This is a genomic window from Niveispirillum fermenti (assembly GCF_052474395.1).
In genome coordinates this window covers 1,156,894-1,214,416 of the sequence record NZ_CP156681.1, presented here as the reverse complement: position 1 = coordinate 1,214,416, position 57,523 = coordinate 1,156,894, and the positions used below count along the sequence as shown (strand labels likewise).

47 protein-coding genes and 1 CRISPR repeat array (1 of these 48 cut by a window edge) are annotated in these 57,523 nt (G+C 68.1%); of the genes, 31 read left to right on the top strand and 16 right to left on the bottom strand.

Annotated elements, in window-relative coordinates; genetic code table 11:
• Positions 1–230 precede the first annotated feature (230 nt).
• On the bottom strand, positions 231–1,100 hold the full coding sequence (prmC, locus tag ABC728_RS17060; RefSeq protein WP_416621028.1) for a peptide chain release factor N(5)-glutamine methyltransferase: 870 nt from the start codon (positions 1,098–1,100) through the stop codon (positions 231–233).
• Positions 1,097–3,742 (bottom strand): helicase-related protein, encoded by a 2,646-nt coding sequence (locus tag ABC728_RS17055; protein WP_445376623.1) that lies wholly within the window; start codon positions 3,740–3,742, stop codon positions 1,097–1,099. The genes prmC and ABC728_RS17055 overlap by 4 nt, the downstream gene beginning before the upstream one ends.
• A gap of 95 nt (positions 3,743–3,837) precedes the next feature.
• Here ABC728_RS17055 and ABC728_RS17050 point away from each other — a divergent pair, with 95 nt between their 5' ends.
• The 12 genes from ABC728_RS17050 (at position 3,838) to ABC728_RS16995 (ending at position 17,812) form a co-directional block, all read left to right on the top strand.
• Complete coding sequence (locus ABC728_RS17050) at positions 3,838–5,208, top strand: hypothetical protein (protein ID WP_416621026.1); 1,371 nt, start codon at positions 3,838–3,840, stop codon at positions 5,206–5,208.
• Between the two features lie 221 nt (positions 5,209–5,429).
• Positions 5,430–6,443, top strand: a complete 1,014-nt coding sequence (gene nadA, locus ABC728_RS17045; RefSeq protein WP_416621025.1) for a quinolinate synthase NadA — start codon at positions 5,430–5,432, stop codon at positions 6,441–6,443.
• Between the two features lie 47 nt (positions 6,444–6,490).
• Complete coding sequence (locus ABC728_RS17040) at positions 6,491–8,110, top strand: L-aspartate oxidase (protein WP_416621024.1); 1,620 nt, start codon at positions 6,491–6,493, stop codon at positions 8,108–8,110.
• A complete protein-coding gene (gene nadC / locus ABC728_RS17035; RefSeq protein WP_416621023.1) occupies positions 8,110–8,961 on the top strand; it encodes a carboxylating nicotinate-nucleotide diphosphorylase in 852 nt (283 codons plus the stop codon). The genes ABC728_RS17040 and nadC overlap by 1 nt, the downstream gene beginning before the upstream one ends.
• Before the next feature lie 106 nt (positions 8,962–9,067).
• A complete protein-coding gene (gene tsaE / locus ABC728_RS17030; protein ID WP_416621022.1) occupies positions 9,068–9,532 on the top strand; it encodes a tRNA (adenosine(37)-N6)-threonylcarbamoyltransferase complex ATPase subunit type 1 TsaE in 465 nt (154 codons plus the stop codon).
• Positions 9,533–9,535: 3 nt separating this feature from the next.
• Positions 9,536–10,558, top strand: coding sequence for an aminoglycoside phosphotransferase family protein (locus ABC728_RS17025; protein ID WP_416621021.1), 1,023 nt, complete (start codon positions 9,536–9,538; stop codon positions 10,556–10,558).
• A 22-nt stretch (positions 10,559–10,580) separates the two neighbouring features.
• A complete protein-coding gene (locus ABC728_RS17020; RefSeq protein ID WP_416621020.1) occupies positions 10,581–11,321 on the top strand; it encodes a nucleotidyltransferase family protein in 741 nt (246 codons plus the stop codon).
• Positions 11,318–14,344: a double-strand break repair protein AddB gene (gene addB / locus ABC728_RS17015; protein ID WP_416621019.1), complete on the top strand. Its 3,027-nt coding sequence runs from the start codon at positions 11,318–11,320 to the stop codon at positions 14,342–14,344. The genes ABC728_RS17020 and addB overlap by 4 nt, the downstream gene beginning before the upstream one ends.
• Before the next feature lie 93 nt (positions 14,345–14,437).
• On the top strand, positions 14,438–15,439 hold the full coding sequence (locus ABC728_RS17010) for a zinc-dependent alcohol dehydrogenase (protein ID WP_416621018.1): 1,002 nt from the start codon (positions 14,438–14,440) through the stop codon (positions 15,437–15,439).
• Between the two features lie 10 nt (positions 15,440–15,449).
• Positions 15,450–15,863, top strand: coding sequence for a 6-pyruvoyl trahydropterin synthase family protein (locus tag ABC728_RS17005; protein WP_416621017.1), 414 nt, complete (start codon positions 15,450–15,452; stop codon positions 15,861–15,863).
• Positions 15,860–16,927 (top strand): glycosyltransferase family 4 protein, encoded by a 1,068-nt coding sequence (locus ABC728_RS17000; RefSeq protein WP_416621016.1) that lies wholly within the window; start codon positions 15,860–15,862, stop codon positions 16,925–16,927. Before ABC728_RS17005 ends, ABC728_RS17000 begins: the two co-directional genes overlap by 4 nt.
• A 15-nt stretch (positions 16,928–16,942) precedes the next feature.
• Positions 16,943–17,812 carry a hypothetical protein gene (locus tag ABC728_RS16995; protein ID WP_416621015.1) on the top strand — a complete coding sequence of 290 codons (870 nt, stop codon included), beginning with the start codon at positions 16,943–16,945 and terminating at the stop codon, positions 17,810–17,812.
• Positions 17,813–17,873: 61 nt separating this feature from the next.
• Here ABC728_RS16995 and ABC728_RS16990 read toward each other — a convergent pair whose 3' ends face one another.
• Positions 17,874–18,503, bottom strand: a complete 630-nt coding sequence (locus tag ABC728_RS16990) for a MarC family protein (RefSeq protein ID WP_416621014.1) — start codon at positions 18,501–18,503, stop codon at positions 17,874–17,876.
• A gap of 580 nt (positions 18,504–19,083) precedes the next feature.
• On the opposite strand from ABC728_RS16990, the gene ABC728_RS16985 reads away from it, so the two are divergent.
• Both ABC728_RS16985 and ABC728_RS16980 read left to right on the top strand, forming a co-directional pair.
• Positions 19,084–19,785 (top strand): CoA transferase subunit A, encoded by a 702-nt coding sequence (locus tag ABC728_RS16985; protein WP_416621013.1) that lies wholly within the window; start codon positions 19,084–19,086, stop codon positions 19,783–19,785.
• Positions 19,786–19,803: 18 nt separating this feature from the next.
• The gene (locus tag ABC728_RS16980; RefSeq protein ID WP_416621012.1) at positions 19,804–20,475 is read left to right on the top strand and encodes a CoA transferase subunit B; all 672 of its coding nucleotides are present in this window, start codon (positions 19,804–19,806) and stop codon (positions 20,473–20,475) included.
• 143 nt (positions 20,476–20,618) lie between these two features.
• On the opposite strand, the gene ABC728_RS16975 is transcribed toward ABC728_RS16980, so the two are convergent.
• Positions 20,619–21,653, bottom strand: a complete 1,035-nt coding sequence (locus tag ABC728_RS16975) for a hypothetical protein (protein ID WP_416621011.1) — start codon at positions 21,651–21,653, stop codon at positions 20,619–20,621.
• 221 nt (positions 21,654–21,874) lie between these two features.
• Positions 21,875–22,834: an adenosine kinase gene (locus ABC728_RS16970; RefSeq protein WP_416621010.1), complete on the bottom strand. Its 960-nt coding sequence runs from the start codon at positions 22,832–22,834 to the stop codon at positions 21,875–21,877.
• Positions 22,835–23,038: 204 nt separating this feature from the next.
• Between ABC728_RS16970 and ABC728_RS16965 the strand changes: the two genes are divergently transcribed.
• The 3 genes from ABC728_RS16965 to ABC728_RS16955 all read left to right on the top strand — a co-directional run bounded on the left by ABC728_RS16965 (position 23,039) and on the right by ABC728_RS16955 (position 25,128).
• Positions 23,039–23,716, top strand: a complete 678-nt coding sequence (locus ABC728_RS16965; protein WP_416621009.1) for an EI24 domain-containing protein — start codon at positions 23,039–23,041, stop codon at positions 23,714–23,716.
• A 261-nt stretch (positions 23,717–23,977) separates the two neighbouring features.
• Positions 23,978–24,547, top strand: a complete 570-nt coding sequence (locus tag ABC728_RS16960) for a bactofilin family protein (protein WP_445376622.1) — start codon at positions 23,978–23,980, stop codon at positions 24,545–24,547.
• Between the two features lie 221 nt (positions 24,548–24,768).
• Entirely contained in the window at positions 24,769–25,128 is a 360-nt protein-coding gene (locus tag ABC728_RS16955; protein ID WP_416621007.1) for a cupin domain-containing protein, read from the top strand.
• Here ABC728_RS16955 and ABC728_RS16950 read toward each other — a convergent pair.
• Positions 25,107–26,828 carry an acyl-CoA dehydrogenase family protein gene (locus tag ABC728_RS16950; protein ID WP_416621006.1) on the bottom strand — a complete coding sequence of 574 codons (1,722 nt, stop codon included), beginning with the start codon at positions 26,826–26,828 and terminating at the stop codon, positions 25,107–25,109. The genes ABC728_RS16955 and ABC728_RS16950 overlap by 22 nt on opposite strands.
• Positions 26,829–27,040: 212 nt before the next feature.
• Between ABC728_RS16950 and ABC728_RS16945 the strand changes: the two genes are divergently transcribed.
• The 6 genes from ABC728_RS16945 to ABC728_RS16920 all read left to right on the top strand — a co-directional run bounded on the left by ABC728_RS16945 (position 27,041) and on the right by ABC728_RS16920 (position 35,674).
• A complete protein-coding gene (locus ABC728_RS16945; RefSeq protein ID WP_416621005.1) occupies positions 27,041–29,314 on the top strand; it encodes a TonB-dependent receptor in 2,274 nt (757 codons plus the stop codon).
• A 3-nt stretch (positions 29,315–29,317) separates the two neighbouring features.
• Positions 29,318–30,646 (top strand): spinster family MFS transporter, encoded by a 1,329-nt coding sequence (locus ABC728_RS16940; RefSeq protein ID WP_445376621.1) that lies wholly within the window; start codon positions 29,318–29,320, stop codon positions 30,644–30,646.
• Positions 30,646–32,283, top strand: a complete 1,638-nt coding sequence (locus ABC728_RS16935; protein ID WP_445376620.1) for a carboxylesterase/lipase family protein — start codon at positions 30,646–30,648, stop codon at positions 32,281–32,283. Before ABC728_RS16940 ends, ABC728_RS16935 begins: the two co-directional genes overlap by 1 nt.
• Positions 32,283–33,863, top strand: coding sequence for an AMP-binding protein (locus ABC728_RS16930; RefSeq protein WP_416621727.1), 1,581 nt, complete (start codon positions 32,283–32,285; stop codon positions 33,861–33,863). The genes ABC728_RS16935 and ABC728_RS16930 overlap by 1 nt, the downstream gene beginning before the upstream one ends.
• Before the next feature lie 62 nt (positions 33,864–33,925).
• A complete protein-coding gene (locus ABC728_RS16925; RefSeq protein WP_416621728.1) occupies positions 33,926–34,621 on the top strand; it encodes a TetR/AcrR family transcriptional regulator in 696 nt (231 codons plus the stop codon).
• A gap of 159 nt (positions 34,622–34,780) precedes the next feature.
• Positions 34,781–35,674: an SDR family NAD(P)-dependent oxidoreductase gene (locus ABC728_RS16920; RefSeq protein ID WP_416621729.1), complete on the top strand. Its 894-nt coding sequence runs from the start codon at positions 34,781–34,783 to the stop codon at positions 35,672–35,674.
• Between the two features lie 100 nt (positions 35,675–35,774).
• A CRISPR array of direct repeats spans positions 35,775–38,267; the repeat unit is 36 nt; unit sequence GCTTCAATGAGGCCCCGGCTTTTCAGCCGGGGAAAG.
• Positions 38,268–38,784: 517 nt separating this feature from the next.
• Here ABC728_RS16920 and ABC728_RS16915 read toward each other — a convergent pair.
• The 4 genes from ABC728_RS16915 to ABC728_RS16900 all read right to left on the bottom strand — a co-directional run bounded on the left by ABC728_RS16915 (position 38,785) and on the right by ABC728_RS16900 (position 43,715).
• Positions 38,785–39,804, bottom strand: a complete 1,020-nt coding sequence (locus tag ABC728_RS16915) for an NAD(P)/FAD-dependent oxidoreductase (protein ID WP_416621730.1) — start codon at positions 39,802–39,804, stop codon at positions 38,785–38,787.
• A 116-nt stretch (positions 39,805–39,920) separates the two neighbouring features.
• The gene (locus ABC728_RS16910) at positions 39,921–41,060 is read right to left on the bottom strand and encodes a lysine-2,3-aminomutase-like protein (RefSeq protein WP_416621731.1); all 1,140 of its coding nucleotides are present in this window, start codon (positions 41,058–41,060) and stop codon (positions 39,921–39,923) included.
• Positions 41,061–41,226: 166 nt separating this feature from the next.
• Complete coding sequence (locus ABC728_RS16905; RefSeq protein WP_416621732.1) at positions 41,227–41,727, bottom strand: methylated-DNA--[protein]-cysteine S-methyltransferase; 501 nt, start codon at positions 41,725–41,727, stop codon at positions 41,227–41,229.
• Positions 41,728–41,900: 173 nt separating this feature from the next.
• A complete protein-coding gene (locus tag ABC728_RS16900) occupies positions 41,901–43,715 on the bottom strand; it encodes a DUF885 domain-containing protein (protein ID WP_416621733.1) in 1,815 nt (604 codons plus the stop codon).
• Between the two features lie 477 nt (positions 43,716–44,192).
• Between ABC728_RS16900 and ABC728_RS16895 the strand changes: the two genes are divergently transcribed.
• Entirely contained in the window at positions 44,193–44,687 is a 495-nt protein-coding gene (locus ABC728_RS16895) for an Hsp20 family protein (RefSeq protein WP_416621734.1), read from the top strand.
• A gap of 118 nt (positions 44,688–44,805) precedes the next feature.
• Positions 44,806–45,024, top strand: a complete 219-nt coding sequence (locus ABC728_RS16890) for a DUF1150 family protein (RefSeq protein WP_416621735.1) — start codon at positions 44,806–44,808, stop codon at positions 45,022–45,024.
• Between the two features lie 65 nt (positions 45,025–45,089).
• Here ABC728_RS16890 and ABC728_RS16885 read toward each other — a convergent pair whose 3' ends face one another.
• Positions 45,090–47,030 carry a Calx-beta domain-containing protein gene (locus ABC728_RS16885; RefSeq protein ID WP_445376619.1) on the bottom strand — a complete coding sequence of 647 codons (1,941 nt, stop codon included), beginning with the start codon at positions 47,028–47,030 and terminating at the stop codon, positions 45,090–45,092.
• 336 nt (positions 47,031–47,366) lie between these two features.
• Here ABC728_RS16885 and ABC728_RS16880 point away from each other — a divergent pair, with 336 nt between their 5' ends.
• The 4 genes from ABC728_RS16880 to ABC728_RS16865 are packed head-to-tail and all read left to right on the top strand — an operon-like array spanning position 47,367 to position 51,181.
• Positions 47,367–48,281: an ABC transporter permease subunit gene (locus tag ABC728_RS16880; protein WP_445376650.1), complete on the top strand. Its 915-nt coding sequence runs from the start codon at positions 47,367–47,369 to the stop codon at positions 48,279–48,281.
• A 4-nt stretch (positions 48,282–48,285) separates the two neighbouring features.
• Positions 48,286–49,590 carry a high-affinity branched-chain amino acid ABC transporter permease LivM gene (livM, locus tag ABC728_RS16875; RefSeq protein WP_416621738.1) on the top strand — a complete coding sequence of 435 codons (1,305 nt, stop codon included), beginning with the start codon at positions 48,286–48,288 and terminating at the stop codon, positions 49,588–49,590.
• Positions 49,587–50,465, top strand: a complete 879-nt coding sequence (gene livG / locus ABC728_RS16870; protein ID WP_416621739.1) for a high-affinity branched-chain amino acid ABC transporter ATP-binding protein LivG — start codon at positions 49,587–49,589, stop codon at positions 50,463–50,465. The genes livM and livG overlap by 4 nt, the downstream gene beginning before the upstream one ends.
• Positions 50,466–50,467: 2 nt before the next feature.
• Positions 50,468–51,181: an ABC transporter ATP-binding protein gene (locus ABC728_RS16865; protein WP_416621752.1), complete on the top strand. Its 714-nt coding sequence runs from the start codon at positions 50,468–50,470 to the stop codon at positions 51,179–51,181.
• Between the two features lie 20 nt (positions 51,182–51,201).
• Here the strand turns inward: ABC728_RS16865 and ABC728_RS16860 are convergent, their stop codons facing one another.
• Together ABC728_RS16860 and ABC728_RS16855 are read right to left on the bottom strand one after the other, a co-directional pair.
• A complete protein-coding gene (locus tag ABC728_RS16860) occupies positions 51,202–52,002 on the bottom strand; it encodes a hypothetical protein (protein ID WP_416621740.1) in 801 nt (266 codons plus the stop codon).
• Positions 51,986–52,951, bottom strand: a complete 966-nt coding sequence (locus ABC728_RS16855) for a 2-hydroxyacid dehydrogenase (protein ID WP_416621741.1) — start codon at positions 52,949–52,951, stop codon at positions 51,986–51,988. Before ABC728_RS16855 ends, ABC728_RS16860 begins: the two co-directional genes overlap by 17 nt.
• Before the next feature lie 311 nt (positions 52,952–53,262).
• Here ABC728_RS16855 and lldD point away from each other — a divergent pair, with 311 nt between their 5' ends.
• Positions 53,263–54,393 carry an FMN-dependent L-lactate dehydrogenase LldD gene (gene lldD, locus ABC728_RS16850; protein ID WP_416621742.1) on the top strand — a complete coding sequence of 377 codons (1,131 nt, stop codon included), beginning with the start codon at positions 53,263–53,265 and terminating at the stop codon, positions 54,391–54,393.
• A 20-nt stretch (positions 54,394–54,413) separates the two neighbouring features.
• Here the strand turns inward: lldD and ABC728_RS16845 are convergent, their stop codons facing one another.
• Entirely contained in the window at positions 54,414–55,277 is an 864-nt protein-coding gene (locus ABC728_RS16845; RefSeq protein WP_445376618.1) for a hypothetical protein, read from the bottom strand.
• Positions 55,278–55,282: 5 nt separating this feature from the next.
• The gene (locus ABC728_RS16840) at positions 55,283–55,468 is read right to left on the bottom strand and encodes a hypothetical protein (protein WP_445376617.1); all 186 of its coding nucleotides are present in this window, start codon (positions 55,466–55,468) and stop codon (positions 55,283–55,285) included.
• Positions 55,469–55,731: 263 nt separating this feature from the next.
• On the opposite strand from ABC728_RS16840, the gene ABC728_RS16835 reads away from it, so the two are divergent.
• A complete protein-coding gene (locus tag ABC728_RS16835; RefSeq protein WP_416621744.1) occupies positions 55,732–56,823 on the top strand; it encodes a GNAT family N-acetyltransferase in 1,092 nt (363 codons plus the stop codon).
• Positions 56,824–56,886: 63 nt separating this feature from the next.
• Here the strand turns inward: ABC728_RS16835 and ABC728_RS16830 are convergent, their stop codons facing one another.
• On the bottom strand, positions 56,887–57,523 hold the 3' portion of the coding sequence (locus ABC728_RS16830) for an ABC transporter ATP-binding protein (protein ID WP_416621745.1). Its footprint extends 269 nt past the window's final position; only the last 637 of its 906 coding nucleotides appear in the window; its start codon lies off the right edge, out of view; the stop codon is at positions 56,887–56,889.

The following is a 57,523-nucleotide window of genomic DNA, read 5'->3' as shown; positions in this document are numbered from 1 at the left end:
CCCGTTTTTCGGCGGTGTTGACCGTTGGGCGGCGATATCGCCTTGGCCCCTGGACGCAAAAACCCCGGTCCGCGGGCTTTGCCACGACAGGCGCCCCACGCGCCATTGCCGTCCGATGCGGACCCTAACGATAGTCGCCCGTCATTCCAAGGGTTTTTTACGGCTTCGTAACGGGTTTATGCAAATCATGCCGGGCGCGCAGCACCCCGGTCCGGGGCCGGGCACACGCATCAGGCCCGGCCGCGCTGGGCCAGCGCCACCCGGTCCCGCCCGCCAAGGTCGCGCAGGGTGGAAACATCGGTGAAGCCGGCGGCGCGCAGCAGATCGGAAACAGCGGCCCCCTGATCCGCCCCATGTTCGAAGCCGATCAGCCCGCCGGGCGCCAGCAGGGGCGGCAGCACACCGGCCAGATGACGATAGGGGTCCAACCCGTCCGCCCCGCCGGCCAGGGCCCGGCGCGGTTCGAACCGGGCGACTTCCGGCGCCAGCCCGTCGATCTCCCCATCCGGGATATAGGGCGGGTTGGACAGGATCATGTCGAACGGCACCGCCGCCGACAGCGCCTGCGTCCAGGACCCCGCCAGGAAGGCGGCCCGCCCGCCCAGGCCCAGGCTGGCCGCATTGGCGCGGGCCACGGCGGCCGCACCGGGGGACAGGTCCAGCCCGACCCCGAACGCAGCGGGATATTCAGACAGGAGCGCCAGCAGGATGGCCCCCGTGCCCGTGCCCAGGTCCAGGATGCGCCAGGGGCGCCGCCGGTCGGGCCGGGCGCGCAGCACGCCGCCCACCAATGTCTCCGTGTCGGGCCGGGGGATCAGCGTTTCAGGGCCCAGGGCCAGGGTCAGGCCCCAGAATTCCCAATCACCCAGAATGCGCTGCACCGGCTCACGGCTGGCCCGCCTATCGACCAGGGCATCGAAGGCTGGCACGGACGCGGCCGGCACCGTCAGCCCCTCGGCCCGGCGCAGGCGGCTGACGGGCATGGCAAAGGCCCGTTCCGCCAGATAGAGCAGGTCCAGCCGCGCCTCTTCCACCCCCAGCGCCGTCAGGCGCTGTTCGGCGGCACGCAGCAGGGGGGACAGGGGAACCATCGGCGTCATGATTTCCTCCGGCGGCGCCTGGAACGGGGGGCGGGACGGGCAGCGGCGGGTGCTGCCAGCCTTTCCGCCAGACCGGCCAGCACGGCAAAGGGATTGTCGGCATCCACGGCCACCGGCGGCGGCCGGGGCGCGACCGGCCGGGGCGGGGCGTCGGGATGGCGGCGGACCCAGATGTCCGGGGCCGGCGGTTCACCCGCCGCCGGGGGCGGCTGGCGCCGCAGCCGCCAGCCCAGCGCGGCCAGGATGCCCGGCAGGTCCGCATTGGATGCGGCGACCATCGATGCCAGGCCCGACAGGTCGGTCAGCCGCCCGTCGGCACTGCGCGCGGCGATGGTCTCCAGCAGCCGGTCGGCCATGTCCACACGCACCGCCCGCGGCCCCAGCGGCAGGAATCCGGCCGCGCGCAGCAGCCCGTCATCCCCTCTCCGGCCTCCCTCGCTGCCCCCCTCGCTGCCTCCCTCGCTGCCGCGCGGGACGGAGATGCGGCCCGGCGGCGGCAGCGGCGGCGGCAGCGGCAGCCCATGCGCCACGGACCAGAGCAGGCCCAGCATGGACGCGGCCCGGGGCCGGACAAGGGCAGGCAGATAGACTTGTGCAGCCCCCCATCGCACGCCCAGCCGGCCCAGCGCGGCCAGGGCCGCCCGATCCAGACCCGTTGCAAGATCCGCCACCCGGCCGCGCGGCAGATGGCCGGCCGCCTCGGCCAGTTGGAAGGCGATGCCACGGGCCGGCCCCGGCAGGTCGGCGCCGTCCAGCCGCACCAGCGCCGCCAGATCGGCCCGGATGCGGGCCTGCACGAACCGGGCGAGGCGGACCCGCACCCGATCGCGCTGCGTGCCGTCCAGCAGATCGTCCCGCACCAGCCGGATGGCGGGGGCGAGAAGCCGTTCGCCGGCCGCCAGCCGTGCCAGGTCCACCCCGTCCCACCGGATCAGGCCGTCCGGGGCCAGGTCCAGGGCCGTGTCGTCCGCCGCCTCCATCCGGGCCACGCGACGGGCGATCTCGTCCTTCAGCGCGCGGCGGGCCGCCGTCATCAAGGTGGGATGGTCATCCTCCCCCACATCGGCCTGCATGTCGAAGGACAGGCCCCGAAGCGCCCCTACCGGGTGGGTTTCCACCACCACCGTGCCATCATCCGCCACGAAGCCCTGCAGGTCCCGCCCGTCACGCAGTGATTTCACCAGCCCCGCCGACCGCTTGTCGACGAAGCGCTGGGTCAGCCTTTCATGCAGGGCATCGGACAGCCGGTCCTCGATCCCGCGCGTCACCCCCTGCCAGTGCTTCGGGTCGGCCACCCAGTCGGGGCGATGGCTGATATAGGTCCAGGTGCGGATATGGGCGATACGCGATACCAGCGTGTCGATATCGCCGGACAGATTGTCCAGCCGCTGCACCTGCGCGCCTATGAAATCGACGGGCAGCCGCCCGCCCGGCGCCATCAGATGGCGGTAGAGCTGGCCCAGCAGCCTTGTATGGGCATCGGTCATGGTCTTGCGGAAATCGGGGACCTGACAGACCTCCCACAGCATCTTCACGCCGCGCGGCCGGCGGGTCAGGGCCATGATCTCCCCGTCGCCGGCCAGGGCCTTCAGCGCCTCCACATCATCGGCCGGCCGCGCGCGCAGCAGCAGGGGTGACGGCGGGCGGGCCTCCAGCGTGCGCAGCAGCCCGTCCACCGACCGCGTATCCAGGTCGCTGTTGCGCCAGACAAGGTGCCGCAGGGGCGGGAACTCGTGATTCTCCACGGCATGGATGGTCTCCTCGTCCAGGGGGGAACAGTCCCATGTCGTGCCGAAGGTGCCGTCGGACTGGTGCCGCCCCGCCCGGCCGCCGATCTGCGCCACCTCCGGCGCCGTCAGACGGCGGGGGCGCTGGCCGTCGAACTTGGTCAGGCGGGCGAACCAGACATGGTCGACATCCATGTTCAGCCCCATCCCGATGGCATCCGTCGCCACCAGGTAATCCACGTCACCGGCCTGGTACATGGCCACCTGGGCGTTGCGGGTGCGCGGCGACAGGGCGCCCATGACCACGGCCGTGCCGCCACGGCTGCGGCGCACCATCTCGGCCAGCTGGTATACCTCCGTCACGGAAAAGGCCGTGACGGCGCTGCGCGGCGGCAGCTTGGTCAGCTTCTTGTGCCCGCCAAAGGACAATTTGGAAAAGCGCGGCCGGGTGATCACCTCCACCCTGGGGATCAGCTTCTGAAGCAGGGGCCGGATCATGTCGGATCCCAGGAACATCGTCTCCTCTGCGCCGCGCGCGTTCAGCAGCCGGTCGGTGAAGATGTGCCCGCGCTCATCATCGGCACAAAGCTGGATCTCATCCACGCACAGGAAGGCCACCGGCCGGTCCACCGGCATGCTTTCCACAGTGCAGACCCAGTAGCGCGGGGCCGGCGGGATGATCTTCTCCTCCCCCGTCACCAACGCCACCTGGGCCGCCCCCTTCATGCGCACCAGCTTGTCATAATTCTCCCGCGCCAGCAGGCGCAGGGGAAAGCCGATCATGCCAAACTCATGGGCGGCCATGCGCTCCATGGCCAGATAGGTCTTGCCGGTATTGGTCGGGCCCAGGACGGCCAGCACGCGGCCGGTATGGGCCGGGGCGGCCCCGGCCGAAGCGGGGGGATGCATGATCATGGCCATATCCATGGGCAGGTGGCGCGCGGAAAGCAAGGCCGGCCAAAGCAAGGCCGGCCATAGAATCGCCATCGCGGTCGGGCAGAAGGGACGGCATGATGAACATGATGAACCGCTCCTCCCTTCTGGCCCCCCTTCTGGCACTGGTCCTGGCATCACCGGCCACGCAGGCATTGGCCAGCCCGGAAAAGGCGGCCGCCCTGCAGACCCTGGTCACGCGGCACCTGTCGGCGGCGGCGGCCGACCGCGACGGGCTGCATGTGGAGCGGGTGCCCGACGTGCAGGTCACCCATGCCGGAGACAGCTATCAGGTGCGCATCCCCAAGCTGCGTGTGGCCGCGGGTTCCGGCTGGATGGCAGAGGCGCCGCTGGTGGAAGGCGAGGCGAGGCCGCAGCCCGACGGGTCCTGGCGCATCAAGACCCACCTGCCCCAGCCGCTGACGGTCTATGGCGGCAACGGGTTCCGCCTGGGCGACGTGTCGCTGGGCCGGCAGTCCCTGTCGCTGCACCTGAGCGGCGACGGGCGCAGCCTGCTGGCCGCCGATCTCGACCTGGGCAATGCCCGGTTCATCCCGGCCATGGGGGCCGGGACCGGCAGCCTGACGGCCCTGCGCCTGATCCTGACGCCCCAGGCCATCACGGGCGGCAAATGGAGCGGCAAGCTGTCGCTTGCCATCGACGGGCTGGCGATGAAGGACCCGATGGGCGTCGACCGCCTGTCCCTCCGGCGGCTGCGCCTGGACGGCACGGCCGACGGGCTGGACATGGCGCGGCTGGGGGAACTGGTCGCATCCGGCCGCCGCACGGACCTGGACCGGATCGCCAGCAAGGCCGATCTGGCCGCCGAGATCGCGGATTTCCGCTTCATCGGCGATGACGGAACACGCACGGCCCTGGCCGGCGGCAAGGGCAGCCTGTCCCTGACCGGGCTGATGGGCAACCGCGTGTCGGCGGTGCTGGACTGGCGGCATGACGGGCTGGAACGGGTAGGCGGGTCCGTGCCGCCAGGGCTGCTGCCCGCCCGCGCCGATCTGGCGCTGACGGCCCATTCCCTGCCGCCGGCCGTGCTGTTCTCCCCACGCCCGCCCGGTGGCTGGACCCCGGCGCTGGCCGCGGCCGGCAGCAAGGTCACCGTCTCCCGGCTGCACCTGTGGAACCCGCAATCCACCATCATCGGCCAGGGGGATTTCCGCTTCGCCGCCGCCCATGCCAACAGCGTCAGCGGTGAAGGCAACCTGTCGCTGCGCGGGGTGGACCGGATCATCGGCGATGTGAACCGGATGATGGGGGCCCGCGGCGCCGGCATCGCCATCGCGCTCTATGCCCTGCAGGGGCTGGGCCGCGTGCAGCCGGGACCGGACGATACCACCCACCAGTACAATCTGGTGATCACCCCCGATGGCCGGGTCACTCTGAACGGGTCCGATGCCACGGGGCTGTTCCGGGGACTGATGGCACTGAACTGAACGGTCCGGCCCGACATGGCCAGAAGGCCCCGGCGCCGCAACGATGTTGCGCCGCACACATGCATATCTTGCCTATCCGGACTGTGACAGAAGCGTGACCATGGGGCGACACACACTTGACACCCCTTATACTCTGGGCGAGCATAAGGACTACTAATGCTCAAATAGAGCATAAGTCCCTTTTGCCTGCCCGCCCCCGCGGGCCGACGGAGTTGCCGCCCATGTCCGCCCCGCTCGACCTCACCTACAGCCCCGCCGTCGCGGAGGCCACCCGGCCCATCTACGAGAAGGTCAAGGGCGTGATCCCGGAGGTGGAATGGCCGTTCCATGCACCGCTGGTGCATGCCATCAACCGGCTGAAGAAGGAACGCAACGCCGTCATCCTGGCCCATAACTACCAGGCGCCGGAGATTTTCCACACCGTGGCCGACATCGTAGGCGACAGCCTGCTGCTGGCGCGCAAGGCGGCGGAGACGGATGCAGAGGTCATCGTGCTGGCCGGTGTGCATTTCATGGCGGAAACGGCCAAGATCCTGTCGCCGGAAAAGACCGTGCTGATGCCGGCCATGGATGCCGGCTGCTCGCTGGCCGACAGCATCACGGCGGCCGATGTGCGCCTGCTGCGCGAACGGTATCCGGGCGTGCCGATCGCCACCTATGTCAACACCTCGGCCGCCGTGAAGGCGGAAAGCGATGTCTGCATCACATCGGGCAACGCGGTGGAGGTGATCAATTCACTGCCGGGCGACGAGGTGCTGTGCATCCCCGACGAATATCTGGCCAAGTGGGTCGCCACCCAGACGACCAAGAAGGTCATCGCCTGGAAGGGCCATTGCGAGGTGCATGAGCGCTTCACGGGCGATCAGTTGAAGGCCTACCGTACCCAGTTCAAGGGCGACATCACCATCATCGCCCACCCGGAATGCCCGCCCGACGTGCTGGCGGAGGCGGATTTCGTCGGTTCCACCGCCAAGATGCAGGATTATGTGGAGGGGCAGCAGCCCAAGCGCGTGCTGCTGATCACCGAATGCTCCATGGCCGACAATCTGGCGGCCACGAACCCGGCCGTGGAGTTCGTGCGCCCCTGCAACCTGTGCCCGCACATGCGGCGCATCACGCTGTCGAACATCCTGGAAAGCCTGGTGACCATGCAGCCGGAGGTGCATGTCGACCCCGCCGTGGCCGGCCGCGCCAGGCTGGCCGTGGAACGCATGCTGGCCGTCGGCCGGAAGTGATGCCGGCCCCATCCGGCCTCTTCAGGCAAAGCTGAGGAAACCCGCCCATGCAGATGCGGCAGAGCGATGTCATCGTGATCGGGTCCGGCATGGCCGGGCTGGTGGCTGCGCTGTCGCTGGCGCCGATGCGCGTCACGTTGCTGACCAAGACGGACGGGCTGCCGGGCGGGTCCAGCAACTGGGCCCAGGGCGGCATCGCCGCCGCCATCGATCCCGCCGACGACCCGGCCGAACATGCCGCCGACACGGTGGCGGCGGGTGCGGGCCTGACCGATCCGGAAATGGCGTCCCTGCTGGCATCGGAAGGTGCCCGGCGCCTGACGCGCTGGATCAATCGCGGCCTGCCCTTCGACCGGGAGACCAGCGGCCGGCTGTGCCTGGGCCGGGAGGCGGCGCACGGGGCCGCCCGCGTGCTGCATGCCGGCGGCGACGCCACGGGCCGCACCCTGATGGCCGACCTGTCGGCGCGTGTGGATGCCGCCGACCATGTCACGGTCCAGACAAGGGCCTTCGCCTGGGAACTGGTGACGGGACGCCACGGGATGGCGGGCGTGCTGGCCCATCATGACACGGATGGCTGGGTCTTCCACCGGGCCGGGTTCGTGCTGCTGGCCTGCGGCGGGATCGGCCAGCTTTATCGCCATACCACCAACCCGGCGGAGGCGACGGGCGACGGGCTGGCACTGGCCGCCCGGGCCGGGGCCGACCTGGCCGATCTGGAATTCGTGCAGTTCCATCCCACCGCCCTGGCGGCACACAGCCGCACGGGCCAGGTCCCCCTGCTGACGGAGGCGCTGCGCGGGGCCGGCGCCCATCTGCTGGACGAGCATGGCGACCGTTTCATGCTGAAGGCGCATCCGCTGGCCGAACTGGCACCCCGCGACGTTGTGGCCAAGACGATCGGCGCGCGCATTGCGGCCGGCCTGCCGGTCCATATCGACCTGCGCGCGCTGTGGGCCGATGGCGGGGCCGCGAAGTTCCCCACGGTCGCCGGCATCTGTGCCGCGGCAAGGCTGGACCCGGCCGAAACCCCCATTCCCGTAGCCCCGGCCGCCCATTACCACATGGGCGGCGTGGTCACCGACGCCGACGGGCGCACCAGCATTCCCGGCCTGTTCGCGGCGGGGGAAGTGGCCTGCACGGGCGTGCATGGCGCCAACCGGCTGGCCAGCAACAGCCTGCTGGAAGCGCTGGTCTTTGCCGAACGCGCGGCAGAAGCGATCCTGGCCACCAAACCGCCGCCGCCCGGCCCCGTGGCCCTGCCCGACATTCCCCGCCATTTCGTTCCCCCTGCCCAGGCGGCCCTGGTCGCGGTCCAGGCCGCCGACATCATGGCGGAAAGCGTGGGCCTGCTGCGTGACGGCATCGGCCTTTCCTGCGCCATCGCCGAGCTGGAGGCGCTGGAAGCCGGGCTGGAAGCCGATGCCGGGGGGGCCGGGCCTGCGCATATCCGCCTGTCGGGGGAGGTGCGCAACCGGCTTCTGGCCTCGCTGCTGATCACCCGGTCCGCCCTGTCCCGGCAGGAAAGCCGGGGGGCGCACCAGCGTTCCGACTGGCCCGACAGCCGGCCGGAATGGCGCCACCGCCAGCGTGTGACCCTGTCCGGACCCGCCCAGCCGCCCCGCATCCGCGTGGCCCCGCCCCGTTCCCCCCTGCCGGTGATGTGATGACCCTGCCGCTCTACCCCCTGCAATATGATGCCCTGATCCGCGCCGCCCTGGCAGAGGATCTGGGGCTGGCGGGGGATTTGACCACCGATGCCTGCGTGCCGGCGGACGCCACGGCCAAGGCCCGGTTCAATGCCCGTGGCGAGGGGGTGTGCGCCGGGCTGGATGCAGCCCTGCATACCTTCTCCCTGCTGGACCCCGGACTGGTGATCACCCGCCATGTGCGCGATGGCGACCGTGTGGCCGGGGGCACGGCCCTGGCCACGGTGGAAGGGGCGGCGCGCCCCATCCTGACGGGTGAGCGCACGGCCCTGAACCTGCTGGGCCGGCTGTGCGGCATCGCCAGCGAGACAAGGCGGCTGGTCGACAGGATCGAGGGTACGGGCGCCCAGATCGTCTGCACGCGCAAGACGACGCCCGGCCTGCGCGCACTGGAGAAATATGCCGTGCGGGTGGGCGGCGGCGGCAATCACCGCTTCGCCCTGGATGACGCCGTTTTGATCAAGGACAACCATCTGGTCGCGGCCGGCGGCCTGCGCGCCGCCGTGGAGCGGGCCCGCGCACGCGCCGGCCACATGGTGAAGATCGAGGTGGAGGTGGACAACCTGGACCAGTTGGCCGAGTTGATCGACCTGAAGGTCGATGCCGTCCTGCTGGACAATATGGACCCGCCCACCCTGCGCCGTGCCGTTGCCATGGTGGACGGGCGCATGGTGACCGAAGCATCGGGCGGCGTCACGCCCGACACGATCCGCGCCATCGCGGAGACGGGCGTCACGCTGATCAGCCTGGGCTGGCTGACCCATTCGGTGCGCAATTTCGACATCGGCCTGGATTTCGTGGTCGGATAGGGCGGTCGGGCCCGGTCCCTGCTTAATGCCTATTGCGGCGCGGGTTGCTTTTGTCGGAGTTTGCCATCCAGGCCCTCTGCAAAAGCGACCGAAGACACCGACCCGCATGCCCCAGACCCTCATCCTTCCCGACGAGGCGGCGACCGCCGCCCTGGCCGCCCGGCTGGCCCCGCTGCTGACGGCGGGGGACGTGGTGACGCTGCGCGGCGACCTGGGCGCCGGCAAGACGGCCCTGGCCCGGTCCATCATCCGCCATCTGGCCGGCGACCCGGCGGAAGAGGTCCCCAGCCCCACCTTCACCCTGGTCCAGACCTATGAGCATCTGGACCCGCCGGTCTGGCATTTCGACCTTTACCGGCTGAGCGATCCGGGCGAGGTGGTGGAACTGGGCTGGGAGGAGGCGCGGCAGGCCTGCGCCCTGGTGGAATGGCCCGAGCGGCTGGGACCGCTGCTGCCGCGCGACCGGCTGGATATCGAACTGACCCTGGACGGGCCGACGGCGCGGCGCGCCGTGCTGAACGGCCACGGCACCTGGGGACCGCGGCTGGAACCGCCGCCGGAAGGGATCTGACCCATGCGCGACGACATGGTACGGCGCAGCGACGTCATCGACAGCTTCCTGGCCGACGCCGGCTGGGCCATAGCCGCACGGGTTCCCATGGGGGCCGACTGGTCCACCCGCCGCTATGAACGGCTGACGGCCCCCGACGGGACGCGCGCCATCCTGATGGATGCGGCGGGTGAAGGCGCAGCACAGGTGCCGCCCTTCATCCGGATCTGCGGCCTGCTGCGCGATGCGGGACTTTCGGCGCCCGACCTTTTCGCGCAAGCCCCGCCGCAGGGGCTGTTGCTGCTGGAGGATTTCGGCGACGACAGTTTCGCGGCCCTGCTGGAACGGGGCGATGATCCCTGGCCGCTTTATGCCGTGGCGACCGATGTGCTGGCCCATCTCCATGACCGGTTCGATCCGGCATCCGCCCCCGACCTGCCCTGCTACGGCCTGCCGCTGTTCACGGCCCAGGTCGCGCTGTTCGCCGATGCCTATATGGAAGCGGCGGACCGGCCCCTGGCTGCTGCCGGCCGGGCGGCATTGGACGCGGCCTGGGTGGCCGTGCTGGAACCTGTGCTGGACAGCGTGCCCGTCAGCCTGCTGCTGCGCGACTATCATCCGGGCAACCTGATGTGGCTGCCCGGCCGGCCGGGGGTCCGGGCCTGCGGGCTGCTGGACGTGCAGGATGGCGGCATCGGTCCCGTCAGCTATGATCTTCTGTCGCTGCTGCAGGACGCGCGGCGCGATGTGCCCGACACGATCCAGGCCACCATGATCGATCGCTATCTGCTGGCCCGTCCCGGCGTCCGGCGGGAAGCGTTCCTGGCGTCCTACGCCGTGATGGGCGCCATGCGCCATGCCCGCATCCTGGGACGGGTGGCGCAACTGGCGGCCGGGGGCGGCAAGGCCCGGCAACTGGCCTTCCTGTCCCGTGTGTGGCGGCAGTTCCGCGGCGCCATCGCCCATCCGCTGCTGGCGCCGCTGCAAAGTTTCATGGATGAGCATTTGCCCCCCGACGGGGCCGTGGCCCATATTCTTGGTCGTTGATTTGAAACCGGAGTTGAATTCGATGTCCTTCATGCCCAAGCGGGCAATGGTGCTGGCGGCCGGGTTGGGGCTGCGCATGCGTCCGCTGACCCTGGACCTGCCCAAGCCGCTGATTTCCGTGGGCGGCCGCACGATGCTGGACCATGCGCTGGACCGGCTGGAAGCGGCGGGCGTGGAAGAGGCGGTGGTCAATGCCCACTGGCTGGCCGACAAGATCGCGGCGCACCTGGACGCCCGGCCGCGCAACCGGCTGCGCATCACCCTGTCGCGGGAGGATGCCCCGCTGGAGACGGGCGGTGGTGTCAGGCATGCCCTGCCGCTGCTGGGGGCCGAGCCCTTCTTCGTCGTCAATGCCGACATCGTCTGGCTGGACGGGCCGGTTCCCGCCCTGAAGCGGCTGGCCGCGGCGTGGAACCCGGACGTCATGGACAGTTTGCTGCTGGTCGCGCCGACGGCGGGTGCGGTGGGCTATGACGGGCGGGGGGATTACCAGATGGACCCCGATGGCCGGCTGTCGGCCCGTCCCGACATGGAACTGGCGCCCTTCGTGATGGCCGGCGTGTCGATCATGACCCCGGACCAGTTCGCCGGAACGCCGGACGGCGCCTTTTCCAACCTGCTGCTGTGGCGGCGGGCAGAGGCGGCGGGCCGGCTTTACGGCGTGCGGCACGAGGGCAACTGGTATCATGTGGGCACGCCGCCCGCCGTGCCGCTGGTCGATGCGCATCTGCGCCATCCCGCGACGCGCGAAGTCCACCCATGACGGACGCCGCCGGCGCACCGGCGCGCGTCTTCACGCTGGCGCCCGACATCCCCTTCGTGGACGCGCTGGCCGCGGGCCTGTGGCGGCAGGCGGATGGCGACCCGCTGGCCCTGAATCGCTTCACGGTTCTGCTGCCCACGGCCCGCGCCGTGCGCAGCCTGCGCGAGGCATTTTTGCGCCTGTCGGGCGGGCGGCCCATCCTGCTGCCGCGCATGGCGCCGCTGGGCGATGTGGACGGGGACGAGGTGTCCTTGATGATGGACGGCGTGACGGGCAAGGCCGGCGGGCTGGACCTGCCCCCGGCCATCGGTCCCCTGCGCCGGCAATTGCTGCTGGCCCGCGCCATCGCGGCGGCCGGCGACCGGTTCGCCAAGACCCGTGCCCAGGCGGCCCGCCTGGCCCGCGAACTGGCCCGCCTGCTGGACCAGACGCAGACGGAAATGGTGGGGTTCGACCGGCTGCACAGCCTGGTGCCCGACGATTACGCCGAACATTGGCAGGTGACCCTGTCCTTCCTGGCCATCATCGTCGATCAGTGGCCCGCCATTCTGGCCGCAGAGGGCAGTGTCGATCCCGCGCAGGAACGCAACAACCGCCTGCTGGCCTATGCGGCGGCGCTGAAGGCTGCGCCGCCGGCTCACCCGATCATCGCCGCCGGCTCCACCGGGTCCATCCCCGCCACGGCCGAATTGCTGTCGGTCATCGCGCGGCTGCCCACGGGCTGCGTGGTGCTGCCGGGGCTGGACCGGGCGTGCGACGCGGCCACCTGGGACGCGCTGGACGATGCGCACCCGCAATTCGGGCTGAAGCAACTGATCGACCGGATCGGCGTCGCGCGGGAGGCGGTGGCCGACTGGCCGCTGGCCCCAGGCGTCGCCCCTTCCTGCCCACCCGCCCGCATCGCCCTGATGGCCGAGGCGCTGCGGCCCGCCGGCACGACGGAGGCCTGGCGCGACCTGGCCACGCCGGACCCGTCGGCTCTGCAAGGCGTGACCCGGATCGACGCCGCCACCCCGCAGGAGGAAGCGGGGATCATCGCCCTGATCCTGCGCGAGGCGCTGGAAATGCCGGGCCGCACCGCCGCACTGGTCACGCCGGACCGCAATCTGGCCCGGCGCGTGGCCACCGAATTGCGTCGCTGGGACGTGCGCGTCGATGACAGCGCCGGCCGGCCGCTGGCCCAGACGCCCGTCGGGTCGTACCTGCGCCTGATCATGGATACCGCCGTGCAGGGCGCGCCGGTCCCGTTCCTGTCGCTGCTGAAACACCCGATGGCCGGCGGCGGCTGGCCGGCGGGGCAATTGCGGCGTCAGGCCCGGCTGCTGGAAACGGCCATCCTGCGCGGCCCGCGGCCCGCCGCCGGGCTGGACGGTCTGCGCCGGGCCGTCCTTTTCGCGGCATCGGAGGCGGCGGACAGGCGCCGCCGCATCACCAACCCCGCCATAAGCCAGGACCTGCTGACGCTGATCGACCGGCTGGAAACGGCCCTGGGGCCCCTGGCGGCGGCCGTGGCGGATGGGGAGCAACGGCCCCTGTCGGAATGGCTGCGCCTGCATGTCGGCGCGGCGGAGGCGCTGGCCGCCCAGGAAGGTGAGCAGGGGGCCGACCGGCTGTGGCGCGACAAGGACGGGGAGGCGGCCGCCGGCTTCATCGATGAACTGCGCGAGGCGGCCGACGGTTATCCCCCGCTGGGCGGCAAGGATTATGCCGGGCTGATGGAAGTGCTGATCGCCGGGCGGGCGGTGCGCCCGGCCTTCGGCCTGCATCCGCGCCTGCATGTGCTGGGCCTGATGGAAGCACGGCTGCAGCAGTTCGACGTGATGGTGCTGGCCGGGCTCAACGAGGGGACATGGCCGCCGGCCCCGCCGCCCGACCCCTGGATGTCGCGTCCCATGCGGCGCGATTTCGGCCTGCCCGCCCCGGAACGGCAGGTGGGTCAGGCCGCCCATGATTTCGCCCAGGCCTGTGGGGCGAAAACCCTGTACCTGACCCGGTCGGAACGGGTGGAGGGCACACCCACCGTACCGTCCCGCTGGCTGCTGCGCCTGGACACCGTGCTGGACAAGGCGGGGCTGCGCGGCCGGATCGACGGGGACGGTGCCTGGTGGCGCGGGCTTTGGCAGGCTCTGGACCGGCCGGCGCGCGTGCGCCCCTGCCCGCCGCCGGCCCCCCGCCCGCCCGTGGCGGCCCGGCCGCGCCGCCTGTCGGTGACCCAGATCGAAACCTGGATGCGCGACCCCTACGCCATCTATGCCGCCAAGGTGCTGGACCTGTCGGCGCTGGACCCGATCGACGCCGATCCGGGGGCCGCCGAACGGGGGGAGATCATCCACAAGGCGCTGGACATCTTCGTCCGCCGCCATCCCGGCGCGCTGCCGCCCGATGCGCGGGCGCAATTGCTGGCGATCGGGCGGGGCGCCTTCGGCGACCTGCTGGAACAGCCGGGGGTCGCCGCCTTCTGGTGGCCCCGGTTCGAAAAGGTGGCCGACTGGTTCCTGGCGCAGGAGGCGGAGCGGCGGCGCACCATCCGGCCACTGGCGACCGAGGTATCGGGCCGCATCACCCTGCCCGGCCCGGCCGGCCCCTTCATCCTGACCGCCAAGGCCGATCGCATCGACCGCACACCCACGGGCGGCGTGGTGCTGATCGACTACAAGACGGGCACCCCGCCATCGGCCAGGGAGGTACGGCTGGGCAAGGCGCCGCAATTGCCGCTGGAGGCGCTGATCGCGGCCGGCGGCGGGTTCGAGGGGGTGGAGGCCGCCACCGTGGAGGGGCTGGAATATTGGCGCCTGTCCGGCGGCGACCCGCCGGGCCTGATCCAGGCGCTGAAGGAGGAGGCGGGCATCCTGGCGGCGGAGGCGCGGGAGGGGCTGGAATATCTGATCGAACGGTTTGACGATCCGGACACCGCCTATCACAGCCAGCCCCGGCCCGCCTGGGCGCCCAAATATACCGACTATGCCCATCTGGCCCGCATCCGCGAATGGTCGGCCGGCGGCGGCGGCGAGGCGGAGGGCTGAGCGGCCCCTCATCATCGGCCTGTCACAAGCCTGTGCTTTATTCGCCCGCCGCGTGTTCATATGCTGACACCCCGTTGTTGGGAGAAAAGCCGGATGTCCCTGTCCCAAGCCGTCCACCCCGACCACGCCACGGCCTTCTGGACGCTGGCGCCCGGCCGTGGGGCGCTGTGCCGGCAGGAACTGCCCGCGCCGGTGGCCGGCGACGTGCGGGTCCGCGCCCTGGCCAGCGGGATCAGCCGGGGCACCGAATCGCTGGTCTTCCAAGGGCGCGTGCCGGCCGAACTGGCTGCCATCATGCGCTGCCCGTTCCAGGAGGGGGAGTTTCCAGGCCCCGTGAAATATGGTTATGCCCTGGTGGGCATGGTGGAACAGGGGCCGGCCGGCCTGCTGGGCCGGCGCGTCTTCGCCCTGCACCCGCATCAGGATGTGGCACTGCTGCCGGCGGAAAGCTGCCGCCTTGTACCCGACGCGGTGCCGACCGAACGCGCCGTCCTGGCCGCCAACATGGAAACGGCGCTGAACATCCTGTGGGATGGCGGTGCGGCACCGGGCCAGCGCATCGCCGTGGTGGGCGGCGGCGTGGTGGGGGGGCTGACCGCCTGGCTGGCCGCATGCCTGCCGGGGGCGGAGGTCACGCTGGTCGATATCGACCCGGCGCGGGCTGCGCTGGCCGATGCCCTGGGGGCCGGATTCGCCCTGCCCGACGATGCGCCCGACGGGTGCGATCTGGTCATCCACACCAGCGCCACGGGGGACGGTCTGGCCACCGCCCTGCGGCTGGCCGGGGTGGAAGCCGTGCTGGTGGAGGCGTCATGGTACGGCGACCGGCCCGTGACCGTGCCGCTGGGCAGCGGTTTCCACCCCAACCGGCTGCGCATCGTATCCTCGCAGGTGGGGATGGTGTCGCCCGCCTTCCGTCCGCGCTGGACCCTGTCGCGACGGCTGGAAAAGGCGCTGTCGCTGCTGACCGATCCGGCAGCGGACCATCTGCTGGGTCCGCGGCTGGATTTTTCCGACCTGCCGGCTGCCATGGCCGGCCTGCACGACCTGCCCTTCGGCTGCCCCGTCGTGCGCTATCCCCGCCCCAACCCGTGAAAGGCCGTGCATGTATTCCCTGACCGTGCGTGACCACATCATGATCGCCCACAGCTTCGTGGGTGCCATCTTCGGCCCGGCGCAGGCGCTGCACGGCGCCACCTTCGTCGTGGATGCCGAATTCCGCCGCCGTCACCTGTCATCCGACGGGCTGGTGGTGGATATCGGCGCCGCCTCAACCCTGCTGAAGGAGGTGCTGGCCCCGCTGAATTACCGCAACCTGGACGAGGTGCCGGAATTGCGGGGCCGCAATACGACGACGGAGTTCCTGGCCGGAGAAATCCACCGCCGCTTGGCCACCGGCATCCGGGCCGGTGCCCTGGGCGCCGACGGGGCCGCACTCGACAGCCTGCGCATCCGCCTGTCGGAATCCCATGTCGCCTGGGCCGCCTATGAGGCGCCCTTGGGCGGGGACGGCGCATGATCGGCCAGCCGCTCCACATCCTCTGTCCCGGCGATATCGGCCAGTTGACGGGCGGCTACGGCTATCTCCGCCGGCTGGTGGCGGGGCTGCGCGCGATGGGGGAGACGGTCACCGTGCATGAATTGCCGGGACCGCATCCCTTCGTCGACGATCCGTCCCGCGCAGCGGCCGACGCCGTGCTGGGCGCCATTCCCGATGGCGCGCCGGTCCTGATCGACGGGCTGGCCCTGCCCGTCGCGGCGCATGCCGTCTGGGTGGACCGCTACCGGCTGCGCTGTGCGGCACTGGTGCATCATCCGCTGCATCTGGAAAACGGGCTGGCACCGGAACAGGCCGATACGCTGTTGCGGATCGAGCGCGACACGCTGGCCCATATGCGGGCCGTCATCGTGCCCAGCCAAGCCACCAAAGCCGGGGTCATGGACCTGTCGGTGCCCGCGGGGCGGATCGTCATCGCCCCGCCCGGCACCGACCCGGCCGCCCCCGCCACGGGCAGCCCGCACGGTGCTGGCCCCACCATCCTGTGCGTGGCGACGCTGACCCCGCGCAAGGGCCATCTGGTGCTGGTGGAAGCATTGGGCCGGCTGCGGCACCGGCCCTGGCAACTGGTACTGGTGGGCAGCGACAGCCGCCATCCGGGCCAGGCCGCCGCCATTGCCGATGCCGTGGCCACGGCGGGACTGGCAGGGCGGGTGCGCATGACGGGCGAATTGTCGGGCCCGGCGCTGGAGGCCGAATGGCAGGCCGCGGACCTGTTCGCCCTCGCTTCCTTCCATGAAGGATATGGCATGGTCGCGGCAGAGGCGCTGAAGCGCGGCCTGCCTGCCATCGTCACCGATGCCGGGGGGCTGGCGGAGGTGGTACCGCCCCCTGCCGGCGCCATCGCGCCGCCGGGTGACCCGGCTGCCCTGGCCATGGCCTTCGACCGGCTGCTGTCAGACCCGGCGGCCCTGGCCGCCGCGCGCAATGCCGCACGGAAGGCAGGGGCCCTGTTACCGTCGTGGCAACAGAGTGTGGCATTGATACATGACACGCTGTCCGGCATGCTGGTTTCCTCGAGATGACGATCGGAACCGCGTATGAACCTTGATTTCGATCCCGACTGGCTGCGCCTGCGCGAACCGCTGGACGATGCGGCGCGCGCCGTGGGGCTGGCATGGGCCTTCGGCCGCATCCTGCCCACCCATCCGATGATCATCGACCTGGGGGCCGGCACGGGCAGCAATGTCCGGCAACTGGCCATGAAGCTGGGCCGGGGCGAGCAGGACTGGACCCTGATCGAAAAGGACCGCAAGCTTCTGGCCAAGGCGCCGGGGGAGATCGGCCGCTGGGCCGACCGTAACGGCTGGGAGCACAAGGAACAGCGCCGCGCCTACATGATCACTTGCGACGACATGGCCGTGCGGGTGGAGATGCGCAGCTTCGACCTGTCGCAGGACCCGGCGGAACTGGGCCTTAACCAGTATGACGGGGTGACGGCGAAGGCGTTGTTCGACCTTGTCTCCGCCGCGTGGCTGGACCGGTTCGTGAAGGAACTGGCGGGCTGCGGCTTCCCGCCGCTGCTGGCCACGCTGATCGTGGACGGCCGGGTGGAATTCTCCATCGCGGACGAGGATGACGCCTTCGTGCTGGAGCGGTTCCACGCCCATATGGGCCGGGCCAAGGGCCTGGGCGGGCCCGCCCTGGGTCCCGCCGCACCCAAGGCATTGGTGGCCAGCCTGACGGCCGCCGGCTATCGCGTGGAAACCGCGCAGGCCGACTGGAAGATCGGGCCCAAGCAGATCGCCGCCCATCTGGCCATGCTGGAGGGCTATGCCCGCGCGGCGGCGGAGCAGGAACCGGCCGCCTCCCCCCGCATCCAGGCCTGGGCGGCCCGCCGGCGCGACCTGGCCAGTGAACAGGGCGCCCGGCTGATGGTGGGCCATCTGGACCTGCTGGCCCGCCGGTAACGGGGGCCGGCAACCGGGCCTGGACAAGGCAGGGCCCGCCGTCGGATTTCCGACAGCGGGTTCAGCGCAGGACGCCGCTTTCCACCACACCGTCAATGATGAACTGGCAGGCCAGCGCCGTCAGCAGGATGCCCAGCACCCGATTGATCACGTTGATCCCCGTGACGCCCAGCAGCTTGCCGACCTCCCCCGCGAACAGCAGGCAGACCAGCGTGGCCAGCAGCACACCGGACAGCACGGCCAGCACGGCGGCCTGCATCATCCAGTCGCCATCGGCCCGCCCCATCAGCAGCACGACCGAGGTCATGGCTCCCGGACCCGCAATCAGCGGAATGGCCAGCGGGAAGACGGAAATGTCGGCCCGGTGCCGGGCCTCCTGTTTTTCATCCTCCGTCGCTGTGCGCAGGCCGCTTTCACGGGCGAACACCATCTCGATCGCGACCAGCAGCAGCAGGATGCCACCGGCGATGCGGAAGGCACCCACACTGATCCCGAGCGAGGTCAGCAGCAATTCCCCGATGAAGGCGAAGGCGAACAGCAGGCCGGTGCCGATCAGCACGCCCTTGATGGCCGTGCGGCGACGGTGCCGGCTGTCCATGCCGGCCGTCAGGCCCGCGAACAGGGGGCCCAGTCCGATGGGATCGATGGTGACGAAGAAGGCAATGAAGGTGGAAAGGACCAGGTCACTCATGACGGCCGCCGCGGGGGAAATGGATGATGTCGGGATGGGCATCATCTACGCCCCCGCGGCCCGGCTGTGAAGTGTCCGCCCGGCAGGTCTGCCATATCCCGCCCGGTGGCAATGGCCGCCTTTGACCGGCCCGGTCACGGGTGGGAACGGAACATGGAGCGATTTTCGGTTGACGGGAAACCGCGCCGGCTGCGGCGGCCGCAGCACCGCCCGCGCGGCGCGGCCAGGCCAATGTCAGTTGGCCCGGCGGTCGGGCGCGAAAGGCATATTTCCGCTCAGCGCAAATATGCTCCAGTCCCCCGGACACCGCCCCGATTGCGGCCAGCAGGATCGCCACGAACGGCACAGGCACCCGGCACGACAATGCGGCATGAGCCGGTGGTCGCCACGCCGGGACCCCGTGCCGATGCGCGGTCCTGTAATTTTAAACTAACGTTTTGGTGGCTTTTATTATGAAAATTACGACTCGAAATTTGAATCAGGTTTCATGAAATAGGCCTTGTGGTCCATTGACACCCATGCTGCACCGCCGTACACCAGTCGGAAAAGCCCACAAAAGGAGGAGGCCGCGGGCAATCTCATGAGCAAGAAAGTCTATACCGATGCCGTGGCGGCCCTGGCTGGGCTGCTGCGGGACGACATGATCGTGATGGCCGGCGGGTTCGGTCTTTGCGGTATCCCGGAAAACCTGATCGCCGCGATCAAGCTGTCGGGCGTAAAGGGCCTGACGGTCATCTCCAACAATGCGGGCGTGGACGGGTTCGGCCTGGGCCAGTTGCTGGAGACCAAGCAGATCCGCAAGATGGTCTCCTCCTATGTCGGGGAGAACAAGCTGTTCGCACAGCAATATCTGTCTGGTGAGCTTGAGCTGGAGTTCAACCCCCAGGGCACGCTGGCCGAGCGCATCCGCGCCGGCGGTGCCGGCATCCCGGCCTTCTTCACCAAGACGGGCGTGGGCACGCTGGTGGCCGAGGGCAAGGAACTGCGGGAGTTCGACGGCGAGACCTATGTCATGGAACGCGGCCTGCGCGCCGACCTGGCCGTCGTGAAGGCCTGGAAGGGCGACACGGAAGGCAACCTGATCTATCGCAAGACCGCGCGGAACTTCAATCCGATGATGGCCATGGCGGGCAAGGTCACCGTGGCCGAGGTGGAGCAACTGGTGAATGTCGGCACGATCGACCCCGATCATGTCCACACACCGGGCATCTTCGTGCAGCGCATCATCGAAGGCACGCACGAAAAGCGCATCGAGCAGCGCACCACGCGCAAGCGCGATTAAGGGCGAGGGGGAAACAAAATGGCTTGGACCCGTGAGGAAATGGCCGCCCGCGCTGCGAAGGAACTGCGCGACGGCTTCTATGTGAACCTGGGCATCGGCATCCCGACCCTGGTGGCGAACTTCATCCCCGAGGGGATGCATGTGACGCTTCAGTCGGAAAACGGCATGCTGGGCATGGGCCCCTTCCCGTTCGAGGGGGAAGAGGATGCCGACCTGATCAATGCCGGCAAGCAGACCATCACCGAACTGCCCTATAGCAGCTATTTCAGCAGCGCCGACAGCTTCGCCATGATCCGTGGCGGACATATCGACCTGTCGGTGCTGGGCGCCATGCAGGTGGCCGCCAATGGCGATCTGGCCAACTGGATGATCCCCGGCAAGATGGTCAAGGGCATGGGCGGCGCCATGGATCTGGTGGCCGGCGTCAAGAAGGTCGTCGTCGTGATGGAGCATTGCGCCGTCGACAAGAAGACGGGCGCCATCGAGCCGAAGCTGCTGCGGGAATGCACCCTGCCGCTGACCGGCACGCGCGTCGTGGACCTGGTGGTCACCGATCTGGGCGTGTTCCAGGTGGACAAGCACGGAACGGGTCCGCTGACCCTGATCGAAATGGCCCCCGGCATCACGCTGGAAGAGATCAGGTCAAAAACCCAGGCCGAGTTCGACCTGGCCGAGGCGCTGGTGTCCTGACAGGCATCGGGCCGATGAGGTGGGGCGGCAGTGCCGCCCCACCTCATCGGCCTTCACGCAATCTTGACCGGAACCTGCAGGTTCCGGTCAAGCCCCTGCTTCTTTCATGCCGGCGGCATCAATCATCTTTCATGCCGGCGGCATCAATCATCGCCGGCCATGGCCATCGCGGCAAGACGGTCTGCCTGCGGCCGGAGGGCCGGCACGGGCAGCCGCTCGGGCGCATGCAGCCCGTGATGGGCCGCCAGGTCCAGCACCCAATCCAGGTACATTTCGATCATCCCGCCGACATGAAAGGCGGGGCAGCCGGTATAAAGCCGGTCATGGCCCGTGGTGAAGGGCGTGATGGGCCGGCTGTCCAGCCGCAGCCGCAAACCGTCCACCCCCTGCTCGACGCGGAAGGCGCAGGCCTCGCCCGTGGTGGGATTGACAGCGCTCTCCCCCTCCGGCTCCAGCCTGGAAGCGTGCAGGAAGGTGACGATCATCCCCAGGCTGCCGGCGGCCAGGGTCTTCAATTCCTTGCGGCTGCGCCACATCGCGTCCCGCCAGTCGGCAACGGGCAGGTCGACGCCCAGATGCAGCGATGCCTCCACCAGGCTGAAGCACATATGCAGCGCCGTGTTGCTGCCCGTCTTGGAAATGCTGACCATGTCGTGGCCGGCCCGGGCGTAAAGGGCGGACCCCTTGAAGAAACCCTGTGCGAAACGGGCCATGCGGGCGAACGGGCAGCCGGAAACAGGCCGGTCGGCCATTTCCGCCGCCCATTCATCCAGCACGAGATTGAGCGTGAGGCAGCATTGCGAGCGCAGCCAGTTCAGCTTCTGATCCTGCGACAGGCCGGGCGGCAGGGGGGCAAAGGGGCCGTCCTTCTTGATGCGGGCCTGATCCATGCGCACCAGCAGCCGGTGACGAAGATCATGGAACAGGAAGGACAGGAAGATATTGCCCTTCACCCGGTCGCGATTGTCGGGCGTCAGCGGCCGCCCATCCTCCAGCAACAGGTCCAGGCCCGCAGCATCGCCGCCGCGCCGGGTCAGCCAGTCCAGAAGGTTCGATACGCCCAGCCGGGCCAGCCCCGCCTTGGCATGGGCCAGACGGTAAAGCTGGGCAAAGCTGCCCTCCGCCTCAGGCTGACAGGTTTCGGGCTGGATGAACCGGATATGTGCGCCGCCGTCCATATGGACCCCCGCTGCTGGTGACCAGCAACAGGAAGCAATCGGCGGGCCATGATTGATGAATTCAGTAAAATCAATAATTTGAAAGAAAAGGCATCGTTGCGAAATGCAAAATCGTTCTTGCTGTACGCAACAGCCGGCGCTTTTTGCCGGGCCGACGGGAAAGGCATGCCGGGCGTGGCGTGCCCGGTCCGGGGAAACCCGGACCGGGCGGACACCTCAAATCAAAGTCCCTTGGACTTGACCAGATCGGCCAGGCTGACCTCGGGCCGGGCGCCATAATGGCCGATGATCTCGCCGGCGCAGATGGCGCCCAGGCGGGCGCAGGTAGCCGGGTCGCGGCCCTGGGTATAACCGTGGAGGAAGCCGGCGGCGAACAGGTCGCCCGCCCCCGTCGTATCGACGACCTGCTCCACCTTCTCGGCCGGCACGCTGTAGGTCTCGCCGCCGACCAGCACGGTGGCGCCCTGTTCGCCCCGGGTCAGGACGGCCACTTCGACATTCTTGCGCGCCTCGGCGGCAGCACTGTCGAAATCACCGCCGAACAGGGCGACGATCTCGCTCTCGTTGGCGAACAGGATGTCGACATGGTTCTTCACCAGGTCGCGGAAGCTGTCCAGGTGGCGGTTCACGCAGAACGGGTCGGACAGCGACAGCGCCACCTTGCGGCCGGCCGCATGCGCCAGGGAAGCGGCCTTCAGGAACGCCTCCTTGGCAGCCGGCGGGTCCCACAGATAGCCTTCCAGATAGACGACCTTGGCCGACTGGATGGTGGCGGCGTCGATATCGTCGGGCGTCAGGTCCAGACAGGCGCCCAGGAAGGTGTTCATGGTCCGGTGGCCGTCCGGCGTCACCAGGATCAGGCAGCTTCCCGTGGGCTTGCCCTCGTCCAGGTCGGGGGTGTCGAACACCACGCCGGCCGCGCGGATGTCATGGCGGTAGACCTTGCCGAGCTGGTCATGCGCCACCTTGCCGATGAACACGCCCTTGCCGCCCAGCGAAGCCAGGGCCGCCATGGTGTTGCCGGCGGAACCGCCGGAGATTTCCACGCCCGGCCCCATCTTGGCATAGAGGGCTTCCGCCTCCTCTGCACTGATCAGCCGCATGGCATTCTTCATCAGGCCGTTGGCGGCCAGGAACGCATCATCGGCCTTGGCGATCACATCGACGATCGCGTTGCCCATGCCCACAACATCATAAACTGCCGCCACGAATGGCCTCCACCCGTCTGGAAAAATTGGCGCGGAGTATAGGGCGGTGCGCGCTTGCGGCAAGTGCGCATGCATCCCCATATGGATGGGGAGCGCGCATGGGTGCGCCTGGATGCGCATGGGCGGGGTTCTGGCAGGGCCGGTCCGGCAGGGCGGGCGGGAAGGGACGGGAAAAACATGATCCGGCATCTGGTGCGCGCCGCGGCGCAATTGCCCGACCCGGCCTTCCTGCGGGTCATCATCCTGTCCATCCTGGGGACGCTGGCGCTTTTCGCCCTGCTTCTGGGCGGTTTCGGCTGGCTGCTGGCCCATACCAGCCTGTTCGACATCCCCTGGGTGGATACGGGCATCGGTCTGCTGGGCGGGCTGGCAGCACTGGCGCTGGCCTGGCTGATGTTCCCGGCCGTGATGGTCGCCGTTTCCTCGGTCATGCTGGACAGCATCGTGGATGCCGTCGAACGGCGGCACTATCCCTGGCTGCCGCCCCCGCGCCCCATCCCGCTATGGCGATCGGTGTGGGAGGGGGTGAAATTCCTGGGGCTGGTGCTGCTGGTCAATCTGCTGGCTCTGCCCTTCTATTTCATCCCCGTGGTCAATCTCTTCGTCTATTTCCTGGTCAACGGCTATCTGGTGGGGCGGGAATATTACGAGCTGGTCGCCGTCAGACGGCTTGACACCGCCGGGGTAAGGCTTTTGCGCCGCGACCGGCGGGCGGGTCTTTTCGTGGCAGGCGTCATTCTCGCCTTTCTTTCGTCACTCCCGCTCGTCAATCTTGTCGTGCCCGTGCTGGCCGCCGCCTTCATGGCGCATTTCTTTGAAGAAATGCGGCGTGATCTGCCGGCTGCGGCTGCGTGAGCGCGCATTCTGTGATACCGCATAACCGGGCCGGACCCGCCGTCCGGTCCCCACCCTGAGCCAGCGCATTTGGGGGCAATCAATATGTTCCGACGCCAGAGACCGCCCACGGCCCCGCCCACGCCCGCACCCCCGGCACCACCCGCCGGGGAGACAACGCAGGACGCCGGTGCCGGGTTCCGCCAGACGGAACCGCAGGCGGACGTGAAACCCGCCATTCCGCCTGCAGACCAAGGTTCCGAAACCAGCCCGAGGATGACGATGAACACGCCTTTCTCCACCCCCACCGGTTCGCCTGGCACGGCGGCGGCCCCGTCGCTGAAGAGCGACATTCCGCGCCGCGTCGTGGATATCCCCAACAGCCCGCCCAAGCGCGTGGCCCCGACGGGTGTGGAAGGCAGCAGCGGCACCACCCCCGCCACAGAAATGCGCAAGCTGATCGTCGGCCGCGACATCAGCCTGTCCGGTGAGATCGCCGCCTGTGACGTGCTGGTCGTCGAAGGCACGGTGGAAGCCAAGCTGCGCGACGGCCATGTCGTGGAAATCGCCGATACGGGCCTGTTCAAGGGCTCGGTGGAGATCGACGAGGCCGATATCGGCGGGCGGTTCGAGGGCGATATCACGGTGCGCGGCACGCTGAAGGTGCGTTCCACGGGCCGCATCCTGGGCAATATCCGCTATGGCACGCTGGAAGTGGAAAATGGTGGCCAGTTGGCCGGCACCATCCAGGTCCTGGGCGAAGCGCCGGTCCTGCCAAGCCCGGCCGAATTGTCGGCAACGGTGTCGGTTTCCGCCCCGGCGGCCGACAATGCCGGCGACGGCGAGGGTTGATATCGGGGGCGAGAGATATTGGCCCCGATATGCGCGCCGACTGGCGCGGCGGCGCCCATGCTGCCGCCTTCCCGCCCGACAGAAGACCCCGCCGGCCATCCGGCGGGGTTTTTCGTGCCGGTGACATTTCAGCGGGTTGCCGGGGATGGGCCGTGCTGGTTCCCTGGACGGGTCCCCCCCCCGTTCCCCCCTGGCCCCCCCTGGCCCCATGGTGCCCGCCCGTGAACCCGCCGCCCTTCATCTTCACCCCCGGTACCGCCCTGGCTGCAATCGGGGATCGCACCGGCCTGGACCGGTTCGAATATGTCATCCGCCATGGCAGCATGAAGGCCGGGCTTTACGCACCGCAAGACCGCGACATGCAGGGGCCGCACCGGCAGGACGAGCTTTACGCCGTCCTTTCCGGCACGGGATTGTTCGAGAAGGCGGGCCGGCGTGCCCCTTTCGGCCCCGGCGACCTGATCTTCGTGGAGGCGGGGGCCGAACACCGCTTCGTTGAATTCAGCACGGATTTCACCTGCTGGGCCCTGTTCTGGGGACCGGCTGGCGGCGAGCCGGATCACCAGCCCACGGGTTCATAGGCCAGCACGGCATCGAACTCGGCATTGGCCGGATCGATACCGGCAGAGATCGGATCGGCCTTGCCCAGCACCTTCAGCACGAAGCGGCTGGCCAGCAGCCATTTCCGCCGGTCGCCCCATTTCAGCTCGGCCACCGCCTCCTCGCACAACAGCGCGCCCGCCAGCGTGTCGGCCATCAGGGTCAGCAACCGGCGGCCGTGGCGCGGCCCCTGGTCCGGGTTGCGGCGCAGGAAGGCCAGGGCGGCGCGGCATTCCTCCACGGCCCCTTCCAGCACGGCGGCCACATCCTCCGCCGCCGGCTCCCGCGCTGCGGGCGGCAGGTCGGACAGGATCGTCCCGACACGGGCCAGGAAGATCTGGTCCCCCGGGCGCCGTCCCGCCACCAGCCGCAGCAGTTCCAGCGCCTGTATATTGGCCGGCCCCTCCCAGACGGATACGACCAGGCAGTCGCGGTAGAAACGACTGGTCACCATCTCGTCGGTATAGCCGTTGCCGCCCACCAGTTCGACGGCATGGCGGCAGGCCGTCACGGCCTGTTCGGCTGTCCGGTACTTGGCCAGCGCGGTGGCCAGGCGCAGCCAGTCGCCGCCCGTGTCGGGGTCGGCCAGATGCGCATCGAAGGCCAGGACCGCCTCGAAGGCCAGGGCGGTCGCCGCCTCCTGCTCCATCGCCATGTCCAGCAACTGGTCCTGCACCATGGGATAATGGCGGATGGGGCGGCCAAAGGCGACGCGATGCGTGGCCCAGCCCGCACTTTCCACGAAGGCCCGGCGCAACAGCCCGGCGGAGCCGACGGCATTGTGGATGCGGCTATATTCCAGGGCCGCCATCATCATCTTCAGCCCTTCCGGCGGCGGCGCCATCTCCAGCGCCCAGCAGCCGTTCAGGTCCATCTCCGCCGTGGCCAGCCCCTTGGTGCCGGCCTTCTCCTTCAGGCGGCGGACACGCTGGTGGTTGGGCGTGCCGTCGGGCAGGTGGGAGGGCACGAGGTAGCAGCCCAGGCCCTGCCCGCCCGGCTCGGCCCCGTCGGGCCGGGCCGTGGCCATGGCCAGCCCGGCACCGGCATTGCTGGTGAACCATTTCACGCCATGCAGCCGGTGACCGTCATTGCGCGCCTCGGCCCGCGTCGTGGTGGCCCCCACGTCCGATCCGCCATGCTGTTCGGTGGCCCAGGTGCCGCCCGACAGGGCCTTTCCATCCATGCGCACCATGTCCGGCAGATAACGGCCACGCACGTCCGGCGGGGCCAGCGCATCCAGCACATGGGCCACGGCCCCGGTCATGGTGACGGGGCAATGGATGGAAATATCGGCCTGCGACAGCATGTAACCCATGGTGAAGCAGGCCGCATGGCTGGGCGCGCCCGACGGCCCCCGTCCCTCGTCCTGATAGGCCAGGCCGACGGCGCCGCGGCGATAGGCCTCGGCGTGACAGGCCAGGTATTCGGGGTTGAAGACGACGCGGCCCGTCCGGTTGCCGTCGATGTCATAGGGGTCCAGGCGCGGCGGGGCGAAACGGTCGGTATATTCGGCCTGGGCATCCAGTTCGCCGCCGACCCAGGCGCCGAATTCCGACAGGCGCCCCTCGTGCGCCTCCAGCACATGCGGGGCGCGGCGTTCCAGCAGCCGGATCAGGTTCGTGTCGGTTTCAAAGAAATTGCTGCCGCGCGCCGTGCGCGGATAATCGGCCGCGTCGCTCATGCCCGCTCCTCCCCCTGGGTTCACGGGGCAGGATGGCCCAAAGCCCATGGCCGGAAAAGGGGGATGGCAGCACAAGGGTCGCCGGGCGGTCTTGTCCATCCCCCAATAATATTCACACACGTGATAGTGAATGTTGACAGGGCGGGGAGCTTGCCGCATGTTCGCTGGGCACGCTGGCATCCGATCAGCGGCTGAATGGGAGAACGCTTCACATGAGGGCCAAGCTGCTCGCGTCCGCCTGCGCGGTCGCGCTGACCACCTTTTCCGCACCTGTCCTGGCACAGGAAACCGATCCCGCCGAGCGCGAGGCGGCCGGCAACCGCCAGGCCGATGTCCTGCAGGAGATCATCGTCACCTCCACCCGCCGGGCCCAGCGCATCGACGATGTGCCGCTCAGCGTCACCGCCTTCTCGCAGGAGGATCTGACGACGAAGGGCGTCGTCGGCTATGAGGGGCTGGCGCGGGAAACGCCGGGCGTGGTCCTGAACAAGCCCAGCGCCAACTTCAACAATTTCACGGCGCGCGGCATCGCCACCAACGGCTATGGCGCCAACCTGCAAAGCACCGTCGCCATCTATATCGACGAGCTGCCCATTTCCACCATCGGCAACAGCACGGTGCTGGACCCCAACCTGTTCGACGTGGAACGGGTGGAATTCCTGCGCGGACCGCAGGGCACGCTTTTCGGTTCCGGCTCCCTGTCCGGTGCCATGCGCGTGCTGACCAAGAGCCCGGACCTGCGGAAGTTCGACGCCGCCGCCCTAACCGATTTCGGGCTGACGGGGTCGGACTCGCTGCGCCAGCGCTACAACGTGATGGTCAACACGCCGCTGGTGGAAGACAAGCTGGCCCTGCGCGTCACGGGCTTCTACCGGCACGAGGAAGGCTATGTCGACAATGTCGGCACCGGCATCGACAATTCCAACACGCTGGAAAGCTGGGGTGGCCGCGCCATCCTGAAATGGCAGCCGACCGACCGCATGTCCGTGCGCCTGCTGGCCTCGCACGAGGACAGCAACCCCAAGGACAGTTCGCTGGTCAGCCCGTCGCTGGGCCGCAACAAGCGCGTGTCCGACCGGCCCGACCTTTATGTCGGCAAGCTGACCAACTACAACGCCACCATCGAATATGAATTTGACGGCGTGAACCTGGTCAGCTCCACGACCTATTCCGAGTTCAACCAGAAATTCTATGTCGATCTGGCCGGCACCTTCGGCGGCGCCATCGCCTTCGGCCTGGATGCCGACGGGTATCTCAACACGTTCGTGGAGGAATTCCGCCTGTCCTCCAACAATTCCAGCAACTGGGAATGGGTGGTCGGCGGCTTCTTCATGGACCGGCGCAACGACGTTGACTATTTCTACCGGTCTTCACCGGATTTCCTGGCCGCGCGGGGGATCACGGGCCTGCCGGATGAATATTACCAGCGCAACTACACCCACAGCAAATCGCATGAACTGGCCGGTTTCGGTGAACTGACATACCGGTTCAGCGAGCGGTTCTGGCTGACGGGCGGCCTGCGCTACGGGCGCCTGGACGCCCAGGGCTTCACCGAGGAAGGCGGCTATAATTCCAACTATCTGACCTATGCGCTGAGCGGCCTGTCGGGCCCCCTGACGGTCACCCCCGTGGTGGCGGGCGCCGGCGTGAAGGCCAAGGGCAGCAAGCCATCCTACAAGGTCAGCGCCTCCGTCAAGCCCGACACGGCCACCACGGTCTATGCCAGCGTGTCCACCGGCTTCCGCGCGCCCGTGGTGAACGCCTATGCCGGGCGGCCCAGCGTCACCGACCCCAATGACCTGATCATCCCCTATGGCGCCGATTCCGACGACCTGACCAATTACGAGCTGGGGTTGAAGGGGCGCTGGCTGGATGGCCGCCTGTCCGCGCATCTGGCCGCCTACCTGATCGACTGGAGCAATATCCAGGTCCAGGCCAACCGTGTATCGGACAGCGTGCAGTTCGCCGCCAATATCGGTGCTGCCCGCAGCAAGGGCATCGAGTTCGAGATCAGCGCCATGCCCGCCACCGGGCTGACCGTCGGCCTGAACGGATCGCTCAACGATGCCAAGGTGACGGAACTGTCGGCCACCGAAGCGGCCGTTTCCGGTGCCGTGAAGGGGGCCCGCCTGTCGGCGCCGCGCTTCCAGGGATCGGTCTTCATCCAGTACTGGTTCGACCTGACGCCGGAACTGCCGGCCAATGTCGCGCTGAACATGCAGCATGTGGGCGGCTTCCCCAGCGGGTTCCCCAATGTGCCGGGGCGGCCCGGCACGGTCAGCCCCACCTATGGCCGTACCGAAAGCTACAATAATGTGAACATGAGCTTCGGCATCAGCAAAGGGTCCTGGACGGCGACGCTTTATGGCGAGAACCTGTTCGATGATCATTCGATCACCTATGTCCATCCGGAGGCCTTCCTGGCGAGCCGCTTTGCCACGATGCGGCCGCGCACCCTGGGCATCCGCCTCGGCTACGAGTATTAAGCCATGACGGCCGCCCCCGTCCCCAAAGCCCCGGCCATGCCGGGGTCCGTCCCCGCCGCCCCCGATGCCCGCGCCTGGTATGTTCTGGGCATGCTGTGCTTCGTCTATGTGCTGAATTTCCTGGACCGGCAGTTGCTGTCGATCCTGGCCAAGCCCATCCAGGACGATCTGGGCGTCACGGATGGTCAGTTGGGCCTGATCAGCGGGCTTTACTTCGCGCTGTTCTACTGCACCATCTCCATCCCGGTGGCCTGGCTGGCCGACCGGACCAACCGGGTGAAGGTGCTGTCGATCGCCTGCGCGCTGTGGAGTGCGGCGACGGTGGCCTGCGGCATGGCCTCCACCTATCCCCAGCTTGTCCTGGCGCGCATGGCGGTGGGTGTGGGGGAGGCGGGGGGCGTTCCCCCCTCCTATGCCATCATCACCGATTATTTCGCGCCCGGCCGGCGGGGCACGGCGCTGGGCCTGTTCAACCTGGGCCCGCCGCTGGGCCAGGCGCTGGGCGTGGCCTTCGGCGCCTCCATCGCCGCGGCCTATAGCTGGCGCAGCGCCTTCGTCGTGCTGGGCCTGATCGGCATCGCGGCCGCCGCCGTCGTCTGGCTGACCATCCGCGAGCCAAAGCGCGGCGGCCTGGATCCTGCGCCCGCCGCTGCCGCCGGCAAGCCGGAACCCGCGGCCGGCTTCATGGAAACGGTGGGGGCCTTCTTCCGCCATCCGGCCCTGCTGCTGCTGTCGCTGGCCTGCGGGGCGACGCAGTTCGTGACCTATGCCGTCATGAACTTCACCGTCCTGTTCCTGATGCGGGAAAAGGGCATGACGCTGGGCGAGGTGGCCATCTATTACGCGCTGCTGATCGGGATCGGCGTCAGCGCCGGCATGTATGTGTCGGGCCGGCTGATCGACCGTTATGCGCTGCGGTCCAAACAGGCCTATGCCCTGGTGCCGGCCGTGGGGCTGGCCATCGCCGTGCCCTTCTTCGTCGGCTTTGTCTGGGCGCCGGGCTGGGGATTGGCGCTGCTGTTCCTGGCCGTGCCCACCTTCCTCAATTATTTCTATCTGTCCCCGGCGGTCGCCCTGGTGCAGGAGGAGGTGCGGCCCAACCAGCGGGTGATGGCCGGCGCGCTGCTGCTGCTGGTCATGAACCTGATCGGGCTGGGGTTGGGGCCCACATATCTGGGGCTGGCCAGCGATTATTTCCGGGCCACCAACCCCGACAATTCCCTGCAACTCGCTTTCTACACGCTCGTGCCCTTCTACGTGCTCGCGGTGGCCCTGTTCCTGGTGCTGGCGCGCGTGCTGCGGAAAGAGGCGGGCAGGACCGGAGGCCGCTGATGCGTTTCCTTCCCCGACTGGCGGCCTGCGCGGCCGCCGCGTTCCTGACCGGCGGCGCCCTGGCCGCCGAGGCGCCGACGGTGCAGGCCCCGGCCGGCACGCTGGAGGGCCGGGCGGCCGGTGCTGTGGATGTCTTCATGGGCATTCCCTATGCCAGGCCGCCCGTGGGCCTGTTGCGCTGGAAGCCGCCCGCTGACCTGCCGGCCTGGGCCGGCGTTCGGTCCGCGGTGGAACCCGGTGCGGCCTGCATGCAGCCGCGCCCGCGGCAGGCCAGCATCTATGCCAACCCGCCCGCACGGATGGACGAGGACTGCCTGTTCCTGAACATCTGGGCCCCGCGGGGGGCCAAGGATGCGCCTGTCCTGGTCTGGGTCCATGGCGGATCGCTGACCGGCGGGTACGGGCATGAACAGGCCTATGATGGTGCGCGGCTGGCGGCCGAACAGGGGCTGATCGTCGTTTCCGTCAATTACCGGCTGGGCGTGCTGGGCTATCTGGCGCATCCGGCCTTGAGCGCGGAATCGCCCGACAAGGTGTCGGGCAATTACGGCCTGCTGGACCAGATCGCCGCCCTGCGCTGGGTCCGGCGCAATATCGGCGCCTTTGGCGGCGATGCCGGCAATGTCACGCTGGCGGGCGAGTTTGCCGGTGCGCTGTCCGTGATGTATCTGATGGCGGCCCCGGACGCGCGCGGCCTGTTCGCCAAGGCCATCGCGCAAAGCGCCTACATGATCTCCACCCCGGAATTGAAGGATGAGCGCTTCGGCACCCCGTCGGCGGAGATGATCGGCACCTATGTTGCCGGCACGCTGGGCGCCCCGACGCCCGCCGCCCTGCGCAACATGGATGCCGAAAAGCTGGTGGAGGGGGCGGCCAAGGCCGGCTATTTCCCGCTGGGCACCGTGGATGGCAAGGTCCTGCCCCGGCAACCGGTCGATAGTTTCGACCGGGGGGAGCAGGCGCCCGTTCCCCTTCTGGCCGGGTTCAACAGCGGGGAGATCCGGTCCCTGCGCTTCCTGGCCCCGCCCGTGCCGGCCAGCCCCGCCGCCTATGAGGCGGAAATCCGGAACCGGTATGGCGATCTGGCAGAGGCCTTCCTGCGGCTCTACCCGTCCGGCGACCTGGAGGAGAGCATCCTGGCCGCCCCGCGCGACGCGCTTTACGGCTGGACGGCCGAACGGCTGGCCAGGGCCCAGACGGCGCAGGGCCAGCCCGCCTATCTTTATTATTTCGACCATGGCTATCCGGAGGCCGATGCCAAGGGGCTGCATGCGTTCCACGCCGCGGAAATCCCCTATGTCTTCCGCACCACCGACCGCACCCCGCCCTATTGGCCGCGCGTGCCGGACACCCCGGCCGAACAGCGCCTGTCGGCCGCCATGAGTGGATATTGGGCATCCTTCGCCGCCACGGGCCGGCCGGCCGCGGCGGGGGAACCGGCCTGGGCGCCCTTCGGCGCGGAAGGCGCCTACATGGCGTTCCGCGGCACGCCGCAGCCGGGGACGGACCTGATGCCCGGCATGTTCGCCCTGCACGAGGAAACGGTGTGTCGCCGGCGCCTGACCGGCACCATGCCGTGGCACTGGAACACGGGCGTCGCCTCCCCCGTGCTTCCCGCCGGGGGGACGGGCTGCTGATGCTGGACGGATCGATGCAGGATTATGCGCTGACGCTGGACCGGTTCCTGCGCCATGCCGCCAAGTGGCATCCGCGGGCTGAACTGGTGACGGCGCAGGCCGATGGCGGCACGACCCGCACCACCTATGCCGCGCTGATGCAGCGCAGTCTGGCCGTTACCGGCCTGCTGGCCGGCATGGGGGTGGGGCGTGGCGACCGGGTGGCCACGCTGGCCTGGAACAGTCAGGCCCATGTGGAAGCCTGGTACGCCATCATGGGCATGGGGGCCGTGTGCCACACGCTGAACCCCCGCCTGACGGCAGCGCAACTGGCCGCCATGCTGGACCAGTCGCAGGCCCGCATCCTGATCGCCAGCGCCGATCTGCTGAGGCTGGTCCGGCAGGTGCTGGACCGGTCCCCCCGCATCGGCCGCGTGCTGGTGATCGACGGTGATATCGGCGGGCCGGGCGATCCGCGCCTGTCCGTGCTGTCGCCCGATCCCGCCATGGCCGTGCCGGCCGATGCCTGGGGCGGGTTCGCGGAGACAGCACCCTCGGGCCTGTGCTTCACCTCCGGCACGACGGGGGCGCCCAAGGGCGTCACCTACACCCACCGGTCCGGCTTCCTGCACACGCTGCGGCTTCTGCAGGCCGATGTCATGGCCATTTCGGGCCGGGATGCCGTGCTGACCATGGTGCCCATGTTCCATGCCAATGCCTGGGGCCTGCCCTTCGCCGTGCCCGCCGTCGGCGCCCGGCTGGTGCTGCCCGGCCGCCAGGCCGACGGGGCCAGCCTGGCCCGGCTGATCGCGGCGGAGGGGGTGACGATCGGTGTCGGGGTGCCCACCGTCTGGCTGGGGCTGGTGGAACATCTGGAAGCCACGGGCGAGCGCCTGCCCAGCCTGCGGCGCATCATCGTCGGCGGATCGCCGCTGCCGCCCGCCCTGATGGAACGGATCGAGGAGCGGCTGGGCGTCACCGTGCAGACAAGCTGGGGCATGACGGAACTGTCGCCCTGCGGCACCATGGCGCCGCCCGACGATCCCGACCGCCGGGCCGCCGTTTCCGGCCGGCCGGCCATCGGCGCCGATCTGCTGCTGACCGACGCGGACGGCCGCCCCCTGCCCGACCAGCGCGGGGCCGAAGGCCATCTTCGCGTCCGCGGTGCCGCCGTCATCGACCGTTATTTCGGACAGGAACAGAAGGCGACGGATGCCCGGGGCTGGTTTCCCACCGGCGATCTGGCCCGCATCGACGCGGATGGCAACCTGCTGATCACGGGCCGGGCCAAGGACCTGATCAAGTCGGGCGGCGAATGGATCAACCCGGCGGAGATCGAGGCCCTGATCGGCGCCCTGCCGGAGGTGTCGCTGGCCGCCGTCATCGGCCGCACCCACCCCAAATGGGGGGAACGCCCGCTGCTGCTGGTGGAGATGCGGGCCGGCGCCACGCTGGACGATGCCGCCCTGCTCGCCCCCCTGAAGGGGCGGGTCGCCCCCTGGTGGGTGCCCGACGCCGTGATCCGCCTGCCCGCCATGCCCCTGGCACCGACGGGCAAGATCGACAAAATTAGCCTGCGGGTTCAATATGGTGAGGATTGATACCCGGCGGGGCGGCGACGGCCGCCGCGCGGCACAAGCCGGGCTGGAGATGGAAAGATCGCGTGGTGTCTGAACAGGTGAAGTCCCGCCGTCGCTCGACCAAGGCCGAACAGCGGGCCGAGAAGATGGAGCAGATCCTCGACGAGGCGGAGTATCTCTTCTCCAAGCATGGCCTCTATGGCGTCACGCTGAAGGATGTGGCGCAGCGCGTGGGCGTTCACCACACGCTGCTGAACTATTATTTCGAGGACAAGAAGAAGCTGTTCGACGCCGTCTTCGCCCGCCGCGCCGCCGTGACCAGCGAGCGGCGCATGCGGGTGCTGGACGAGTACGAGGCGGCGACGGGCGGCAAGCCCACGGTGCAGGGCGCCCTGCACGCCTTCCTGGACACCGACCTGGACCTGTACATCGAAGGCGGCGAAGGCTGGAAGAATTATGCGGCGCTGAGCGCACAGGTGGCCAACACCCCGGAATGGGGCGCCGAACTGATGGATAATCATTTCGATCCCGTCGTGCTGCGCCTGATCGGCCTGCTGAAGAAGGCCCTGCCCGACTGCGCGGAAGAGGACATCTTCTGGAGCTACCATTTCGTGACGGGCGCGCTGCTGCTGACGCTGGCGCGGACCGGGCGCATCGACAAACTGTCGGGCGGGCTGTGCAAGTCTGACGATTTCGCCGCCATAAAGGCACGCATGGCCGCCTTCATGGCCGCCGGCTTCCTGGAAATCTGCAAGCCGCGGGGCGGGGCACCGGGCTGACCGGCCCCCTCCTTGCCCGGGCACATGCCCACGCCGCCGGCCAATGCGCGCGGTCCGGCGCCACGGCCGGCATGCACCCGGCAAAACATTCACTAACTTGTGAGTAAATCAAGACTGCCTTATACAGGCGGTCATCGGAACCGGGAGGAAGGATCAGCAATGTCACTGCAAGACCGTATTGCCATCGTCACGGGGGCCGGCGGCGGGCTGGGCCGCCAGCATGCGCTGTTCCTGGCGCGTCAGGGCGCCAGGCTTGTCGTCAATGATGTGCAGCAGGCGGCGGCCGATGCCGTGGCCGCGGAAATCCGCGCGGCGGGTGGCGAGGCGCTGGCCATCGCGGCGTCGGTGACCGACGAACAGGCCGTCGCGGCGCTGGTGCGGCAAGTGATGGCGCAATGGGGCCGTATCGACATCCTGGTGAACAATGCCGGCATCCTGCGCGACAAGAGCTTCACCAAGATGGAACTGGACGATTTCCGTCTGGTGGTCGATGTCCATCTGATGGGGGCGGTGATCTGCACCAAGGCGGTGTGGGAGATCATGCGGGCGCAGCGCCATGGCCGCATCGTGATGACCACATCCTCTTCCGGCCTGTACGGCAATTTCGGGCAGGCCAATTACGGTGCTGCCAAGATGGCGCTGGTCGGCCTGATGCAGACCCTGGCGATCGAGGGGGAAAAGCACGGTATCCGTGTCAACTGCCTGGCCCCCACGGCCGCCACGCAGATGACGCACGGCGTGCTGTCGGATGACAGCCTGCAAAGGCTGGACCCCGCCCTGGTCAGCCCCGGCCTGCTGGCGCTGACCGGCGACGACGCGCCCACCCGCATGATCCTGTGCGCCGGCGCCGGCCATTTCGCCGCCGCCAACATCACCCTGACCACGGGCCTGCATGTCGGCGCCGGGGCCGGGGCGGGCGAACAGGTGGCCACCAGCCTGCCCGCCATCACCGACCGGACGGGCGAGATCGTCCCCGCCTATGGCTTCGTCCAGGCCGAACGCGAACTGGCCAGCGCCGGCTGGCAACAACCCGTCGCCGCCACCACCCGATAAGCAGCACGGGGCCACACCCGACCGCCACACACCCGCCCTCCCCCGGCTTTGTAAGGCGGGGGAAGGCGGATCAGGCCATCGCTGACCTGCTGAATACCGGGCTTCAATGAGGCCCCGGCTTTTCAGCCGGGGAAAGTGGCGGACCATCGAGGCGGAATTGAAATCCGCCCCCTTGCTTCAATGAGGCCCCGGCTTTTCAGCCGGGGAAAGAGCGCAAGCCCTAGCGAGTGAGCGCGATGATTGCCGCATGCTTCAATGAGGCCCCGGCTTTTCAGCCGGGGAAAGCTACAGCCAGCGCGGTCTGCCCGTGTTCGGGAAGGAGTTGCTTCAATGAGGCCCCGGCTTTTCAGCCGGGGAAAGACTGCCACGCGACAGCAAGGTCACGGACGGACGTGCAGCTTCAATGAGGCCCCGGCTTTTCAGCCGGGGAAAGGCCATAGGGCGACTGCGACAGGCCGCCGGGCGGCAGGCTTCAATGAGGCCCCGGCTTTTCAGCCGGGGAAAGCAGGGCCTGGGCGTCGATCGGCGTTGTTTGCCCCGGCTCCGGCTTCAATGAGGCCCCGGCTTTTCAGCCGGGGAAAGAATGCTGTGTTCGCCCTGAACGGGCGGGTCTATGTGACGCTTCAATGAGGCCCCGGCTTTTCAGCCGGGGAAAGGATCTCGGGGTCCGGGTCCTCGTTGATGGTCTTGGCCTGCTTCAATGAGGCCCCGGCTTTTCAGCCGGGGAAAGAGGGGAGTTGCGCACCGTAGGGCCGCGCGTTCCCCGCTTCAATGAGGCCCCGGCTTTTCAGCCGGGGAAAGTCTGTGGCGTCTACCGTTCCGCCAAGCGGGCTACAAAAGGCTTCAATGAGGCCCCGGCTTTTCAGCCGGGGAAAGTGCGCGAAGGCGCCCACATCAGCGCGGCGGCGGCGGCCATGCTTCAATGAGGCCCCGGCTTTTCAGCCGGGGAAAGGGTCAGTTTTCCCAGTGACGCCAAGACCGGTTCCAAGAGCTTCAATGAGGCCCCGGCTTTTCAGCCGGGGAAAGTCGATGCGGCAATGACCTTTCTGACGGGTGCAATCCTGCTTCAATGAGGCCCCGGCTTTTCAGCCGGGGAAAGGGCATCCTTCGCAAACGGCGCCTAAGTGGTCATCTGCGCTTCAATGAGGCCCCGGCTTTTCAGCCGGGGAAAGATCGACATCCTGGCTGGGCAGAATCGTCTGACCGACGATGCTTCAATGAGGCCCCGGCTTTTCAGCCGGGGAAAGGAGCTAGCGACGACCATGGCAGAGCAAAATAATTTGCGCTTCAATGAGGCCCCGGCTTTTCAGCCGGGGAAAGTGTAAGCGACGTGTCGCCATGAACATGCGACCAATCACCGGCTTCAATGAGGCCCCGGCTTTTCAGCCGGGGAAAGAAGGACCAATCAAGAATATCTTCAGCGATGTACGGGGCGCTTCAATGAGGCCCCGGCTTTTCAGCCGGGGAAAGGATCTTAAATCGGTCGAACCCATTGTGTCCGAAATGGTGCTTCAATGAGGCCCCGGCTTTTCAGCCGGGGAAAGGCTGCAATCAACAAATTGGATACTGCACTAGACACCGCAGGCTTCAATGAGGCCCCGGCTTTTCAGCCGGGGAAAGCTGTTCGCGTCCATCGGACACGATATCGGGGAGGCCCGGCTGCTTCAATGAGGCCCCGGCTTTTCAGCCGGGGAAAGTCGTCAAAGGGATCGTCAGGACACCATCAAGGCCAAGAAGCTTCAATGAGGCCCCGGCTTTTCAGCCGGGGAAAGTTCTGCGGTCAGGGCCGCCAAGGCTCTCTCGTTCCGTAGCTTCAATGAGGCCCCGGCTTTTCAGCCGGGGAAAGATGCCGTCGCGGTCCAGTTGACCCTCGGCATCCCGAACCTGCTTCAATGAGGCCCCGGCTTTTCAGCCGGGGAAAGGGCACCAACGTCTCTGACGACTATCTGTCGGCCAACATGCTTCAATGAGGCCCCGGCTTTTCAGCCGGGGAAAGGTTCCAGCGCTTGACGCCCAACGCGCACAGCATGGCTGCTTCAATGAGGCCCCGGCTTTTCAGCCGGGGAAAGTTGCTGTAGCTGCCATTGAGGCGCCGGGACAGGGCCGGCCGGGCTTCAATGAGGCCCCGGCTTTTCAGCCGGGGAAAGTCGTTGAACTCTAACCTCTGTTTCTGCGCCTCCCTCGCTTCAATGAGGCCCCGGCTTTTCAGCCGGGGAAAGCTTGCCAAGACCGCCGTTCCGCGACACTCAAACTACGTTGCTTCAATGAGGCCCCGGCTTTTCAGCCGGGGAAAGCTCCTTTACGCGCATAGTGCATTGCGCACCCGGCCAGTGCTTCAATGAGGCCCCGGCTTTTCAGCCGGGGAAAGTCTATGTCGTCGTTTAGTCTGGTGATTTGCCAATCAGAGGCTTCAATGAGGCCCCGGCTTTTCAGCCGGGGAAAGGTCAGTTTCGGAAGATTATTCATGAACATTACTCCCAAAGCTTCAATGAGGCCCCGGCTTTTCAGCCGGGGAAAGCAGATCAACTTTGCCGCCACCGGCACGCTGGCCGTGCTGGCTTCAATGAGGCCCCGGCTTTTCAGCCGGGGAAAGGCCCCCCTGGGGAGGCCTTTGGAGGATAAAGGAAAGTTGCCGCTTTTGCGAGCGGGTCCGTGAAAGGGGCGGCAGAAGGCGGCCAGACCGGTTTCAATGGATTCACCATGTCCAAGAAATCAGGCGATTCCAAGCACTTGGCCTTCTGCGAGCGGGTCCCGGGATTTGCCGGGGTATCGAGCCGCTCGCAGAAGAGGCGGCAAACCGCCCGGCATGGCGCCGGTACCGCCTGATTTGGATATCAGGATATTCAGTACCATAATGACCAACGGCGACCAAGGGCGCCGCATCCGACCCTTGCCGGTTTCTTCCCCCCGCCTTTCCTTAAACCCCGTCCCCCTGGCGGGCGGGGGTCAGGGGCCGGGGCATCGGCGGGCAGGCCCGGCGGCGGCGGGTCCCCGCGTGCCCCCGGTGGGGAGGGAGGGCAACGGATGGCCCGGCACCACCGGCCCCATCATCGGCAAACCGGCAGCGCAGGGCCATGGCCCCCTTGCGGCAAGCCCCAGGCGGCGTTCCGTCAGGCGCCCGGCACGCCCTTGCTGGTGGAATATTCGAAATGCAGCGCCTGGTCGGGATGGACCAGCGGATGGATGGCGTGGGCCGCCATGGCCGCTTCGGCGAAGCCGCAGAGGATCAGCTTCAGCTTGCCCGGATAATGGGCGATGTCACCAATGGCGAAGATGCCGGCGGCACTGGTGGCCTGGGTGCGCTGGTCCACCAGGATATGACCCTTTTCCATGTCCAGGCCCCAATCGGCGATGGGGCCGAGATTCATGGCCAGCCCGAAGAAGGGCAGCAGCACATCGGCGTCCAGCACCTTTTCATGATTGTCCAGGTCAGCCACGCGCACGCCGGTCAGGCGGCCTTCCGTCCCTTCCAGGCCCGAAAGCTGATAGGGCACGACCATTTCCACCCGCCCCTGCTTCACCAGCGCATCCAGGCGGGACACGCTTTCCGGGGCGGCGCGGAATTTCGGCCGGCGATGCACGACCATGACATGGGCCGCCACCTCCGCCAGGCTGTTGGCCCAGTCGACGGCGCTGTCGCCGCCGCCAGCGATGACAACGCGCCGGCCCGCGAAATCCTGGCGCCGCTTCACCATATAGAACACACCCGTGCCCTCATAGGTTTCCAGCCCGTCCAGCGGCGGCTTGTTGGGGCCGAAGGCGCCGACGCCGGCCGCGATGATCACGGCGCGCGCGTCGATCACCGTGCCCTTGTCCGTGCCCACCCGCCAGCCGCCGGCAGTCTTCTCGACGGTCGTCACCTGCTGGCCCAGATGGTAGGTGGGGTTGAAGGGGGCCGCCTGCTCGGCCAGCCGGTCGACCAGATCGGCCCCGTCGATGGCCGGATGGGCCGGAATGTCGTAGATGGGCTTTTCCGGGTACAGCGCCGCACACTGCCCGCCCACCATGTCCAGCGCATCCACGACATGGGTGCGCAGCTTCAGCATGCCGCATTCGAAGATGGCGAACAGGCCCACGGGGCCGGCGCCGATGATGACGACATCGGTGGAATGGACATTGGTGGCGGTCATGGATCGATGCTCCCACGGGCGACAGGCGGCAGGGACCGTTTGGTGCCGCGTTTTAGGGCCGATGGCAAGTGCAGATGGGGGGATGCGGGCCTGCACCGCACTGCCGGCGCGCCCGCCTATCCCCGGTAATGGTGCCGGTGGCCGTGCGGGTCTTCCACCAGCCAGTCTTCCGGCCCCGCTGCGGCCCCGTCTTCCTCCCCAGCCCCATCCGCCTTCCCATCCGCCGTCCCGTCCGCACCCCCGGCGCGCGCGCCGGCGGCCGGCATCAGATAGGCGGCGCCCAGCGGCACCTTTCCGTGCCCGCCGGGAATATCCAGGATGTAGGTCGGCTGGCAGATGCCCGACAGGTCGCCGCGCAGCGCCTTGACCAGCGTCCGGCCTGCCGCCACGCTGGTGCGGAAATGCGAGGTGCCCTTGGCCAGGTCGCCATGGTTCAGATGATAGGGCTTGATGCGGTTGGTCACCATGGTGCGGAAGGTGCGGGCCAGCGTGTCCGCATCGTCATTGATGTCGCGCATCAGCACCGTCTGACCCAGCATGGGGATGCCGGCATCGACCAGCCGCGCCACGGCGGCCCGCCCATCCTCGGCAAATTCCTTCCAATGATTGGAATGCAGCACGACCCAGGTGGGGATGCGCCCGCCCTTCAGCGCCGCCACCATGTCCGCATCCACCCGCACCGGATCGACCAGGGGCACGCGGGTATGGATGCGGATGCTGCCCAGATGCGGGATGGCGTTCAGCCGGGCGATGATCGCCCCCATGCGGCGGGGGGACAGGATCATGGGATCGCCGCCCGTCAGGATCACCTCCCATATCTCCGCATTCCCCGCGATATAGGCGATGGCCCGGTCCAGTTCGTCTGCGGTCAGCGCGTCGGCCCCCGGCCCCACCATTTCGCGCCGGAAACAGAAGCGGCAATAGACGGGGCAGGCATGGACCGGCTTCAGCAGCACCCGGTCCCTGTAGCGATGCACGATGCCCTTCACGGGCGTGAAGGGATCATCGCCGATCGGATCGGCCAGTTCCGTTTCCTGGATGTCCAGTTCGCGCGGATCGGGCAGGAACTGCCGCGCCACGGGGTCGTTCGGGTCGGCCGGGTCGATCAGGTCGGTCATGGCCGGCGTGACGGCCACGGCGAACTGCGCGGCGACCTGTTCCAGCACCGGCAGGCCGGCGGCATCGGCCAGCCCGCGATCGGCCAGATCGCGGACATGGCGAAGGGTCTTGGGACGGGGGGCGGTGTCGCGGGGCATGATGGCGCCTATGGGCGCCAGACCGGCCCCGTCTGTCAAGGCCGCCCGGCCCGGATGCTGCCATGGCGCACCCTCATGGCGCGCACCCTGATGGCGCGCACCCTGATGGCGTGTCCCCTCAGGGCCCCGGCCGCCGCGTCCGTTCGCACGGCCCCGACCGGGGCGGCTATCGCGCACCCTCGTGACGCAGCAGCCATTCCTTGCGGTGCAGGCCGCCGCCATAGCCGGTCAGCGACCCGTCGGCCCCGATGACGCGGTGGCAGGGCACGACGATGGCGATGGGATTGGCCCCGTTGGCCAGACCCATGGCCCGTACCGCCCGGGGCCGGCCGACGCGGACCGACATCGCGCCATAGCTGACCGCCTGTCCCGCCGGCACATGGCGCAGTTCCGACCAGACGCGCCGCTGGAAATCCGTGCCATTGGTGGCCGTGGGCAGGGCATCGACGGCCGTCAGGTTCCCGCCGAAATAGGCCTCCAGCGCCTGGCGCACGGGCGAGGGCACGGGGCCGTCGCCCAGGTCGACCATCCCGTAATGCCGGCGCAGCAGCCGGTCCATGCGGGGTCGGTAATCCTCGAAATCCAGGGCGCGCAGGGTGCCTTCCCCATCGGTGACGATCAGGGCCGTGCCGATGGGGGTGGAAAGGGTGGAAAGGGTCAGTCGCATCGCAAAGCCTCCGGACGGGGGGGGCAAAAGGCCAAAGGGGCAAGGAAACAGCCCCGACCATAGACCCAACCCGCCCGTTCCTCTGGCGGTTATCGGACCTGGAGGCGAAAGGGATTTGATGAAACCATCAAACAATCCCCGCCATCCAGGCCGATTATCCCATTATACCCCTTTCAGGACTTGGACCAAGCCTCAACCTGCTCCGCCAGAAGCGGCAGGGGCAGGCGGCCATTGCGCAGCACCGCGTCATGGAAGCCGCGTATGTCGAACCGGTCGCCCATGCGCCTGCGGGCGGCTTCCCGCAGCTCCAGGATCTTGATCATGCCGATCTTGTAGCTGGTGGCCTGGCCCGGCCAGCCGATATAGCGGTCGACCTCCCGCGCGGCCCCGCCCGTCTCCATCGGCGTGTTCGCGACGAAATAATCGATGGCCTGCTGCCGGTCCCAGCGCTTGGCATGCAGGCCGGTATCGACCACCAGCCGCACAGCCCGCCACAATTCGGCGCTCAGGCGGCCGAAATCGCTGTAGGGGTCCTGGAAGAAGCCCATCTCCTTGCCCAGCAGTTCCGCATAAAGCGCCCAGCCCTCGCCATAGGCGGAATAGCCGCCGCCGAATTTCTGGAAATCGGGCACGCCGGGCAGTTCCTGGGCGATGGCCACCTGCATGTGATGGCCGGGAATGCCCTCGTGATAGGTCAGGGTTTCCAGCCCATAGCGCGGCCGGGCGCGGATATTGGACAGGTTGGCATAGAAGATGCCGGGCCGCGACCCGTCGGGCGAGGGTGCGTTGTAGAAGGCGCCGGGGGTGGATTTCTCGCGGAACGCCTCCACGGCCCGCACCTCCATGGGGGCCTTCGGCTTCAGGTTGAAGACATCGTCCAGCCTTGCCCGGATGGCATCGGTATATTCCAAGGCCTGGCGCAGATAGGCTTCCCGCCCCTCCGGCGTATCCGGGAAATAGAACCGGTCCTCCTTGCGCGTATGGTCGAAGAAATCCTGCAGGCTGCCCGTGAAATTCACCTGGCGCATGATGGCGTGGATTTCCCCATGGATACGCTTCACCTCCGCCAGGCCGGTTTGATGCACCTCCGCCGCCGTCAGCGGCAGGGAGGTCCAGCGCTTCAGGCAGGAAGCATAGAAGGCCTGGCCTTCGGGCAGGCGCCAGGCGCCATGATCCGGGTTGGACCGCGGGGCCGCTTCCTGCAGCCAGGTGATCAGCGCCCGATAGGCCGGCGCCACGCCGGTCAGCATGGCATCCTGTGCCGCGGCCGTCAGGTCGGCCCCCTCTTCCGCGGGCAGGGCCAGCTTTTCGATCTTGGTGCGGATATCGGCGTAAAGCGGGGCTTCCGCCGCGGCATCGGCCTGGAACGGCCGGCCCGTGATCTGGTTGCGGCAGGTGGCGATCAGGTCGGGGAAGAAATAGCGCGGCGGCAGGATGCCCGCCTGCTCCGCCAGGCGCAGCCGTTCCAGCAACTGCCCGAAATAGCGCGGGAATTGCCGCAGGCGCGCGATATAGGCCTGCGCATCCGACCGGCTTTCCACCTTGTGCTGGTTGATGAGCTGCACGGGCAGGTTCGTATGCGGCCCGCCGACCAGGGTCAGCGGATATTGATGGTGGCGCCAGCGGAAATCATCGATGGCGTCCTGTCCCCGTTCCCGGAACAGCCGGGCATAGAGGCGGGCGGTCGGCGACAATTGTGCGTCGGGAAAATCGCGGGCCAGCCGCGCCAGGTCGGCTCGCACCTGCTCCCTGTCGGCACTGGCCCGCGCCTCGCTGATATCATCGAGCTGGTCATAGCCGGTTTTGCGCCCAAGCTGCATGGCGCGCAGCGGACGGGCCGCCACATCGCGTTCGAAACATTCGGCGAAGAAGGCATAAAGCGCCGCGTCGGCGGTGCCCTCACCCTCCCCGGCCAGGGCGGGCAGGGGCAGGAGGGCCAGCGCGGCGGTGCCACCGCCAAGGGCCAGAAGATGTCGGCGAGAGATCATGGAACGGCTACCCGTTTATTATGCGTGTCCGAAGGAAACAGGGGACCCGCTTTTACCCTGCCGGGTCAAGGCCGCGCATGGGTCACCCTGCCGCTGCCGCCCATGGAGGGCGACGTGCAGCGCGCCCGGCAGGCCCCGGCCACCGCTGGCAAGACCCGTTGCCGCAACCCTGGCAGGGGGGTGGCCGTCAAAAACGGCCTTGTCGAATTTCTGCCTAATTTTTAGTCATTTCCGGGACTCCACCCGATGCCAAGGCGCGAATCACCCGCACCCACAGACTTATCCACAGATTCTGGGGATGGCACCCGGCCGGGGTTCCGAACCGGTCCGGCAGGCGCCGATGAAAGTCCCTTGCCTTGATCGACGGCGCGCAATACCCATCTAAGGTCGATGAAGGTTGCGGACGGTGCCTTTTACGGGCCGGCTGCACCGACGGGGATGACCCCGGACCAGCTCGATCAAGAGGGGACCTGCAACGTGACGACCCGCCTGTCGCTGTTCAACAGCCCGTTCCTGCTGGGCTTCGACCAGTTCGAACGCACGCTTGACCGTATCGCCAAGAACGCCAACGAGGGCTATCCGCCCTACAATATCGAACAGACGGCGGAAGACGGGCTGCGCATCACGCTGGCCGTGGCCGGTTTCACGGCCGACGACCTGCAGGTGCAGATGGAGGACAACCAGCTTGTCATCCGTGGCAAGCAGACGGACGACAAGAACCGGCTGTACCTGCATCGCGGCATCGCCGCCCGCCAGTTCCAGCGCAGCTTCGTGCTGGCCGACGGGATCGAGGTGGTGGGCTGCAACATGGATAACGGCCTGCTGCATGTCGACCTGCGCCGGCCCATCCCGGAACCCAAGGTGCGGACCATCAAGATCGGCACCGCCGGCGGCGAGAATGGCGAAGGCCAGCGCCCCCGCACCATCGATGTGTCGCCCGACCCCGTGGCGGCCCAGAAGCGGGGCGAATGACGGCCCGGGATTTTTGCGCCGTAAACCATATTTCAACGCTTGGTCGCCTTAATGGAAGGAACAGCCGTTCCCGTCCCGCCAGGGGGGAATACCAAGCGTATCCGGAGCAGTGGCCGACATGAACCCGACCATCCAGTACCTGCGGCGGTTGAGCCCCAAGGATTTCGCGGCCTTCGGCGTGAACGATCTGGCCTATGTGAAACCGGCAGAGCAGGAAGGCCGTACCGGCTTTGCCATCCATGCGGCCGACGGCACCATGCTGACCTTCGTGGACCGGCAGGACGTGGCCTTCGCCACGGTGCGCCAGCACGATATGGAACCGCTCAGCCTGCAATAAGCCGCGACCGCCGTGGTGTGGGGACTTCCCCCGCCTGCCACGGCGGCCAATCCGGCCAGCCCCCGTCAGGCCAGGCCCAGCCAATCGGCATCCACGGTGGCGGCACGCCCCTCGCGGTAGCCGAAGATCAGGAAATGCTCGACCATGCTGAGGTCGGTGGCCGCCAGATCCGGGTTGGCCGCGCGATAGGCCTGACTGTCGAACCAGGCGCTGGCATCCCGCCCTTCATCGATGCCGAAATGCAGCCAGTGGGACAGTGCCGCCCGCGCGTCGGTGCCGAAGGCCGCCGTCAGGTCGGCATGGGTCGCCAGGTAATAATCCGCATTGAACAGGATGTTGGGCGCCCGCCCTTCATACCGGCCGAATGCCTCCCAATGCTCCCGCCCGCTGCTGATATAGCCGTTGGAAATCGCCTCCGCGACGTCGGGATTCTGGTTGCGATAGAAGGTCTCGTCCACCAGGTTGATTTCCATCCGGCCTTCATTGATCCCGAACCGGGTCCAATGGTCATAGCCATTGACGAAGATCCCCGCCTCCACGGCGGCGGCCACATCGGGGTTGAAGGCAAGATAGGCCTGTTCGTCATACCGCTCCACCGCCTGCATCAGAACCGTGAAATGGGCCGTGCGGTCGAAGACCAGCACCTCCACATTGCTGACCAGATCGGTGCCGTCCGGTGAACCGGCGCGGTCGTCACGTACTTCCAGCACGCCATGCCCCTGATGGGTCAGCGTATACTGGTCGCGCTGGCCGCTATAGATGGCGGCATCCACGCCCCGGCCGCCATCGATCCGGTCATTCCCGGCCCCGCCGGTGATGATGTCATCCCCGCCATTGCCCTGGATCGTGTCATTGCCCGCACCGCCGCGGATGAATTCGGGCCCGTCGGTGCCCGTCAGCAGATCGTCGCCGCCGGTGCCCTGGATCAGGTTGTCGGCGTCGTCATCGATGATGGTGACCGTGCCGCTGAGCTGGTCCTCCCCGTTTTCAAACAGGGCGCCCTTCAGGCCCGACAGCTCGACCTTGAATGTCTCCGGCCCTTCCGGAACAAGGTCGCCATGGACGGCCACGGACAAGGTGACAGAGGTCTGACCGGCGGGAATGGTCATGACACCGCCCTGTGGCTGGTAATCGACCCCGTCCGTCGCCGTGATGCCCGCCATATGGTAAGTCAGCGTCACGGCATAGGGAACGGCCGACGACAGGCTGACAATGACCGGCGTGAAGACCTGACCCGCATCCCCTTCGACCACATCGGCAACCGAAAGGGCGACGGTCGGCAGCGCGAAGGCATCGGCATCGGGATTGGGTTCCGTCAGGAAGCCGGAAACATCAACATCGCCCGGCAAGGGCTGATATTGGAACTGGTATTGCCCCCTGATCGCGGCCGGATCATCCGTGCCGTAGTAATTGTTCCGTGCATTGGCGATGTGCGCCAATGTCTGGAAGTTGATCGCGACATCGGCATAGAAATTGTTTCCGGCGATATCGACCTCTCCATTGGACCCGATGGACAGCATCCGGCCATTGAAGGGTTCCAGGAACAGGTTGTCGGTGATGCTGACGGAACTGGACGCGGTGCCACCCAGGATTTGTATCGGATAGCTGCGGATGAAGGCGTTGTTGTGCAGGACGACGTCATTTTCCGTCGCGTCGATGGAGAGAACACCGCCCGTCCGGCTGTAGAAGATGGTGTCGATGAACACCGAATTGGTGATCGACGCGGCACCGCCACCGATAGCCCTGCTGATGGTTCCGCCTTCGAAGATCGCGTGTGACACATCCAGCGGCGAGGCAGCATAGGCCCAACTGGTGATCTCGACATCGACCAGGCGAACCGGGTCTTCCGCCGTGCCGGCAATGCGGACGTCACCCTGGGCGATGCTGCCGCCTTCCAGGGTTACCCCCGGCCCGATGGTCAGCTTGTGACCATTCAACACGAAATCCGTATCCGTGTATGTGCCGGCCGAGAGGATTGTATCCTCGGTCAGGGTGATCGTTGTCATCTGGCAGTTTCCTCGTAGAAGGCCGTGGAACCACGGACGAAGGGCTTTCCCGCCCCCCCCGATATCGCGGCTGGCTGGACCGCCAGAATAGCACTGGTGAGGCGGAAACATAAGCAACTTTTTAACTACTATGTGCATTACTGTAGATCACGTACTACCTGCATAGGTCCCCGGCGGCAAAAAACACACCTAAACCCAACCAAAACAAGGCCTCCGCGGGCTTGATGCGGGGCTTGGGGTCCGTTACCGTTGCGCAACCTTCGCCAGCCAAGCCCCCACGGGGACAAGAAAGGGGCGGCGGGCGTGATCGGACGGGGACATATGGACGCATCGGCACTGGGGACGTTTCTCCAATTCCTCATCAATGGGCTGGCCTTGGGGTCCATTTATGGGTTGATCGCCATCGGCTACACGATGGTCTACGGCATCATCCGCATGATCAATTTCGCCCATGGCGAGATTTATATGATCGGCGCCTTCGTGGCGGTCACCACCTTCTCCATCCTGGCGGGTGCCGGGGTGACATCGGTGCCCCTGGCGCTGCTGCTGGTGCTGCTGATCGCCATCGCCTTCACCGCCGCCTATGGCTGGACGGTGGAGCGGGTCGCCTACCGGCCCCTGCGCGGGGCGCCCAAGCTGGCGCCGCTGATCAGCGCCATCGGCATGTCGATCCTTTTGCAAAACTATGTGATGCAGACGCAGGGCGCACGGCCCAAGCCGCTGGCCCCCGTCATGAATGGCGGCGTCACCCTGTGGCAGGGGGACGGGTTCGCCGTCAATATCTCCTATATCCAGCTTTTCATCATTCTGCTGACCGTCACCCTGATGGTGGGCTTCACCCAGTTGATCGGCCGCACCGCCCTGGGCCGTGCCCAGCGGGCATGCGAGCAGGACCGCACCATGGCCGGCCTGCTGGGCATCAATGTCGACCGGACCATCAGCCTGACCTTCGTCATGGGGGCAGCACTGGCCGCCGTGGCCGGCGTGCTGGTCACCATGTATTACGGGGTGATCGATTTCTATATCGGCTTCCTGGCCGGGATGAAGGCCTTCACGGCTGCCGTGCTGGGCGGCATCGGCAGCCTGCCCGGCGCCATGCTGGGCGGCTTGCTGATCGGCCTGATCGAGGCGCTGTTCACCGGTTACATCTCCGGTGCCTACAAGGATGTCGCCTCCTTCTCCGTGCTGATCCTGGTGCTGGTCTTCCGGCCCACGGGCCTGCTGGGCCGCCCCGATATCGAGAAGGTGTGAGACCATGACCACACTCTTCCGGATTGACACGCACGCAAGGGACAGCATCGTTGCCGCCCTGCTGGCCATGGTCCTGGCCGTGCCCTTCATCGGGCTGTACACGGTTTCCACCGATCAGGGGCTGGTGGTGCAGACCCGCTGGGCATGGGTCGGCTGGGCCGGGCTGGCCGTGCTGGCCGGCCGCTTCCTGCTGGGCCTGGCCCGCGACGCACTGGCCGCCCGCCGCAAAAGCCGGCCAGGCCCGGCCACGGGCGCCGGCGCCGGCACCAAGGCGCGGGATGCGCTGGTCGCCAAGCTGGCGCGGGGCTTCGGCTTCGGCATTGCGCTTTTCGCCGTCACCCTGCCCTTCATGCCCTTTTCCGACCGCTACATCATGGATCTGGGCACCACGGTGCTGATCTATGTGCTGCTGGGCATGGGGTTGAACGTCACGGTGGGGCTGGCCGGGCTGCTGGATCTGGGCTTCGTGGCCTTCTATGCCATCGGCGCCTATTCCTTCGCCCTGTTGTCCACAGGGCTGGGGCTGGGTTTCTGGACCTGCCTGCCGCTGTCCGGGCTGATCGCGGCCCTGTTCGGCGTGCTGCTGTCGCTGCCCATCCTGCGGCTGCGCGGTGATTATCTGGCCATCGTGACGCTGGGCTTCGGAGAGATCACCCGCATCGTGATCCTGAACTGGCAGGGTTTCACGGGTGGGCCCGCCGGTGTTTCCGGCATCCCGCGGCCCACCCTGTTCGGCATGTCGTTCGACCGCCGGCCGCCGGACGGCCTGGCCTCCTTCCACGAGGTGACGGGGATCGGTTTTTCCAGCGAGCACCGGCTGATCTTCCTCTACCTGATCGCACTGGCCCTGGTGCTGGTGGCCGCCTGGACCATCAACCGGCTGCGGGCGCTGCCCGTGGGCCGGGCGTGGGAGGCGCTGCGGGAGGATGAGATCGCCTGCCGGTCGCTGGGCATCAATCCCACGGCATCGAAGGTGTCGGCCTATGCCATCGGCGGCATGCTGGGCGGCTTCGCGGGCTGCTTCTTCGCGGCGCGCCAGGGATTCGTGTCGCCGGAAAGCTTCGGCTTCATCGAAAGCGCGCTGATCCTGGCCATCGTCGTGCTGGGCGGCATGGGCAGCCAGATCGGCGTGGTCATCGCGGCATTGTTCATCGTGCTGCTGCCCGAGGTGGGGCGCGAGTTCGCAGACTTCCGCATGATCGTCTTCGGCATGGCCATGATCGCCATCATGGTCTGGCGGCCGGGTGGGCTGCTGTCGCAGCGCGCCCCCACCATCCGCCTGTCCAGCCGGAAGGGAGCCGGAGCATGACCAGCATTTCGCCTCCGCCTCCCCCCCTGCTGACGGTCAGCGGGCTGACCATGCGCTTCGGCGGCCTGGTGGCCGTGGACGGGGTCGACCTGACGGCCGAGACCAACCGCATCACGGCCCTGATCGGCCCCAACGGCGCCGGCAAGACCACGATCTTCAACTGCCTGACGGGCTTCTACAGGCCGACCGCCGGACAATTGACCCTGAACCGGCCCGGCCGGGCGCCCGTGTCGCTGCAGACCCTGCCCGGTTACCGGGTGGCGCGGCATGGTGTGGTACGCACCTTCCAGAATATCCGCCTGTTTCCGCGCATGACGGTGCTGGAAAACCTGCTGGTGGCCCAGCATGTCGGGCTGATGGGCAAATCGGCCATGGGCATCGCGGGCCTGCTGGGCCTGTCGGGCTGGCGCCGGGCGGAACGGGCTGCCGTGGAGCGGGCCCGGTTCTGGATCGACCGGCTGGACCTGTCACCGGTCGCGGACGAGGAGGCGGGCAATCTTTCCTACGGCGTGCAGCGCCGTGTGGAGATCGCCCGCGCCATGAACACGAACCCGCAGCTGCTTTGCCTGGACGAGCCGGCGGCCGGCCTGAACCCGCGGGAGACGGCGGCACTGGGCGAGCTGTTGCAGGGCATCCGGGCCGAGTTCGGGATCGGCGTGCTGCTGATCGAACATGACATGAGCCTGGTGATGGGCATTTCCGACCGTATCCATGTGGTCGAGTATGGCCGCAAGATCGCCGAGGGCACGCCCGACGAGATCCGCACGGATGAGCGCGTGATCAAGGCCTATCTGGGCGAGCCGGACGAGGAGGAACTGCCCCCCGCCATCGCCCACGATCTGGCCGGCACCGAAAGCGGGGGGGACCGGGCATGAGCCTGCTGCAACTGACGGGGGTCCGCACGAACTACGGCCCCATCGAGGCGCTGCGCGGCGTCGATGTGCGTGTGGAGCAGGGGGAGATCGTCACCCTGATCGGCGCCAACGGGGCCGGCAAGTCGACATTGCTGATGACCATCTGCGGCCAGCCCAGGCCGGCCGCCGGCACCATCGCCTTCGATGGGCGGACCATCAACGACCTGCCCCCACACGAAACGGCCAAGCTGGGCATCGCCCAGGTGCCGGAAGGGCGGCGCATCTTCCCGCGCATGACCGTGTTCGAGAACCTGCAGCTGGGGGCCACGCTGGGCCAGCCGGCGCATTTCGACGAGGATGTGGCCTATTGCCTGGATCTGTTCCCCATCCTGGCCAAACGGCGGGACCAGCGGGCGGGCACCCTGTCGGGCGGGGAACAGCAGATGCTGGCCATCTCACGCGCGCTGATGAGCCGGCCGCGCCTGCTGCTGCTGGACGAGCCGTCGCTGGGGCTGGCCCCGCTGGTCATCCGGCGCATCTTCGATGTCATCGCCGACCTGAACCGGACACGCGGCATGACCATCCTGCTGGTGGAGCAGAACGCCTACCATGCGCTGAAGCTGGCCCACCGCGCCTATGTGCTGGCCCAGGGGCTGGTGGTGCTGGAAGGCGGCGGTGCCGAACTGCTGGCCAATCCGGAGGTGCGCGCCGCCTATCTGGAGGGGGGCGCGCACTGAGCGCGCCCACCCGGCACCCGTCAGACAACCCGCCGCCTTTCATCCAGATGCAGGGTCAGATCCGCCCGGCCGGGCATTTCGGCCAGGATATGCCGGGTCAGCCGTTCATAGAACTGGATGAAGCCGGCAATCTGTTCATCGCTCATCGTCGTGTCGGTGGGCCTGCCCTCGGCCCGCATTGTGCGGCGCAGGCCTTCCTCCTGCTCGATCCGCCAGTCGCGGACGATGGCGAAGCCAGGGGCGGCCAGCATGACCAGCGCATCGATCCGACCGAACAGGCGCTGGTAATCCCCGGCCAGGGCCGCGTTCACATGGCGCCGCCAGCCCCCGTCCGCGTCGTGGGTCCGTTCCAGGTCGTTGACCGGTTCGGCCAGGGCCGTCGCGTCCTGCGGCAAGGCCCCCACGCACCAGCCCTCGAACAGGACCACATCGACCGGGCCGTCGACCAGGACCGGTTCGGCCGCCCTAGTATCGGCCGCCTTGTCGAAGCGCGGCAGCGGCACGGGCCCCGGCCGCGCCAGCCCGTCCAGCACCGCCAGCCCCAGGGCCACATCATGCGTGCCGGGCACACCGCGCGTGGCCAGCAGCGGATGAACCTCCCGGGCCCGTTCCTGCCGCTCCGCCCGGGTCAGGTAAAGGTCGTCCAGCGACAGCACGGCCACGCGCAGGCCTGCCGCCATCAGCCGGGCCGCCAGCCCGTCGGCCAGCGTGGACTTGCCGCTGCCCTGCGCACCGCAAATGCCCAGCACGAAGGGCCGCCGGGCCGTGGCCGCCATCGCCGTGCGCAGCAGGGCTTCTACCCGGTCAAGCGACGCGGTCATGCGGAACCTCCCCGGCGAAGAACCGTTCCAGATTGGCCGCCACGCGCATGCCCATGGCGATGCGGGTTTCCCGCGTGGCGCTGCCCAGATGCGGCAGCAGTACGGCGTTGGGCAGATCGACCAGGGCCGGGTTCACGGCCGGCTCCCCCTCGAACACGTCCAGGCCGGCCGCCGCGATGGTGCCATCCTTCAGGGCGGCTGCCAGATCATCCTCCTTCACCACCGATCCGCGCGCCGTGTTGACCAGAATGGATGTGGGCTTCATGCGGGCCAGCAGGCCGGCATCGACCAGATGCCGCGTCGCCGGCCCGCCGGGGCAGTGCAGCGACAGCACGTCCGATGTGGCCGCCAATTCCTCCAGGCTGCCGACATGCACGGCGTCCAGCGTCGCCTCCACGGCCGGATCGGCGCGGCGGCGGCTGTGATAGGCGATGGACAGGCCGAAGGCACGGGCCCGCGCGGCCGTGGCCTGGGCGATCCGGCCGAATCCGACCAGCCCCAGCCGCTTGCCCGCCAGCCCCTGGCCCATCAGGTGGGTGGGCCGCCAGCCCGTCCATCGCCCGGCGCGCAGTTCGCGCTCCCCCTCCCCCGCCCGGCGGCTGGCCATCAGCATCAGCAGGATGGCCAGATCGGCCGTGGCATCGGTCAGCACATCGGGCGTGTTGGTGACGATGATGCCCGCCGCCTTCGCCGCCGCAAGATCGATATGCTCGAACCCCGCCCCGTAATTGCCCAGCATCCGCAGGCGCGGGGCGGGCACGGACAGGATGGCGGCCCCGATCCGGTCGGTGACGGTGGGGCAGATGGCGTCATAGTCACCCATGGCCCGGACCAGTTCCGCTTCTGTCAGCGGCCGGTCGTCGGGATCGACAGTGACGTCGTACCGCTCGCGCAGATACGTCTCCACGGCTTCGGGCCAGCGGCGGGTGAGCAGGATCCTGGGCGGCATGAAGGCTCCGTTTGGGTGACCGGGCGAAAACCCTGGCGCCATCCGTCCCGCGCGCGGCGGTTGGGGTGGCAGGGCCGGGGGGTGGGAAGGGCGAAGGGCCAAGGATGGAGATGCTTCAATACCGGAACCGGGCCGGTCCGTCATCGTCGCATGCGTTGCCACCCTGGCAATATGAACGCAAAGCTGGCGGCGGATGGGCGCGCGGGCCGGCGCTTCGTCCGGCCTGCAACCTTTCCCGCTTTACGGCGGGCCCGATCGATATCATTGATGGCCGCTGGTCGAACACCTGAAGGGAAGCAGGAGCCGCCTGAATGATCATATCGTCCACGCTGGATTTCCGGGAGGCAGCGCGGCGCCGCCTTCCCCGTTTCCTTTTCGATTACGCCGATGGCGGCGCCTATGCGGAAGAGACGATGCGCCGCAACGTGTCCGATCTGGCCGGCATCGCCCTGCGCCAGCGCGTGTTGCGCGACGTGTCCGACATCTCGCTGAAAACGACATTGTTCGGTCAGGACATGGCCATGCCCGTGGCGCTGGGGCCGGTTGGCATTTCCGGCATGTACCGCCGGCGGGGCGAAGTGCAGGCTGCCCGCGCGGCCAATGCCGCGGGCCTCCCCTTCTGCCTGTCCACCGTGTCCATCTGTTCGCTGGCCGAGGTGGCGGGGGCCACCGGCGGGCCGTTATGGTTCCAGCTCTATGTCATCCGGGATCGCGGCTTCATGCGCGATCTGCTGGCCACGGCCAAGGCCCAGGGGGCCAGGGCGCTGGTCTTCACGGTCGACATGCCCGTGCCGGGGGCCCGCTACCGCGATGCCCATTCCGGCATGTCCGGCCCCTATGCCCCGCTGCGCCGCGTCGCGCAGGCCATGTTCAAGCCCGCCTGGGCCTGGGATGTCGGCCTGGCCGGCCGCCCCCACCGGCTGGGCAACCTGGAACCCGTGCTGGGCCGCAAGAGCGGCATGAACGATTACATGGGCTGGCTGGCATCGAACTTCGATCCGTCCATCTGCTGGTCCGATCTGGAATGGATCCGCCAGGGCTGGGACGGCCCGCTGATCATCAAGGGCATCCTGGACCCCGAGGATGCGAGGGCCGCGGCCGGGATCGGGGCCGACGGCATCGTCGTGTCCAACCATGGCGGCCGCCAGCTCGACGGCGTGCTGTCCTCGGCCCGCGCCCTGCCTTCCATTGCCGACGCCGTAGGCGACCGGCTGACCATCCTGGCCGATGGCGGCGTGCGCTCCGGCCTGGATGTGGTGCGCATGCTGGCGCTGGGGGCCAGGGGCGTGCTGCTGGGCCGCGCCTGGGTCTATGCCCTGGCGGCGCGCGGCGGGGCCGGCGTCTCGCTGCTGCTCGACCTGATGGCCCGGGAAATGAAGGTCGCCATGGCGCTGACCGGCACACGCAGCCTGGCGGAGATCGACCGGTCGATCCTGGCATGAAGCGTGTTTCAGGGTCGGGGTCAGGCGTCGTTGGCGGCGGATGTGTCCGTGCCATGGACCGGTTCATGGTCGGGAAACCGTTCCGACAGGGCACCGACGGCAGGCGGGCAGGTGCCCCGGTCCGTCACGAAACCGTCGATCAGCGACAGGGGCAGGATGTCCAGGCCCGGCACCGGCGCCATGGTCAGCCCCTGCCAGTTGATGGCGGCGGCCGGCAGGCAGACATGGACGGGAATGCCGCCGGCCCGCGCCAGCCGGACAAGGCCGCCCATGCCGGCCGGCACCAGGCTGTCACCACGCGGAACGGCGCGCAGGGCCGCCACCAGGACCCGTTCCACCACCTGCCGCCGGATCAGGTCGGCCGCCCCTTCCATGTCGCAGGGACTGTGCGGGATGCCGGCCTCCACCATCTCCCAGGCGGCAAGCGGGCCGATGGTGACGACATGCGGCGGGGCCACATCCTCGCCCAGCACGCCGCCCGTGGCCTGGCGCAGATCCACCTGTTCCTGCGCCAGGAACAGGCCCGCCGACGCGGTTCCCCAGCCCACGCCCGACAGCCAGCCCGGTTCCGACAGCAGCAGCACCGTCTGGGGCAGTCCGCCGCCCCCGCCCGCCCCGATGCGGCGCAGCAGGCCCATGGCATGGCGCCCGATGGCCAGGTTGGCGGCCAGATCTTCCATGGCGATGGCATTGGCTTCGTCATAGGCGCGCACCGACCGGTCGGCAGGCGGCGTCACGTCCAGCACCTCCCGCATCCGGTCCAGCACGCCGCGCAGGCGGGGGCAGCGCGGGTCCAGGGCAGCCAGGGCATGCCAGGCCGTCATCACGGGCACCATGTCCGGGTCACGCCGCGCCGCCAGGGCCAATGCATAGGCGGCGGCCACGGCGATCAGCCCCGGTCCCTGCAGGCTTCCCCCGACATGGCCGACAGCACATCCCCCGGCGAGCAGAGCCGCCGCGTCACCCATTCCGCCGGCAGCCGGGCCTGATCGACCACCTCCACGCTCCAACCATCATCCGCCAGCCATATCGACTGGTGCCGCATGTAGCGCCGGGATGCTGGTTCTGTCGGCATGGAAATCCTGAAGGCCAAAATTTCGGCCACCATGGCGCGCCGGTACTCCACGGGTCAAGCCGAACAGTCGGTGCATGACGAAAGTCATGCGGGCGACGGCCGGGCAGGGAAACGGGCATCCTTGCGGGGTTGGATCGGACCGGACAAAGGCGTAATACCGGGTTGCGACCGCCCCCGCCCCCCTTGCGTGCGACCCGCCGAGTGCCGCCGCAGGCATGGAAGGGGCCGGTCAGGTACAGGACACAAGGGCATGTTCGTCTGAAATGAAGCTGCAAGCACAGGTCATCAACACCCAGGCCGGTCTGGAAGCGATCCGGACGGACTGGCAGCATTTCGTCGGCGGACTGGCCGATAATGCGCTGGTCTATGCAAGCTGGGACTATATCCACGCCTATCTGTCCTTTCAGAACCAGCCCGGCTGGCTGATCGTGGTTTTCCGGGAGGCGGAAAGCGGGGCGATCGTGGCGATCCATCCGCTGACCCTGTATCAGGTCACGGTCGAGGGCCGGACCTTCCGTGCCTGCCGCCCCATCGGCGTCGCCTATCTTCCCTTCATGGAATTTCCCCTGCGCATGACCGCTGGCGCGGCGGTCACCCGCTCGCTGGTGCAGGAGGTTTTGTTCCGGGCCCTGGGGGTGGAAATCGTTTTCCTGGGTCCGCTGCAATCCACATCCCCCACCTATGTCGCCCTGCTGGAGACCATGCCGGCGGCGCAGATGAAGGTGTTGAGCATCACCTCCTACAGCCATATCGATGGCCGGGCGCAAAGCTTCCAGGATTATTGCCGCGGCCGGAAGACATCCACCATCCGGGATGCCGAACGGTGCGAGCGGCGCCTGCGCGAGGCGGGCCGGCTGGATTATCACGCGCCGGACATGACAGAGGACCCGGCCGGCCTGGCCCGCCGGCTATGCGCCCTCAGCGAGGGGCGGTTCAGCGGTAACCATCTCTATGCGACCCGGCCCGAATGGCGTGAATTGCTGCCCCACCTGATGACGCGCCTGCAGCCGGCCGGCATGATGGAGGCGTGCAGCCTGCGCCTGGATGGGCGAGCCATCGCGCTTTGCGTGAATTTCCGGCACAAGGGGCGGCACAGCTACCATATGGCGGCCTTCGACCCTGCCTATGCCCGTTTCTCCCCATCCAAGGTGCTGATGGCGCACCTGATCCGGCGCGCCTTCGCGGAACGCGCGCTGTTCTGCTTCGGCGGCGGCATCTATGATTACAAGGAGGACTGGTGCCATACGGTGGGCGACGCGCGCGTGCCCGTGCTGTTCGCCGATGAAGGGGTGCGCGCCGCCGTCGAGCCGCTGCTGACGATGCAGCTTCTCAGCCAGTTCATCGGGCGCCAGTGACCGGCTTCAGTGACAGGCGCCAATGACGGACGCCCGCACGGGACAAGCGCCAGGAATGGGCCATCACGCCGCCTGCCGCACCCAATGGCCGGGCGACACCTCCCACAGCGTACCGGGTGCCTGGATGCTTTCACGGACCTGTGCCGCCAGGGGGGCCAGGCTATGGCCGGCCCCGAACGGGCAGTCCACCTCCGGCACGGCCGCCAGCAGCAGGCGGGTATAAGGGTGGCGGGGATTGTCGATCACCTGGGCCGTGGGGCCGCGTTCCACGATGCGGCCGCGGAAGATCACAGCCGTTTCCTCCGCCACATAGCGGGCCGTGGCGATGTCGTGGGTGATGAAGAGCATGGCGATGCCGCGTTCCCGCTTCAGGTCGCGGAACGTGTCCAGCACCGACAGGCGGATGGACACGTCCAGCATGGATGTCGGCTCGTCGGCGATGATCACCGACGGGTTCACGGCCAGCGCCCGGGCCAGGTTGACGCGCTGGCGCTGGCCGCCGCTCATCTCATGCGGGAATTTACGCAGGGTGGCGGCCGGGTCCAGGTCCACGGCGCGCAGCAGGCCGGCCACCGCCGCCCGCCTGCCGGCCGCGTCCAGGTCCGGCCGGTGCAGGGCCAGCGGCCTGGACAGGTGATGGCCGACGTCATGGGCGGGGTTCAGCGCCGCGAACGGGTCCTGGAACACCATCTGCACGGCC

What these genes read in the sequence shown, in the direction of transcription:
- prmC (WP_416621028.1), bottom strand. Translation starts at nt 1,100, where the DNA reads ATGACGCCGATGGTTCCCCTGTCCCCCCTGCTGCGTGCCGCCGAACAG.
- ABC728_RS17055 (WP_445376623.1), bottom strand. Translation starts at nt 3,742, where the DNA reads ATGATCATGCATCCCCCCGCTTCGGCCGGGGCCGCCCCGGCCCATACC.
- ABC728_RS17050 (WP_416621026.1), top strand. Translation starts at nt 3,838, where the DNA reads ATGATGAACATGATGAACCGCTCCTCCCTTCTGGCCCCCCTTCTGGCA.
- nadA (WP_416621025.1), top strand. Translation starts at nt 5,430, where the DNA reads ATGTCCGCCCCGCTCGACCTCACCTACAGCCCCGCCGTCGCGGAGGCC.
- ABC728_RS17040 (WP_416621024.1), top strand. Translation starts at nt 6,491, where the DNA reads ATGCAGATGCGGCAGAGCGATGTCATCGTGATCGGGTCCGGCATGGCC.
- nadC (WP_416621023.1), top strand. Translation starts at nt 8,110, where the DNA reads ATGACCCTGCCGCTCTACCCCCTGCAATATGATGCCCTGATCCGCGCC.
- tsaE (WP_416621022.1), top strand. Translation starts at nt 9,068, where the DNA reads ATGCCCCAGACCCTCATCCTTCCCGACGAGGCGGCGACCGCCGCCCTG.
- ABC728_RS17025 (WP_416621021.1), top strand. Translation starts at nt 9,536, where the DNA reads ATGCGCGACGACATGGTACGGCGCAGCGACGTCATCGACAGCTTCCTG.
- ABC728_RS17020 (WP_416621020.1), top strand. Translation starts at nt 10,581, where the DNA reads ATGTCCTTCATGCCCAAGCGGGCAATGGTGCTGGCGGCCGGGTTGGGG.
- addB (WP_416621019.1), top strand. Translation starts at nt 11,318, where the DNA reads ATGACGGACGCCGCCGGCGCACCGGCGCGCGTCTTCACGCTGGCGCCC.
- ABC728_RS17010 (WP_416621018.1), top strand. Translation starts at nt 14,438, where the DNA reads ATGTCCCTGTCCCAAGCCGTCCACCCCGACCACGCCACGGCCTTCTGG.
- ABC728_RS17005 (WP_416621017.1), top strand. Translation starts at nt 15,450, where the DNA reads ATGTATTCCCTGACCGTGCGTGACCACATCATGATCGCCCACAGCTTC.
- ABC728_RS17000 (WP_416621016.1), top strand. Translation starts at nt 15,860, where the DNA reads ATGATCGGCCAGCCGCTCCACATCCTCTGTCCCGGCGATATCGGCCAG.
- ABC728_RS16995 (WP_416621015.1), top strand. Translation starts at nt 16,943, where the DNA reads ATGAACCTTGATTTCGATCCCGACTGGCTGCGCCTGCGCGAACCGCTG.
- ABC728_RS16990 (WP_416621014.1), bottom strand. Translation starts at nt 18,503, where the DNA reads ATGAGTGACCTGGTCCTTTCCACCTTCATTGCCTTCTTCGTCACCATC.
- ABC728_RS16985 (WP_416621013.1), top strand. Translation starts at nt 19,084, where the DNA reads ATGAGCAAGAAAGTCTATACCGATGCCGTGGCGGCCCTGGCTGGGCTG.
- ABC728_RS16980 (WP_416621012.1), top strand. Translation starts at nt 19,804, where the DNA reads ATGGCTTGGACCCGTGAGGAAATGGCCGCCCGCGCTGCGAAGGAACTG.
- ABC728_RS16975 (WP_416621011.1), bottom strand. Translation starts at nt 21,653, where the DNA reads ATGGACGGCGGCGCACATATCCGGTTCATCCAGCCCGAAACCTGTCAG.
- ABC728_RS16970 (WP_416621010.1), bottom strand. Translation starts at nt 22,834, where the DNA reads ATGGGCAACGCGATCGTCGATGTGATCGCCAAGGCCGATGATGCGTTC.
- ABC728_RS16965 (WP_416621009.1), top strand. Translation starts at nt 23,039, where the DNA reads ATGATCCGGCATCTGGTGCGCGCCGCGGCGCAATTGCCCGACCCGGCC.
- ABC728_RS16960 (WP_445376622.1), top strand. Translation starts at nt 23,978, where the DNA reads ATGAACACGCCTTTCTCCACCCCCACCGGTTCGCCTGGCACGGCGGCG.
- ABC728_RS16950 (WP_416621006.1), bottom strand. Translation starts at nt 26,828, where the DNA reads ATGAGCGACGCGGCCGATTATCCGCGCACGGCGCGCGGCAGCAATTTC.
- ABC728_RS16945 (WP_416621005.1), top strand. Translation starts at nt 27,041, where the DNA reads ATGAGGGCCAAGCTGCTCGCGTCCGCCTGCGCGGTCGCGCTGACCACC.
- ABC728_RS16940 (WP_445376621.1), top strand. Translation starts at nt 29,318, where the DNA reads ATGACGGCCGCCCCCGTCCCCAAAGCCCCGGCCATGCCGGGGTCCGTC.
- ABC728_RS16935 (WP_445376620.1), top strand. Translation starts at nt 30,646, where the DNA reads ATGCGTTTCCTTCCCCGACTGGCGGCCTGCGCGGCCGCCGCGTTCCTG.
- ABC728_RS16930 (WP_416621727.1), top strand. Translation starts at nt 32,283, where the DNA reads ATGCTGGACGGATCGATGCAGGATTATGCGCTGACGCTGGACCGGTTC.
- ABC728_RS16920 (WP_416621729.1), top strand. Translation starts at nt 34,781, where the DNA reads ATGTCACTGCAAGACCGTATTGCCATCGTCACGGGGGCCGGCGGCGGG.
- ABC728_RS16915 (WP_416621730.1), bottom strand. Translation starts at nt 39,804, where the DNA reads ATGACCGCCACCAATGTCCATTCCACCGATGTCGTCATCATCGGCGCC.
- ABC728_RS16910 (WP_416621731.1), bottom strand. Translation starts at nt 41,060, where the DNA reads ATGCCCCGCGACACCGCCCCCCGTCCCAAGACCCTTCGCCATGTCCGC.
- ABC728_RS16905 (WP_416621732.1), bottom strand. Translation starts at nt 41,727, where the DNA reads ATGCGACTGACCCTTTCCACCCTTTCCACCCCCATCGGCACGGCCCTG.
- ABC728_RS16900 (WP_416621733.1), bottom strand. Translation starts at nt 43,715, where the DNA reads ATGATCTCTCGCCGACATCTTCTGGCCCTTGGCGGTGGCACCGCCGCG.
- ABC728_RS16890 (WP_416621735.1), top strand. Translation starts at nt 44,806, where the DNA reads ATGAACCCGACCATCCAGTACCTGCGGCGGTTGAGCCCCAAGGATTTC.
- ABC728_RS16885 (WP_445376619.1), bottom strand. Translation starts at nt 47,030, where the DNA reads ATGACAACGATCACCCTGACCGAGGATACAATCCTCTCGGCCGGCACA.
- livM (WP_416621738.1), top strand. Translation starts at nt 48,286, where the DNA reads ATGACCACACTCTTCCGGATTGACACGCACGCAAGGGACAGCATCGTT.
- livG (WP_416621739.1), top strand. Translation starts at nt 49,587, where the DNA reads ATGACCAGCATTTCGCCTCCGCCTCCCCCCCTGCTGACGGTCAGCGGG.
- ABC728_RS16860 (WP_416621740.1), bottom strand. Translation starts at nt 52,002, where the DNA reads ATGACCGCGTCGCTTGACCGGGTAGAAGCCCTGCTGCGCACGGCGATG.
- ABC728_RS16855 (WP_416621741.1), bottom strand. Translation starts at nt 52,951, where the DNA reads ATGCCGCCCAGGATCCTGCTCACCCGCCGCTGGCCCGAAGCCGTGGAG.
- lldD (WP_416621742.1), top strand. Translation starts at nt 53,263, where the DNA reads ATGATCATATCGTCCACGCTGGATTTCCGGGAGGCAGCGCGGCGCCGC.
- ABC728_RS16840 (WP_445376617.1), bottom strand. Translation starts at nt 55,468, where the DNA reads ATGCCGACAGAACCAGCATCCCGGCGCTACATGCGGCACCAGTCGATA.
- ABC728_RS16835 (WP_416621744.1), top strand. Translation starts at nt 55,732, where the DNA reads ATGAAGCTGCAAGCACAGGTCATCAACACCCAGGCCGGTCTGGAAGCG.